Below are 55,486 nucleotides of genomic sequence, written 5' to 3'. Positions count from 1 at the left end.
CGACGCCGCGGACACTGCGGCGGGCACGGCCTCGGGCTCGGGTGCGGGCTCCGCGGCGGATTCCGCCGAGGCCCCGGCGGCCGGGCGGGCCACCCAGGACCGCGCCGCCGCGGCGCCCGCGGCCGACGCCTCCGCCGCCGCCGAGGTGCTCGCGCTGGTCAACAAGGAGCGGGCCAAGGTCGGCTGCGCCGCGGTACGGGCCGACGCGAGCCTGGACGCGCTGGCGCAGTCCTACAGCGACGACATGGCGGCGCGCGGCTTCTTCGACCACACCGACCCCGACGGGCAGACCCCGTGGGACCGCGCCGACAAGGCGGGCGTCAAGGATCTCGGCGGCGAGAACATCGCGCGCGGACAGTCCACGCCCGAGGCGGTGATGGAGTCCTGGATGAACAGCGAGGGACACCGCGCCAACATCCTGAACTGCGACTTCACCCGGCTGGGCGTCGGCGTCAACAAGAGCTCCGGCGGCCCGTGGTGGACGCAGAACTTCGGTTTCTGACCCCCCGTAACACCACCGGACAGAACTTACCGCCGGGAAGCGCCATCCAGCAGATGGCGCTTTTGGATTGTAAGGTAACGCTATGAACGGTTATGTGAACGGACAGTGCGCCGACAGCGACTTCGCCGGTCTCGCCTTCGACGTCTACTCGCGGAACTGCCCCTCGCGCTCCACGCTGGAACATGTGACGGGCCGCTGGGGCACGCTGACGCTCGGCGCCCTGCGCGAGGGCCGCTTCCGCTTCAACGAACTGCGGCGGCGCGTGGACGGTGTCAGCGAGAAGATGCTCTCCCAGACCCTGCACGCGCTGGAGCGGGACGGCCTGGTGAGCCGCGAGGCGCAGCCGGTCAACCCCCCGCGCGTGGACTACGAGCTGACCCCTCTGGGCCGACAGGTCGCCGAGCGGCTGCACGGTCTGATCCTACTGGTGGAGGGACACATGTCCGAGGTTCTCTCGGCACGCGAGGAGTACGACACGGACCGCACCCCCCTGGACACGGACCGCACCCCTCTGTAGGACGTACCGCTCTCCAGGACGTACCGCGCCCGGGACGTACCGCCGCCCTTCCTAGGACACGGTGCGCGGCGGGCGCTGGCAGCGGGGACAGAAGTAGCTGGAGCGGTTCATCCACGGCCGCCGGCGCATCGGGGTCCCGCAGCGGTGGCACGGCTCGTCCTCCCGCCCGTACGCGTCCAGCGACCGGTCGAAGTAACCGGACTCGCCGTTCACATTGACGTACAGGCTGTCGAAGCTGGTGCCGCCCGCGCCGAGGGCCTCGTTCATCACGTCCCGCGCGTGCCCGAGCAGTTCGACGGCGCGCGGCCGGGGCAGGGTGGCGGTGGGGCGTTCGTAGTGGAGCTTGGCGCGCCAGAGAGCCTCGTCGGCGTAGATGTTGCCGACGCCGCTGATCAGGGACTGGTCGAGCAGGGCGCGCTTGACCGTCGTACGGCGCAGCCGCAGAGCCGTGAGGAAGGCCGCGTCGTCGAACTCCGGGTCCAGCGGGTCGCGGGCGATATGGGCGATGGCGTCCGGCAGCCCGTCCGGGGTGTTCTCGTGGACCGAGAGCCCGCCGAAGGTGCGCTGGTCGACGAAGCGCAGCTCGGTGCCGAGGGCGTCGTCGAAGCGGACCCGGATCCGCAGGTGCTTCTCGTCGGGCGCGGACTCCGGCTGTACGAGGAGCTGACCGCTCATCCCGAGGTGGCCGAGGACCGACAGACCGGCGTCGGAAGCGTCGGAGGCGTCCGTCATCGGAACGGCGAGCGGCAGCCACAGGTACTTGCCGCGCCGGCGGGCGGCCTGGATGGTCCGCCCCGTGAGGCGGGCCGCGAAGTCCTCGCCGCCGCCGGGGTGCCGCCGTACCGCGCGCGGATGCAGCACCTCGGCCTCCGCGACGGTCCGTCCCGCGATCCAGCGTTCGAGTCCACGCCGGACGACTTCGACCTCGGGCAGCTCGGGCACGGAAAACTCCTCGGGGGTACGCCGGTGGTACGGGAGACGCCCCTCGCGCCGGGGAACGGTGCGAGGGGCGTACCGGGAAGGAACAGCGCGAGACCTCAGGCGTTGGCCGGGTCCGCAGGAGCGGAGACCGGATCGGCCGAAGCCGAGCCCGAGGCCTGATCGGCCGAAGCCGAAGCCGCGTCCGGATCCTTGGCCGAAGCCACGTCCGGATCCGGAGCCGGGTCCTGCGCCGGGTCCGAAGGGGCGTCGGTGTCCCCTCCGTCCACGGCTTCGGCGCCCGCCTCCGCCGCGGAGACCGCCACCGCGGCGGACTCTCCCGCCGCCTGACGTTCGTCCGCCGCGGTCCGGATGGCCCGCCAGGCGGACTCCGCCGCCTGCTGCTCCGCTTCCTTCTTGCTGCGGCCGGTGCCGGTGCCGTACGAGACACCACCGACGCGAGCAGCAGCGGTGAAGGTCTTCTCGTGGTCGGGTCCTGTCTCCGTGACGAGGTACTCGGGCACGCCGAGCGACTCCGCCGCGGTCAGCTCCTGGAGACTGGTCTTCCAGTCCAGGCCCGCCCCGAGATTCGAGGACCTCGCGATCAGCGGGTCGAAGAGCCGGTGTACCAGCTCGGACGCCGCGTCGAGGCCCTGGTCGAGATAGACGGCGCCGATCACCGCTTCAAGGGTGTCGGCGAGGATGGAAGCCTTGTCCCGGCCGCCCGTGCCCTCTTCGCCCCGGCCGAGCCGGATGAAGGAGCCGAGTTCGAGGCCGCGGCCCACTTCCGCCAGCGCACGAGAATTGACCACCGCGGCCCGCAATTTGGCCAGCTGGCCTTCGGGCAGGTCGGGGTGGATGCGATAGAGCGTGTCCGTGACCACCAGGCCGAGCACCGAATCCCCGAGGAATTCGAGCCGCTCATTGGTGGGCAGACCGCCGTTCTCGTACGCGAACGAACGATGGGTCAGCGCACGCACCAGAAGGGCGGTCTCGAGCTGATACCCGAGCCGCCCTTCCAGAAGCGTGTGGGACGAGGCTGTGCTGACATTGTCTGTCTGCTTCTTGGCATGGGACAGTTCAGACATTGAGCCTCTCACCAGCCGCTCAGACCTCGAGGACCTGGCGCTTGTTATAGGTGCCGCAGCTCGGGCACGCGATGTGCTGGAGCTTCGGCTCCTGGCAACGCTCACACGAAACCAGGTTGGGGACCGCAGCCTTCCACTGCGACCGGCGGTGGCGCGTGTTGCTGCGCGACATCTTCCGCTTCGGAACAGCCACGGCTACTTCTCCTGCTTCTCGTCGACGCCCGCTTCGGCGCCGCCCATGTTGTCCTTCTCGCCGTCCTTGACGGTGTCGGCGAGTCCCTGCAATGCCGCCCAACGGATGTCGACGGCGTCGTGGTGGTGGTCCGGGTTCTCGTCCAGCCTGATCCCACATGTGGAACACAGACCGGCGCAGGTCTCCCGGCACACCGGCTGCATCGGCAGTGCGAGCACCACCGCATCACGCAGCACGGGTTCGAGGTCGAAAAGGCTGTCCTCGATGAAGAGACGGTCCTCGTCCTCGGCGTCGTCGGCCGGCTCCACACGGATCGTGCGGCCCCGGTCATCGGCGTCGTGGTACGAGAACATCTCCTGGAAGTCCGCCGCCACATCCTGGCTGAGCGGCTCCAGACACCTTACGCACTCCCCCTCGGCCACCGCACGGGCGGTACCCGTGACGAGCACCCCCTCCATGACCGACTCGACCCGGAGGGCCAGCTCGACGGGGTTGCCCTCGGGGACTCCGAGGACACCGTCGATGCCGAGGTCCGCGGGCGCGGGCACCGAGCGGGTCAGCTTCCGAAGCGCACCAGGACGCCGCCCCAGCTCGTGCGTGTCGAACACGAGGGGGTTGTGGTGGTCGAGGCGCGCGTTCAGGGCTGTTTCCCGCTTTCGGATCGTGAGGAGGGGCCACCACCGTCGCGTGAGCGCGAAGCGGGCAGCCTGAGCCGCGGACATACACGCGGCCGAAGAACCAGAGTACTGGACGGGTCGCCATAGACCCAATCCGAGGGGCCCCGGACCGAGGACCGCCCCGCTCAGAGGCCCTGTTCGTACCGGCGCAGCTGCTCGATGTCGATCATGCTGGTGTCGAAGAAGCTGGTCTCGTCGAGGGCTCCCTGCGCCTCACCGCCCTGGGGCGGCGCGGGCGGCAGGGCGGGCAGCGCGGGCCGGCCGCCGGTCTGCTGCCAGCCGTAGTCCTGGTCGTAGCCCTGCGTCTGCTCGGGGAGCCTGCCGTACTCCTGCTGCGGATAGGTGTACGGGTCCTGCTGCGGGTAGCCGTACGCGTCCTGCTGCGGGTAGCCCGCGTAACCGGGCTCGGCGGCGGGGTAGGCGGGGTCCTGGTAACCGGGGTCCTGGTAACCGGTGCCGCCACCGGCGTAGCCGCCGCCCGTGGCTCCGTAGCCGCCGCTGTCGGCCGTGTGGACCGGGTCGGCGGCGTACGGCTGCCCGGTGGCCCGCTGCGCCGCCACCGGGGCCCGGACGGGCTCCCTGGGGGTGCCCGCGAGGTCGGCGAGGTAGTCCGCGTCGCTGGTACGGCCCTGGGGACCCGCCGCGTCCTGGGCGGCCATGTGCGCGCCCAGCTCGTCGGACTCGGTGCGGCCGTGCAGCTTCTGGCGGCCCCGGCCGACCGCTTCGAGGGTCTTGGCGAGGACGGCCTCGAAGGCGCCGATCTTGGCGTCGACGTACTCGTCGGCCCGCCGGATCAGGGTCTCGGGGTCGGTGCTGTGCTCGGGCGCGTCGTCGTCCGCGCCCCCGCCGGAGGAGCGGCCGAGGAGCTTCTCCCGGCCCCGGTCGACGGAGCCGATGGTCTTGGTGAGGACGACCTCGAAGTTGGCGAGCTTGGAGTCGACGTAGTCGTCGGCCTCGGCGCGGATCTCCTCGGCCTCCCGGCGTGCCTCGGCGAGGATACGGTCGGCCTCGTCCTGGGACTGCCGGGCGACCGCGGTGTCGGAGATCAGGGTGGAGCGCTGGGCGCGGGCACCCTCCAGGATCCGCTCGGCCTCCTGGCGGGCCCGCTCGGCGATCTGCTCGTGACCGCCGATCAGCTCCTGCGCCTCGGCCAGCGAGTCGGGGAGCGCCGCCCGTACCTCTTCGAGCATCGCGAGCAGTTCGGCGCGGTTCACCACGCACGACGCCGACATGGGCATGGAACGGGCGCTTCCCACCCTGTCGACGATCTCGTCGAGCTTCTTCTGCACGTCCACCGGGTGCTCGCCACTCTCTCAGCTGGTTGGGAGACGGACGCAACGACTGTACGGCCAGTTCGCGCCCGTCCGACACCGGGTGAGGGGTGGTCAGCCGGTCAGGGGCGGCCGATCCGCTCTATGACGGCGGCGTGGACGGCCGGCGGGAGCAGATGGGAGACATCTCCGCCCCAGGTCGCGACCTCTTTGACCAGGGAGGAGGAGAGGAAGCTGTAGGTGGGGTTGGTGGGGACGAACAGGGTCTCGACACCCGAGAGCCCGTTGTTCATCTGGGCCATCTGGAGTTCGTAGTCGAAGTCGCTGACGGCGCGCAGTCCCTTCACGATGGCGGGGATGTCGCGCTGCTTGCAGAAGTCGACGAGAAGGCCGTGGAAGGACTCGACCTCGACATTGCCGAACTCGGAGGTGACCTCACGGATCAGTTCGATCCGTTCCTCGATGGTGAACAGTCCCTTTTTGGACTGATTGATCATCACCGCCACATGTACGACGTCGTACAGCTTGGAGGCGCGGGCGATGATGTCGAGGTGTCCATTGGTGATGGGGTCGAATGACCCCGGACAGACGGCGCGGCGCAACTGAATTCCCTCGCTCTCCGGTCCGGTCATGGTGCGTCTTCGCACACAGTGGCGGCGCGACCGTACCAAAGCGTTCCCTCGCCGTAGCGACGGGACCGCAGCGGCACGAACCCCTCGGGCCAGCCGAATTCCCCGCCCCTGGTGCTGCGTTCCACGGTGGCGACAGCATCGTCGCCGAGCCAGCCCTTTGTCCGGAGTGTGAGCAGTATCTCCCGAAGATCGTCATCGGTGACGGCGTACGGCGGGTCGAGAAACACCAGGTCGTACGGGGTGGCGGGGGCCGGTCCCGTGACGATCTGCTCCGCTTTGCCGGTACGGACCTCCGCACCGGGCAGACCGAGCGTCCGCACGTTGTCACGGACCGTACGGGCCGCGCGGGCGTCGGACTCGACGAGCAGGGCGTGCGCGGCGCCGCGCGAGAGCGCCTCCAGACCGACGGCGCCCGACCCGGCGTACAGATCGGCGATCCGGACGCCGTCCAGGGTGCCGAGGAGCGCCTCCCAGCTGGAGAAGAGGCCCTCCCGCGCGCGGTCGGAGGTGGGGCGGGTGCCGGTGCCCGGCGGTACGGCGAGGCGGCGCCCGCCGGCGGCACCGGCGATCACGCGGGTCATGGCTGTCGGTCCTCGGTTCGTCTCGGAGCGGTGCCGTGAAGGTCCACGGCGTGTCTTCCCACGATAGGTGTACGGGGTGCCATCAGCCCTTGTCCAAGTACTGCTCGCGCTCCGCATCGAGCAGCGCGTCCAGCGCCGTACGCAGCTCCGGGCTGTCCACCAGCTCCGGATCGGCGGCGACCACGGCGACGGCCTCCTCCCGGGCGGCGGCGATGATCTCCTCGTCCTCGATGACCGCGAGCATCCGCAGCGAGGAGCGCACCCCGGACTGGGCCTGGCCGAGGACATCGCCCTCACGGCGCTGTTCGAGGTCGATACGGGACAGCTCGAAGCCGTCGAGGGTGGCGGCGACCGCCCCGAGCCTGGCCCTGGCCGGGCTCGCCTCCGGCATGTCGGTGACCAGCAGACAGAGGCCGGGGGCGGCGCCCCGGCCGACCCGGCCACGCAGCTGGTGCAGTTGGGAGACGCCGAACCGGTCCGCGTCCATGATCACCATCGCGGTGGCGTTGGGAACGTTCACCCCGACCTCGATGACCGTGGTGGCGACCAGGACGTCCACCTCGCCCGCGCCGAACCGGCGCATCACCGCGTCCTTGTCGTCCGGCTGCATCCGTCCGTGCAGGACCTCGATCCGCAGCCCGGCCAGCGGCCCCTTCGCAAGCAGCGCCGCCACCTCCAGGACCGCCAGCGGAGGCCGTTTCTCCGCGTCGGCCCCGGCGGGCGCCTCGGCCTTCTTCCTGGTCCCGGTGTCCTCCTCGTCGTCACCGATCCGGGGGCAGACCACATACGCCTGGTGGCCCTTGCCGACCTCCTCGCGCACCCGCTCCCAGGCGCGGGCGAGGAAGTGCGGCTTGTCCTCGGCCGGGACCACATGGCTGGCGATGGGCGAGCGCCCGGCCGGGAGCTGGTCCAGGACGGAGGTCTCCAGATCGCCGAAGACGGTCATCGCGACCGTACGCGGAATGGGGGTGGCCGTCATGACCAGCAGATGCGGAGGCTGCTTTCCCTTGGAGCGCAGCGCGTCGCGCTGCTCCACCCCGAAGCGGTGCTGCTCGTCCACCACGACCAGCCCCAGGTCGTGGAAGCGGACCTTGTCCTCGATCAGGGCGTGGGTGCCGATCACGATCCCGGCCTCGCCGGTGACCAGGTCGAGCAGTGCCCGACGGCGCGCCGGCACCCCCATCGAGCCGGTGAGCAGCACGACCTTCGTCGCCTTCTCGGCGCCGCCGAGCATTCCCCCCTGGGCGAGGCCGCCCATCATCTCGGTGATGGAGCGGTGGTGCTGCTGGGCGAGCACCTCGGTGGGCGCCAGCATCGCGGCCTGGCCGCCCGCGTCGACGACCGTGAGCATCGCCCGCAGCGCCACCATCGTCTTGCCCGAGCCGACCTCGCCCTGGAGCAGCCGGTGCATGGGGTGTTCGGTGGCGAGGTCGGCGAAGATCTCGGCGGTGACCTTCGTCTGGCCCTCGGTGAGGGTGAAGGGCAAGGTGGCGTCGAAGGCGTCGAGCAGTCCGTCCGCCACGGGGGTACGGGCCACGGCGGGCAGTTGCGCGTCCGCGTACCGCCGCCGGGCCAGGGCGACCTGGAGAACGAACGCCTCGTCCCACTTGAGGCGCGCCCTGGCGTCCTCGATGTCCGCCCTGCTGCCGGGCCGGTGGACCTTGAGCAGCGCCTCGGGCAGCGGGGGGAGGCCGCGTCCCTCGCGCAGTGCGGGCGGCAGCGGATCGACGGCTTCCGCCGCCCGGGGCAGGACCGCGTCGACCGCTTTGGTGATCTTCCAGGACTCCAGGCCCCTGCAGGCCGGGTAGATCGGGATCAGCCTGCCCGCGAAGGAGTCGACGGCGCTCGCGTCGTCCGGGCCGTCCTCGTCGGCGGGCCGGCCCAGCGGGACATAGGTGGGGTGCGCGAGCTGGAGCTTGCGGTTGAAGACGGAGACCTTTCCGGCGAACATCCCCCGGCTGCCCGGCGGCAGGTCCTTCTGCGGCTTGTGCAGCCCCCGGCCGAAGAAGACCAGCTGGAGCCGGCCGCTGCCGTCGGTGAGGGTGATCTCCAGGCGCTGGCCCCGGCCGTGGTTGAACGTCAGCACCCGGGAGTCGGCCACCTGCGCGACCACCGTGACGTCCTCGTCCAGCGGGAGGTCGGCCAGCTTGGTGAGCTGGCCGCGCTCCTCGTACCGGCGCGGGTAGTGGTGGAGCAGGTCGCCGACCGTGTGCAGGCCGAGGTGCTCGGCCATCACCTTCGCGGTGGCGGGGCCGAGCGTCTTCTTGAGTGGTTCATCCAGCGCGGACACGCGGTCTATTGCACACCACGGCACCGACAACCGCCGCGCACCCCGGATCCGCGCAGGTCAACAGCGGTGTCCCGGCTGCCTACTCCACGCCGACCAGCAGCGGGACGGACTGCCCGCCGCCCCGGTAGACCACCGTGTCGACGGCCAGATGGCCTTCCCGTACGTAGCTCTCCAGCCGGTCGGCCAGCGCGGCCGGTACGTCCTCGCCGAGCACCAGCGTCACCAGCTCGCCGCCGGCCGCGAGCATCCGGGTCAGGACGGCCTCGGCCGTGTCGGCGAGATCGGAGCCGATCACCGCCACGTCCCCGTCGATCAGCCCCAGGACGTCCCCGGCCTGGCAGATGCCCGCCATGGTCCAGGACTGCCGCTCGGCCACGGCGATCTCGGCGTAGCGGGTGGCTCCGGCGGCGCTGGTCATCGCGACGACGTCCTCGTCGAAGCGCCGGTCCGGCTGGTGTACGGCGAGGGCGGCGATGCCCTGGACGGCGGCCCTGGTCGGGATGAGGGCGACCCGGACCCCTTCGGCGCGGGCCTGTTCCGCGGCGGCGGCCGCGGTGTGCCGCAGCGCCGCGTCGTTCGGCAGGAGCACCACCTCGCGCGCGTGGGCACGCCGGATGGCCTCGACCAGCTCCCCGCTGGCGGGCGGCTCCCCGGGGCGCGCGACGACGGTCGTCGCGCCCGCCTCGGCGCAGAGCCCCGCGAGCCCCTCGCCGGGAACGACCGCGACGACGGCCCGCTGGACCTGTTCACGGGGCGGCTCGGCGGGGGTCCCGAAGTGGGTGATGCGGATCCGGTACGGGCGTCCCGCCTCGACGCCGGCCTCGACGGCGGCGCCCGCGTCGTCGACGTGGACGTGGACGTTCCACAGACCGTCGCCGCCGACGACCACCAGGGAGTCGCCCAGCCGGTCGAGCCGGTCGCGCAGGCGGGCCACGGCGGTGTCGTCGGCCTCCAGCAGGTAGATCACCTCGAACGCGGGCCCGTGCCCGGCCGCGCAGGGCTCCGGGGCGACGGGCGGCGCGGTCTCCCCGTACGGCGCGCTCCCCGCGTACCGCCGGTGACCGGGCGGGAGCGGGGCCGGGGCCTGGCCCGTGAGGGCGCGGACCAGCGCGCCGAGGACCACCACCAGCCCCCGGCCGCCCGCGTCCACGACGCCCGCGCGGCCGAGCGCGGCCAGCTGGCCGGGGGTGGCGTCGAGCGCCGTACGCGCCCCCGCGTACGCGGCGCGCACCACGGCGGCGTTCCCCGGGGAGGGCGCGGCCGACGCCGCCCGCGCCGCCGCCGCGGCCACGCTGAGGATGGTGCCCTCCACGGGGTGGGCGACGGCCTCCCGGGCCAGCTCGGCGGCCCTGCGCAGCGCCTCGGCGAGGTGATCCCCGTCACCGGACGCCAGCACCTGGGCCATCCCGCGCAGCAGCTGCGCCAGGATCGTGCCGGAGTTCCCCCGGGCCCCGATCAGCGCGCCGTGTGCCATGGCCCGTACGGCATCGGCGGGCGCGGGGACACCGCCGCCGGTCTCGTGCGCGTCGAAGACGGCCTCGACGGCCCGTGCGGCGGACTCCACGGTCAGATAGAGATTGGTGCCGGTGTCGCCGTCCGCGACCGGATAGACATTGATCGCGTCGATCTCCTCGCGCTCTCTGCCGAGGGCGTCCAGCGCCAGTGAGCACCAGCTCCGCACGGCTGCGGCGTCGAGGGTCTGTGGCACCTGGGGGTCCTCCTTGAGCGGCCCGGACGCGTCATTTCCGAAGTCCCGCCCGCCCGAGGGGCGGACCGCGCTGCTTCGGAACAACTCGTCCGGATGCGGGCTGCACCGCAGGGTAGCCGCCGGTAACCCCCACCGCCCCGGCGGGCGGGGGCGCCCACCGCGCGGAACGGGGCAGGTGGGCGTCATGGTAGTTTTCTTGTACCGAGGCAGGCGTTGTATGCTGCTGCGGTTGCCCGATGAAATATCGGGTCGATTTCCTCCGGTAACGCCTTATCGGTCACCGCTCCGGCAGTCACCGATTCTGCGATCACCGGATTTCTCTGTACGAGCATCTGAAGTCTTTGGAGTGACCCGTGGCTGCCAACTGCGACGTCTGCGGCAAGGGGCCGGGCTTCGGCAACAACATTTCGCACTCGCACCGCCGTACGTCCCGTCGCTGGAACCCGAACATCCAGCGCGTGCGTGCCGTGGTCGGTCGGACGCCGAAGCGGCTCAACGTCTGCACATCGTGCATCAAGGCCGGCAAGGTCTCGCGCTGACGCCTGCGTCGTAGCGCAGCCCCTGCGGTTGCCTTGAAAAGCCGGTCCACCTCGGTGGACCGGCTTTTTGCCGTGCCCGTACGCGCGGGGGCGCCTCAGCGCAGCCGCCACGCGTGATCCACCGGACCGATCCCGCCGCCCAGCGGGAAGCCGTGCGCGATGGCGCCCGTCACATACTCCTTGGCGGCCACGACCGCCTCCACCACGCCCTGTCCCCGCGCCAGCCCCGACGCGATGGCCGAGGCCAGGGTGCAGCCCGTCCCGTGCGTATGGCGGTTGTCGTGGCGCGGCGCCCGCAGCCAGTGCTCCTCGGTGCCGTCGTACAGCAGATCCACCGCCGCTCCCGGCAGGTGTCCGCCCTTGATCAGCGCCCAGCCGGGGCCGTATTCCAGTACGGCGTCGGCCGCGCGCCGCATATCGGTCTCGTCCTCGACGACCACCCCGGTGAGCTGGGCCACCTCGTCCAGATTGGGGGTGGCGACGGTCGCGGTGGGCAGCAGGGCGTTCCGTACGCCGTCCAGGGCCGAGGCCGCCAGCAGCGGATCGCCGTGTTTGGAGACGCCGACCGGGTCGACGACCACGGGGACACCGGCGCCGGTGAGCAGCTCCGCGACGGCGGCGACCAGTTCGGCGGAGGAGAGCATGCCGGTCTTCACGGCCTGGACGCCGATGTCGTCGACGACGGCACGGTACTGCGCCCGTACGGAGTCCACGGGCAGCTCCCAGACGCCGCGCACCCCGAGCGAGTTCTGCGCCGTGACGGCGGTCAGCACGCTCATGCCGTGGACACCGAACGCGAGCATGGTCTTCAGGTCGGCCTGGATGCCCGCACCGCCGCCGGAGTCCGATCCGGCGACGGTGAGGACACGGGACGGCACGGATATCGGCATGGGCCCGAATCTACTGGTCGTCCTCGATGTCCCCGAAATGGTCCCAGCCCGCCTTGCTCGTCCAGGGCGCCCCGTCGACGGTCACCTGCGGCAGCGCGGACGGGTTGAGGACCTCGCCGATCACCTTCCAGCGGGCCGGCAGCTTCACGTCCGGCGGGAAGGTGGCGACGATCGCGTGGTCCTCGCCCCCGGTGAGCACCCACTGGAGCGGGTCGATGCCGACGGCCTGGCCGATGTCGTTCATCTGCGAGGGGATGTCGATCAACCCCGACCGCAGATCGATCCGGACCTTGCTGGCCTCCGCGATGTGCCCGAGGTCCGCGACCAGCCCGTCGCTGACGTCGGTCATCGCCGTGGCGCCGAGCCCGGCGGCGGCGGGGCCCGCGTGGTACGGCGGCTCCGGCCTGCGGTGGGCCTCGACGAAGGCGCGCGGCGAGCGGAAGCCGCGCGCGAGCACCGCGTGCCCGGCCGCCGACCAGCCCAGCCAGCCGGTGTAGGCGACGACATCGCCGGGCCGGGCGCCCGATCTGACCACCGGTTCGTGGTTGCGCAGATCGCCGAGCGCGGTGATCGCGATCGTGATGGTGTCACCGCGTACGACATCACCGCCGACCACGGCGGCCCCCGCGACCTGGCACTCGTCCCGGATGCCGTCCATCAGCTCGGTGGGCCAGGTGACCGGGAGTTCCGCCGGGACGACCAGGCCGAGCAGCAGCGCGGTGGGCACCGCGCCCATCGCCGCGATGTCCGCGAGGTTCTGCGCGGCGGCCTTGCGGCCCACGTCGTACGCCGTCGACCAGTCCCGGCGGAAGTGCCGCCCCTCCAGCAGCAGGTCCGTACTGGCCACGACCCTGCGGTCGGGCGCGGCCACGACCGCGGCGTCGTCGCCCGGCCCGAGCCGGACCGCCGGGGTGGTGGTGAGCCGGGACGTCAGCTCTCTGATGAGCCCGAACTCCCCCAACTCGCCCACGGTTCCCTTCACCGAGTCTCCCCTCTCATCACCGGGCCGCGTCTGCGGTCACGGTCCTTCACTGCCGTAGGCACCGTCATGACTCGCGTCAACATCGTCCTGCGTACACCACTCGTCGGGCGCCACCGGGCGCCCGGGTCTCCCCGCTCCCCGCGGCGACGCGATACCGTGGCGTCTCTTCCCACACCCCACATGATCCTCGTGGCCGCCCTGGAGGTTCCGTGGTACAGGCGTACATCCTCATTCAGACCGAGGTGGGCAAGGCGACGACCGTCGCCGAGACCATCGCGAAGATTCCGGGAGTGATCCAGGCCGAGGACGTCACAGGTCCCTACGACGTGATCGTGCGCGCACAGGCGGACACCGTCGACGCGCTGGGTCGCATGGTGGTTGCCAAGGTCCAGCAGGTGGACGGCATCACCCGCACCCTCACCTGCCCGGTCGTGCATCTCTAGACCGCCCCCGTCCACTGAACCGGCCCCGTCTACGCTGGGCCGGTGACACCTTCCCGTACGCCTTCGCGCCGTGACCCGTCGCTGTCCCGCCGCAGGCTATCCGGCCGTCTGCTCCGCTGCCTGCCCGCCGTCGTCGTCCTGTCGGCGGCGGCCGGCTGTTTCTCCGCGGACGCGACGCCGTCCGTCGCCGTACCCTCCCCGCCCGCGGACGAGGCGACGCTCTGCCGCGCGCTGCACAAGGCGCTGCCCAAGACCCTCGCGGACCTGAACCGCGACGATCCCGAACCGCGTTCCGAACTGACCGCCGGGTGGGGGGACGCCGCGATCGTACTGCGCTGCGGCGTCCCCCGGCCCGCGGGGATGAACGACCCCCAGGCCCAGGCCGTGGAGGCGAACGGTGTCAACTGGATGCTGGAGGAACGGGATTCCGGGCCCCGCTTCACCACCACGTACCGCAAGACCTATGTCGAGGTCACGATGGATACGCGGTTCGCCCATGACTCCACCCCGCTCGCCCAACTGGCCGAAGCGGTCGGGAGGACGATCCCGCTCAGGCTGTGACCGGGCCGGGGGCGGCGCGCGTCAGCGCAGTCCGGTCGGGCGGCGCAGCGCGGCCTGGATCAGCCGGTCGATCAGCTCCGCGTAGCCGACGCCGGTCTCCTGCCACATCCGGGGGAACATGGAGATGGGCGTGAAGCCCGGCATCGTGTTGATCTCGTTGATGACGAACTCGCCGTCCTCGGTGAGGAAGAAGTCCGCGCGGACCAGCCCCTCGCAGGACGCGGCCTCGAACGCCTCGACCGCGAGCCGCCGCACCTCCGCCGTCTGCTCCTCGGTGAGGGGCGCGGGCACCAGCCCGGTGGCCGAGTCGATGTACTTGGCCTCGAAGTCGTAGAAGTCGTGGGCCGTGACGGGCGGGATCTCGGCGGGCACACTGGCGCGCGGGCCGTCCTCGAACTCCAGCACCCCGCACTCGATCTCGCGGCCGCGCAGCAGCGACTCCACCAGGATCTTGGGGTCGTGGCGCCGGGCCTCGGCGATCGCCTCGTCGAGCCCTGAGGCGTCGTCGACCTTGGTGATGCCCATCGAGGAGCCGGCGCGGGCGGGCTTCACGAAGAGCGGCCAGCCGTGCTCGGCGGCGAAGTCCACGATCTTCTCGCGCGCGGCGGCGCCCTTGGCGCCTTCCGGGCCCTGCTCCCACTCGCGGGGGCGGATCACCACGTACGGGCCGACCGGCAGCCCGAAGGAGGTGAACACCCGCTTCATGTACTCCTTGTCCTGGCCGACGGCCGAGGCGAGGACGCCCGCGCCGACGTACGGGACACCGGAGAGCTCCAGCAGCCCCTGGAGGGTGCCGTCCTCCCCGTACGGACCGTGCAGCACGGGGAAGACGACATCGACCTCGCCCAGCGCCTTGGGCACGGAGCCGGGTTCGCTGTAGACGACTTCCCGGTTGCCCGGGTCGACGGAGAGGACGATGCCGCCCTCCGTGGACTCGGCGATCTGCTCGACGTTCGGCAGCCGGCGGTCGGCGATGGCCATCCGCTCCGGATCGTCGGCGGTGAGCGCCCAGCGGCCGTCCGTGGTGATGCCGATGGGCAGGACGTCGTACTTCGCACGGTCGATGGATCGCAGTACGGCACCGGCCGTGACCACCGAAATGGCGTGCTCGGAGCTACGTCCGCCGAAGACGACGGCCACGCGTGGCTTGCGGAGCTGCTGCTCAGGGCTCTGGGAGGAGTTCTCGCTGCTCATATCGGATTGAGCGTACCCGCTGGCAACGCCCGAGTCAGCGTGGGCGGCGGCCGAGTCAGCGGCGTTCGGGTTTGGCGCTGCGGGCCATCAGTTCCTTGAGCGCGACGAGCGGCGGTTTCCCGTTGTGGACGATGTCCACGACCGTCCCGGTGATCGGCATGTCCACACCGTGGCGCCGGGACAGATCCAGCACGGACTCGCAGGACTTGACGCCCTCGGCGGTCTGCCGGGTGACGGCGATGGTCTCCTGGAGCGTCATCCCGCGCCCGAGGTTGGTGCCGAAGGTGTGGTTGCGGGAGAGCGGCGAGGAGCAGGTGGCGATCAGGTCGCCCATGCCGGCCAGCCCGGAGAAGGTGTGCGGATCTGCGCCCATGGCCAGCCCCAGCCGGGTCGTCTCGGCGAGCCCACGGGTCATCAGGGATGCCTTGGTGTTGTCGCCGAGGCCCATGCCGTCGGCGATGCCCACGGCGAGACCGATCACGTTCTTGACCGCTCCGCCGAGTTCGCAGCCGACGACGTCGGTGTTGGTGTACGGCCGGAAGTACGGCGTGTGGCAGGCGGTCTGGAGGCGCCGGGCGACCTCCTCGTCCCGGCAGGCGACCACGGCGGCGGCGGGCATGCGGCCCGCGATCTCCTTGGCCAGATTGGGCCCGGTGACCACGGCGACCCGCTCGGCGGGCACCTTGGCGACCTCCTCGATCACCTCGCTCATCCGCTTGGCGGTGCCGAGTTCGACGCCCTTCATCAGCGAGACGAGGACGGTGTCGGGGGCCAGCAGCGGCGCCCAGTGCGCGAGGTTCTCCCGCAGCGTCTGCGACGGCACCGTGAGTACGGTGAACTCGGCGCCCCGCGCGGCCTCCGCGGCGTCGGTGGTGGCCCGTACGCCCGTGGGGAGGGTGAAGCCGGGGAGGTAGTCGGGGTTGGCGTGGTCGGTGTTGATGGAATCCACCACATCCGTACGGCGGCCCCAGACCGTCACCTCGCACCCGGCGTCGGCGAGGACCATGGCGAACGCCGTCCCCCACGAACCCGCTCCGAATACGGCGACCCGCGTCACTTCAGCCCCTCTTCCGCGGCGTCGTGCCGCTGTTCCGCCCTGGCCCTGCGATGGTCGTACACGGTCTCGGGCACCGGCTCTCCCCGCAGCTCGGAGAGGAGTTCCGTGATGGCGGCCATGATGACCTCGGTGGCCTCGCGCAGCAATTCGGGGGTGATCTCCTCGTCGTAGAAGCGTGCCAGATCGACGGGCGGTCCGACGAGGACGTGGTGTGTCTTGCGCGGGAGGAGGTGGGGTTTCCTGGCGTACGGCGGCAGCAGCAGGTTGGCGCCCCACTGCGCCACGGGCAGGACCGGGCACCGCGTCTGGAGGGCGACCCGGGCGACGCCGGTCTTGGCGGTCATGGGCCACTGGTCCGGGTCGCGGGTGAGGGTGCCCTCGGGGTAGAAGGCGACGCATTCACCGCGCTCGACCGCCTCGATGGCCGCCCGGTAGGCGCTCAGCGCGTCGGTGCTCTCGCGGTAGACGGGAATCTGTCCGGTGCCGCGCATCACCGCGCCGATGAATCCCTTGGTGAACAGGCCGTGCTTGGCGAGGAAGCGCGGAACGCGGCCGGTGTTGTACTGGAAGTGGGCATAGGCCAAGGGGTCGATGTGTGAATTGTGGTTCACCGCCGTGATGAATCCGCCGTCGGCCGGGATGTGCTCCGCCCCCCGCCAGTCCCGCTTGAGCAGTACGGTCAGCGGCGGTTTCGCGATGGCCGCCGCCAGGCGGTACCAGAAGCCGATTCTGCGGCGGGACACTCGGACACCTTTCTCTTTCGCCCGGCTCACTGCCCGGCTGCCGGGGGCGGGTCAAGTCTGGCCCCAGGCGCCTGCTCTGTCGAGAACACCGTACGCCCCGCTTCTCCGGCCGGGCTGTGGGCCCGTGCGGTGCCGGGCCACAATAGAGGGCCCCTACACCTGATCCGGTCATCTGGACGGAGAGTTCGCCACGAATACCGACCCGGCAGCCCGCTGGTCCCTCGTCGTTCCGCTCAAACCGCTCCGGACGGCCAAGAGCAGGCTGGCCGCCGCGACGGGTGAGGCGCTGCGTCCCCGGCTGGCCCTCGCGTTCGCACAGGACACCGTGGCAGCGGCGTTGGCCTGTGTCTCCGTACGGGACGTGGTGGTCGTCACCGACGATCCGACCGCGTCGGCGGAGCTGTCGGCGCTGGGCGCGCGCATCGTCGCCGACGCCCCGGCGCGGGGGCTCAACGCGGCGCTGGCTCATGGCGCGCACTCCGTCAGGGCGCGGCGGCCGGAGGCGGCGGTGGCCGCGCTGAACGCGGATCTGCCGGCGCTGCGGCCCGGGGAGCTGGCCCGGGTGCTGGCCGCCGCCGATCGCTTTCCGCGCGCTTTTCTCGCGGATGCCGCAGAAATCGGTACGACATTGCTGGCGGCCGCTCCGAACGCGGAATTGAATCCGGCATTCGGGGGCCCGTCGCGTCACCGGCATTTGTCGTCGGGCGCGGTGGAAATAGTCCTGGCCGGGGTGGATTCCGTACGCCGGGACGTGGACACCGGCGACGATCTGCTGGCGGCGGCGGAACTGGGGCTCGGCCCGTACACGGCGTCGCGTTACGCCGCCCGATACGCTGCGGCCATGCAGGCCACCTCGTACACCTATGAATCCGAGACCCGCAGCGGAAGTGTGCTGCTGGACGACGGCACCCCGGTCGCGTTCGACGCGGCGGCCTTCGACGCGGGCGGGCTGCGGCTGCTGCGGCCGGGCCAGCGGGTGCGGATCGAGACCGAGGGCGCGGGCGCGGAGCTGCGGATCACGCTGGTGACGCTCCAGACGTTCTGACGCCCCCCGACAGCGCCGCGGGCCGGGCTCCCCGAGGGGAGCCCGGCCCGGCGTGTGTGGCTCTGTCTCGCTTTCTTCCGCCTACTTCCTGACGGCGGTGGTCTTCTTGGCCGTGGTGGTACGCGCGGTGACCTTCCTCGCGGGGGCCTTCTTGGCGGTGGTCTTCTTCGCCGGCGCGGTCTTCTTCGCCACCGCGGCCTTCTTCGCCGCGGTGGTGGCGGCCGTGGCCTTCTTGGCGGTGGTCTTCTTCGCCGCGGTGGTCTTCGCCGCGGTCTTCTTCGCCGTCGCCGTGGTCTTCTTGGCGGCGGTGGTCTTCTTGACCGCGGCCTTCTTCGCCGTGGCGGTGGCCGTGGCCTTCTTGGCGGTGGCCTTCTTCGCCGCGGCCTTCACCGTCGTACGGGTGGAAGATCCGCCCGAGAGGCTGCCCTTGGGAGCCTTCTTGACCGCCACGTCGTTCTTCGGGAGCTTCTTCGAGCCGCTGACCAGGTCCTTGAAGCCCTGACCCGCGCGGAAGCGCGGCACCGAGGTCTTCTTGACCCGGACCCGCTCACCCGTCTGCGGGTTACGGGCGTACCGGGCCGGGCGCTCGACCTTCTCGAACGAGCCGAAACCGGTGACCGAGACGCGGTCGCCGGCGACGACCGCGCGGACGATCGCGTCGAGTACCGCGTCGACCGCGTCCGCGGCCTGCTGGCGGCCGCCGACCTTGTCAGCAATCGCTTCTACGAGCTGTGCCTTGTTCACGTCTTCCCCTTCGGAGACATTGCCAGAACGAAAGTGTTCAAGCTTTTTCGCACGTTAGGCAGATATATACCGCAAATCAAACACGAAACGGGCTAATCACCCTAGTGCCGCAACGAAGTCGACCTGGCGGAGTTCCGCGGAGGTCAGTCACCTTCGGGAAAACGACCCTCGTCGAGGTCCTTCATCAGGCGGTCCAGACGCCTTGCCGCGTCCGGGAGATCGTGTTTCGCCGCGGCCGTGATGACCAGCAGCTTCCGGGAGAGCGCTCTACGCACGCCATCCGGGACTTGCAGTGCACGCACCGTTGCGTGCGCTTCTTTGAGTTGTTCGGCGACTAACCCGTAGAGCTTGAGTTGGTTGTCGCGTTCCATGCGCCGATTGTGCCATCTAGGGCGAGTTGTCGCCCGACGGGGGCTCAACAAACAACTGCACCCCCTGCCCGGAGGCGGGGGGTGCGGTAGGGGAAAACTGCTGATCAGAGCCTATTCAGGCGCCGATCAGGCGTTGATTGTGCGCGGTTTGAAGGACGGCCTGGAGGCTTCGTAGGCGGCGATGTCGGCCTCGTTCTGGAGCGTCAGGCTGATGTCGTCGAGCCCGTTCAGCAACCGCCAGCGGGCGTTTTCGTCAAGCTCGAAATCGGCCACAAGTGTTGCTCCGTCGGGGGCGGTGGCCCGAACCTGTCGGTCTTCCAGGTCCACCGTGACCTCGGCCCGGGGGTCGCTCTCCGCGATGTCCCAGAGCGCGTCCACCACGGACTGCTCCAGAACCACGGTCAGCAGCCCGTTCTTGAGGGAGTTGCCTCGGAAGATATCCGCGAACCGGGAGGAGATGACGGCCTTGAACCCAAAGTTCTGCAAGGCCCACACAGCATGTTCACGTGAGGAGCCGGTCCCGAAGTCGGGTCCGGCGACCAGGACCGTGGCCCCGCTGTACTCGGGCCGGTTGAGGACGAACTGCGGGTCCTTGCGCCAGGCCTCGAAGAGTCCGTCCTCGAAGCCGTCTCGGGTGACCTTCTTGAGCCAGTGGGCCGGGATGATCTGGTCGGTGTCGACGTTGCTGCGACGCAGCGGCACGGCACGGCCGGTGTGAGTGGTGAAGGCTTCCATGGTTATCGCGCTCCAGCGGGCGTACGGGCACCGGAATCGGCGTCGGACAGGTCGGCGGGCGAGGCCAGATGGCCCAGCACGGCGGTGGCGGCGGCGACCTGGGGGGAGACCAGGTGCGTCCGGCCGCCCTTGCCCTGCCTGCCCTCGAAGTTACGGTTGGAGGTGGACGCGGAGCGCTCACCGGGCGCGAGTTGGTCGGGGTTCATGCCCAGACACATCGAGCAGCCCGCGTGCCGCCATTCGGCCCCCGCCGCGGTGAAGACCTTGTCCAGGCCCTCCGCGACGGCCTCCAGGGCGACCCGCACCGAGCCGGGGACGACCAGCATCCGTACGCCGTCGGCGACTTTGCGGCCCTCCAGCAGCGAGGCCGCCGAGCGCAGGTCCTCGATACGGCCGTTGGTGCAGGAACCTACGAAGACGGTGTCGACCTTGATGTCGCGCAGCGCCTGCCCGGCGGTCAACCCCATGTACTCCAGGGCCTTTTCGGCGGCGTTGCGCTCCGAAGCGTCCTCGTACGAAGCCGGGTCGGGGACGTTCGCGGAGAGCGGGGCGCCCTGGCCCGGATTGGTGCCCCAGGTGACGAACGGAGCCAGCTCGGTGGCGTCGATGACGACCTCCGCGTCGAAGACCGCGTCGTCGTCGGTGCGCAGGGTGCTCCAGTACGCGACCGCCGCGTCCCAGTCGTCGCCCTCGGGGGCGTGGTCGCGGCCCTTGAGGTAGTCGAAGGTGGTCCGGTCCGGGGCGATCATGCCCGCCCTGGCACCGGCCTCGATCGACATGTTGCAGATGGTCATCCGGGCCTCCATCGAGAGTTTCTCGATGGCGGAGCCGCGGTATTCGAGGATGTAGCCCTGGCCGCCACCCGTGCCGATCCTGGTGATGACGGCGAGGATCAGGTCCTTGGCGGTGACATCGGCGGGCAGTTCGCCGTCGACGGTGATCGCCATGGTCCTGGGGCGGGCCAGCGGGAGCGTCTGGGTGGCCAGGACGTGCTCGACCTGGCTGGTGCCGATGCCGAACGCCAGCGCGCCGAAGGCGCCGTGGGTGGAGGTGTGACTGTCGCCACAGACCACGGTGGTGCCGGGCTGGGTCAGCCCCAGCTGGGGGCCGACGACATGGACGACGCCCTGCTCGACATCGCCCAGCGAGTGCAGCCGGACACCGAAGTCGGCGCAGTTCTTGCGGAGCGTCTCCAACTGCACCCGGGAGACCGGGTCCGCGATGGGCTTGTCGATGTCGAGGGTCGGGGTGTTGTGATCCTCGGTCGCGATGGTGAGGTCGAGCCGCCGGACCGGCCGGCCTCCCTTGCGGAGGCCGTCGAAGGCCTGCGGGCTGGTCACCTCGTGCAGCAGGTGCAGATCGATGAAGAGGAGGTCGGGCTCGCCCTCGGCGCGCCGGACGACATGGTCGTCCCAGACCTTCTCCGCGAGTGTCCTACCCATCGCTTTCCCTCCGGCCGGCCTTCGCAGCCGGCACTCCTAGAGCGGTGTGGCCCCACGCCCGCACTCCCCGCACCGGACGTCGGCCGGGAACCCGTGGTCCGCGGGCCCCTACCTACAGGTTGGCAAGTTCCCCGGAAAAATGAACTTGCGTTTCACAGAGTGAGACGCGAGTATCGTTTCATGGACAACTCTAGCGGCGTCGGCGTTCTCGACAAGGCTGCTCTCGTACTGAGCGCCCTGGAGTCCGGTCCGGCCACCCTCGCCGGGCTGGTCGCGGCGACAGGGCTCGCACGGCCCACGGCCCACAGACTGGCCGTGGCACTGGAACACCACCGGCTGGTGGCGAGGGACATGCAGGGCCGGTTCATTCTCGGCCCGCGGCTGGCCGAGCTGGCCGCCGCGGCCGGTGAGGACCGCCTGCTGGCCACAGCCGGGCCCGTACTCACGCATCTGCGGGATCTGACCGGCGAGAGCGCGCAGCTCTATCGCCGCCAGGGCGACATGCGGATATGTGTGGCGGCGGCGGAGCGGCTCTCGGGACTGCGGGACACCGTCCCGGTGGGCTCCACCCTCACCATGAAGGCGGGCTCCTCGGCCCAGATCCTGATGGCGTGGGAAGAGCCCGAGCGGCTGCACCGCGGCCTCCAGGGGGCCCGTTTCACGGCGACGGCGCTCTCGGGCGTACGGCGCAGGGGCTGGGCCCAGTCGATCGGCGAGCGGGAGCCGGGCGTGGCCTCGGTCTCGGCGCCGGTGCGCGGTCCGTCGAACCGGGTGGTCGCGGCGGTCTCGGTATCCGGACCGATCGAGCGGCTCACCCGCCACCCGGGCCGGATGCACGCGCAGGCAGTGATCGACGCGGCGGGCCGGCTCAGCGAGGCCCTGCGCCGTACGGGCTGACGCCCACACCTCCCCGCCGTCCCTCCCGTACGCGCCACACCGGCCGGGCCGCTCCAACGCCGCAGCGGCCCGCCCCTTCCCCGCCCGCCCGTGTGGTCACGCGAGCCGCTCGGCGGCGCTCTCCCCGCGCCGGCCCACCGGGACGACACCGGTGGCCCTCCCCAGGCCGAACTCCGGCATCGCGACGTACACGCTCTCGTACGAGCCCGCCGGGACGACATACGTCTCGTGCCAGAACCCGACGCCGCCCCCGGCCGCCCGCGCCCTGCGGTTGAAGGCCGCCCAGGCCGGCCGGTGCTCCCTGTCCGGCGCGGACGCGTACGCCAGCAGCTTCTCCTTCGAGTCCCAGTACTGAACGAAACACACCACCCGCGCCCCGGCGATCATGGGCTGGACCCCGATGAGCCCACTGTCCGGGTCCCCCGACAGCTCTTTCAGCATCCTCGGCATCGCCCTGGCCACCGGCCACCAGTCGCGTACCGCGCGGAACTTGTTGACGCGCATCCCGATGACGAAGACGACCACGTCTCCCTCGGCGCGCGCGGTCATCCGCCCCTGAATCGTCCGTATACCCATTCCCACTCACCCTCTCTGGATAGTGCCGCTATCCATGATTGGATAGTGTCACTCTCTAAGGAAGGGCGCAAGCGGATGCGTATGGCGGAGTTGAGTGAGCGCAGCGGGGTCCCCACCGCCACGGTCAAGTACTACCTGCGGGAGGGTCTGCTGCGGCCCGGCCGCCGGATCAGCGCGACCCGGGCGGTGTACGACGAGGAGCACCTGCGCAGGCTGCGGCTGGTCCGGGCGCTGATCCAGGTGGGCCGAATGCCGGTGGCGACGGCGCGCGAGGTGCTGGTGGCGGTGGACGACGAGACGCTCGACCACCACAGCCGCATCGGGGCGGCGGTCTGGGCGCTCCCGGACGACTCCCCCGCCGAGCCCCCGGAGGACAGCGCGCGGGAAGCGGCGGCACGGCTGGCGGACGAGCTGCTGGCCCGGCTCGGGTGGACCTTCGGCCTCGCCTCGCGGGACGACTCCCCCGCGTATCGGATGCTGGTCGGCGCCCTCGCCGGCATGGAGCGCTCGGGCTACCCGTGCACCCTGGCCGACCTGCTGCCGTACGGGCGGGCCGCCGGTGAACTCGGCGCGGTGGACCTGGACATGGTCGAGCGGTACGAGACGGGAAGCGGCCAGGTCGAGGCGGCGGTGGCGCTGACGGTGCTGTACGAACCGGTGTTGCTCGGCCTGCGGCGGCTGGCGGAGGCGGAGGAGTCCAACAGGCGCTTCGGCAAGGCCGGTTGATACGCAAGAAGGCCCTCCCTTTGCGGGGAGGGCCTTCTTGATTCATCTACTCGCTTGTACCCCCGACCGGATTCGAACCGGCGCTACTGCCGTGAGAGGGCAGCGTGCTAGGCCGCTACACAACGGGGGCATGGACCGAAGTCCAGCTGGGCTACCAGGACTCGAACCTAGAACAACGGAACCAGAAACCGTCGTGTTGCCAATTACACCATAGCCCATGGTGGTTGAAGTACCCCCGACCGGATTCGAACCGGCGCTACTGCCGTGAGAGGGCAGCGTGCTAGGCCGCTACACAACGGGGGCCCTAGCGATCCTGCATCAACGCATCCGGGTGCGACCCGAAGACGTCGGAGAGAAGGATCTGTACCCCCGACCGGATTCGAACCGGCGCTACTGCCGTGAGAGGGCAGCGTGCTAGGCCGCTACACAACGGGGGCGTGTTACAGATGAGACATCTGGTGGAACATCTGCGCTGGGCTACCAGGACTCGAACCTAGAATAACGGAACCAGAAACCGTCGTGTTGCCAATTACACCATAGCCCACCAAAAGCAAACATCCTGTGGATATTTGTTTGGCTTGCGCTTCCCTGTCCGACTGTCTGTCTTCTCGGGCGGCGCAGGAAGAACATTACCCGATCGCGGACAGCGCTCCAAAACGAGTATCCCCGCGCAGCAGCCCGGGAAGCTGGCCCAGATCGGTGATCCGCACCAGTTCGGGACGCCCGCCGACCCCGCCCCGGTCCAGCCACACCCCGGCCAGCCCGGCCGCCACGGCCCCGCCGGCGTCGGTGTCCGGCTCGTTCCCCACGTACACGACCTCCCCCGGAGCCAGCCCCAGCGCGTCACAGGCGGCGTGGAAGGCCGCGGCCTCGGGCTTGGCCACTCCCAGCTCCGCCGCGCACAGCACGGCCTCGAAGTGGTCCCGTACCCCCAGCACGCGCAGCTTCCGGTCCTGATTGCGGATGCTCGAATTCGACAGCACGGCCTGCCGGTACTCCCCGCTCAGCCGGTCCAGTACGCCGACGCAGTCCGGAAACAGCTCCCAGGCCGCCTCGTAGTGAGCGACATAACGATCGAACCAGGCATCCGCCTCCCGATCCCCCAGCGCCACCCCCACGAACTCCCGCACCCGGTCCCGCCGCTGCCCCTCGAAATCCGTCTCCCCGGCCGCGAACCGCTCCCCGTGCAGATCGGTAACCTCCCGCCACCGCGCAAGCGCCGCCTCGTCCGAACCGAACACCCCACCCTGCCCCTCCTCCGCGAGATGCCTCCGCATACCGGCACGGTCGGCGCGGGTGTAGTCGAAGAGGGTGTCGTCGATGTCCCAGAGGACGGCACGGATCGGCATGGGGCCGACGGTACCGGGCGTCCACCGATCAGGGCCTGCCAATGTCAACCGCCCAGACCTCTGTGCCGTCATAGGCGTCAGGCGCGGCTGTCAGCACCTGCCCTTCCACCACGCCCGAGACAGCGGCAAACACGGCATGCGCCGAGCGCCAGTCCACGCCGGCCGCTGTAGCGCTTTCCACGGCCGCCGCCGCAGCGAAGTCGAGCGGCAGGAACTCCAAGCCCGGCAGCGCTCCGACATGGGCCGTAACACCCGGCAGTTCAAGACTCGCAGCGACCAGACAGAGCGACGGGACATGGGCACGCCGCACCGGATCGGCGACCTCGACGACGGCGATACCGGACAACAACCGGCGTCCGCGGCACAAGGCGAGCACCGCCGTGTGATCAAGAATCATCATCGACGCCCTCCAACCTGCCCGGAGGCGATGGCGGCCCGCCACAGTTGCGCCTCGCGCACGTCCCCGTCACTGAAATCAGGCCGCAGATGGGCCCGCACATAGGCAATCCCACGAGCGGTTCGCCCAGCCCTCTCGGCATCGGTGGGCGTCGTCGCAGCCAGCCGCTCCACATAGGCCCGGGTGCTGACCCCTCGCTCCTCCGCGAGCTGCCGGAGTCGATCTCGCGCCCTCTTCGGTGATCTTTATCGTCGTATCGGCCACATCCCGAAGAATGCATTTGCATATCGTCTCCGACCGGCACGTGGTCATCAACGTCGTCAATATCGTCGCCACGTAGCGACGGAGGGCGCAGGAGGCCGTGACGGCCCTCCTGCGCCCTCCGTACGTACCGGTACGTACCGGTAACGGTCCCCGCGTTACGCCGTCAGCCTCGCCAGGGCCGCGTCGATGCGGGTGAGGGTGCGGTCGCGGCCGAGGAGTTCCAGGGACTCGAAGAGCGGGAGGCCGACCGTGCGGCCGGTGGTGGCCACGCGGACCGGGGCCTGGGCCTTGCCGAGTTTGAGGCCGTGCTCCTCGCCCGCGGCGAGTACCGCGTTCTTGAGGGACTCGGCGTTCCACTCCGCGTCCGCGAGCTTCGCGCGGGCGGTGGTCAGGAGGGCGTCCGCGCCGGGCTTCATCGCCTTCGTCCAGGACGCCTCGTCCTCGACCGGCTCGTCGAGGAAGAGGAAGTCGACGTTGGCGGTGATGTCCGAGAGGACCGTCACCCGGGTCTGGGCCAGCGGCGCCAGCGCCTCGAAGGCGGCGGCGTCGAAGGACTCCGGGGCCCAGGGGGCGTGCGGGGCCCGGAGCCAGGGGGCGCAGGCCGCGGCGAAGGTCTTCGGGTCCAGCAGCCGGATGTGGTCGGCGTTGATCGCCTCGGCCTTCTTGAGGTCGAAGCGGGCCGGGTTGGCGTTGACGTCCGCGATGTCGAACGCGGCGACCATCTCGTCCAGCGAGAAGATGTCGCGGTCGGCGGAGAGCGACCAGCCCAGCAGCGAGAGGTAGTTGAGCAGCCCCTCGGGCAGGAAGCCGCGCTCGCGGTAGAGGTTGAGGGACGCCTGCGGGTCGCGCTTGGAGAGCTTCTTGTTGCCCTCGCCCATGACGTACGGGAGGTGCCCGAACGCCGGGACCGTCTTGGCGATGCCCAGCTCGATCAGCGCCTTGTAGAGCGCGACCTGGCGCGGGGTGGAGGAGAGCAGGTCCTCGCCGCGCAGGACGTGGGTGATCTCCATCAGCGCGTCGTCGACCGGGTTGACGAGCGTGTACAGCGGGGCGCCGTTGGCGCGGACGATGCCGTAGTCCGGGACGTTCTCCGGGGTGAAGGTCAGCTCGCCGCGGACCAGGTCCGTGAAGGTGATCGGCTCGTCGGGCATCCGGAAGCGGACGATGGAGGTGCGGCCCTCCGCCTCGTACGCGGCCGTCTGCTCGGCGGTGAGGTCGCGGCAGTGGCCGTCGTACCCGGACGGGCGGCCGGCGGCGCGCGCGGCGTCGCGGCGGGCGTCCAGTTCCTCCGTCGTGCAGTAGCAGTGGTACGCGTGACCGGCCGCGAGCAGCTTCTCGGCGGTGTCGCGGTAGAGGTCCATCCGCTGCGACTGGCGGTACGGGGCGTGCGGGCCGCCGATCTCGGGGCCCTCGTCCCAGTCGAGCCCGAGCCAGCGCAGCGAGTCGAGCAGCTGGTCGTACGACTCCTCGGAGTCGCGCGCCGCGTCGGTGTCCTCGATACGGAAGACCATGGTGCCGCCGTGGTGGCGGGCGAAGGCCCAGTTGAAGAGGGCGGTACGGACCAGACCCACATGGGGGTTGCCGGTCGGGGAGGGACAGAACCGTACGCGGACGGAGGGGTCCTGGGATGTGCTAGCCACGCTTGATCACCCTGTTGGTGAGAGTGCCGATGCCTTCGATGGTGACGGCGATCTCGTCGCCGACGTGGAGGGGGCCGACCCCCGCGGGGGTGCCCGTGAGGATGACGTCGCCCGGGAGGAGCGTCATGGCCTCGGTGATGTTGACGATCAGATCCTCGATGGAGGTGATCATCTCGCTCGTACGGCCCAGCTGCCGCTGTTCGCCGTTGACCGTGCACTGGATCGTGAGGTCGGAGGGGTCCAGCTCGGTCTCCACCCAGGGGCCCAGCGGGCACGAGGTGTCGAAGCCCTTGGCGCGGGCCCACTGCTTCTCGGTCTTCTGGGTGTCGCGCGCGGTGATGTCATTGGCGCAGGTGTAGCCGAAGATGACGTCCTTGACGCGCTCGCGCGGCACCTCGCGGCACATCCGGCCGATGACGACGGCCAGCTCGGCCTCGTAGCTGACGTCGTTCGAGAACACCGGGTACTCGATCGCGTCGCCCGAGCCGATCACCGAGGTGGTGGGCTTGAGGAAGGCGAACGGTACGGGCGGGACCTCGTTGCCCAGCTCCGCCGCGTGGTCCCGGTAGTTGCGGGCGTAGCCCACGACCTTGTTGGGGAGTACGGGCGGCAGGAGCCGGACCTTGCTCAGCGGGACCTTCGTACCGGAGAGCTCGAAATCTGCGTACGGAATGCCCTTGATGATGTCGAGGACGAGGCCGGCGGGGTCGCCGCTGCCTTCGCCCTCGACCGCGCCGAAGGCGACATTGCCGTCGATGGAGAATCTGGCGATGCGCACGGGATGCTGTCGCCCCTCACTTGCTCGCGGGTCCGGAGAATGACGCTCCAGGCTAACGCGCGTGGAGAAGGGCGCCTCGCGGTGGAACGACGCGTGAACGCGTGGCCCGCCGGACGCGTATTACTGTGCGATCACTTGAAGATCACCAACTACTTGTACCGACTGCTCGTGAAGATCACCGGTTACTTGAAGGTCGTCCCTCCGCGGTACTTGAAGATCACCGCTTCGCGGTCGAGGATCACCAAGTGCGGCGGAAGATCACTACTTCTCGACCGGGGCGACCATCAGGGTCGTACGACGGGGATTGGCGGTGCGGTTCGGCAGAGTGACGGAGTGTTCGGGCCTCTCCACGGGGACCAGGTCCACGGCGTCCTCCAGATGGGCCAGCGTCGTGCGGCGGGGGTTGGCGGTGCTGCGGAGCGTCATCGTCGTCTTCATCTGCGGTATCTGACCCTGTCGGAGTAGGGGCGCCGGGGCGCCACTTGTCGGATATGCCATCCCTGTAAAGCGTCAGGCTAAACATCCAATTCCCCGGCGGAGCCTGGTTCGAGCGGCGATCGCCGTGTGAGTTTGCTCACGAATCAGCGGGCATTTGCCGCATTGCGGACAGTAGTTGGGGATTGCGGAAACGGACAATGCCTCACTGAATGTGGCATTCCGCTGCTGATCATCAGGACTGGGACACCCCCCACCCCTAAGCAGCTCGTGAAGATAAGTCCGTTTCCTCCGCGAACGGTTTCTACCGCTCGTGACTCTCCGCTCACACGGTGTCATCCGTTCGCGCGCCCGCCTGCCGCCCTTGTTGGAGATCCCGCTCTGTGCTGGAATTCCCCCCACCGCCGCGGGTTTCAGACGTCCGGCGCGCGAGGCGCAACGCGGCGCCGACGCGGCGGTGATGGGGAAGGGGAACAAGCGCCGGTCACTCACGACCACCATGGGGAGCGTTCTGCGCCCCACGACGCCGACACCGTCCCGCCGCTGCGCGGAGGGACGCCTGGTCCAGAGGTTGCGACGCTAGTGCAGGGACGTTTCAAGAGGGATAGCAGCGCTGCGGCGGAGCAGGAGCCCCGCGGCGGAACAGACCGCGGCTCCTCGCCCCAGCACACCCAGAGCCAGGGTCAGGTGCCCCCGGGCGAGGGCGGCGGCCGTGGCGGCTACCCCGGGACGGCGTCCGGCGGCGCGGCCACTCCGCAGCCCGCGGTGAGCGTCAAGAACCCCAACGATCCGGGCTCCCGGATGGCCCTGCGCAACTGGCGCATCAGTACGCGTCTGGTGGCGCTCCTCACCCTTCCGGTGGTCGCGGCCACCACGCTGGGCGGCCTGCGCATCAACGAGTCGCTCAACGACATGCAGCAGCTGGAGCACATGCAGCTGCTCACCAAGATGACCAAGGAAGCGACCAACCTCGCCGCCCAGCTCCAGTCGGAGCGCGACGAGTCGGCCGGCCCCCTGCTCCACGGCGCCAGCCCCAAGGATTTCAAGATCGCGGACCGTCGGCTCAAGACCGACCGGGCCAAGAAGGCGTTCCTCGACGCCACGGTGGACATCGGCAACACCGACGGCGACCAGGCACTGGAGAGCATCCGCTCCAATGTCAACCAGATCGCCACCCAGGTCAACAAGATCAACGACATCCGCAAGGACGCCTACGTCAAGGACGCCGGTTCGGACTCCCTGACGGTCGACGCGTACAGCAACCTGATCACCTCGCTGCTGACGCTCTCGCAGGACATGGCGCAGGCGACCAACAACCCCGAGATGATCAAGCGGACCCGCGCGCTGGCCGCGTTCTCGTCCGCCAAGGAGTACGCCTCCATCCAGCGGGCGATCATCGCCGCCGCGCTGCCCGCCACCCCGACCGAACCGGGCTCGCTCAAGGAGAACGACCGGCTGTACGGTCTGGCCGCGGCCAACAAGGAACGCGGCGCACTCACCTCCTTCAGCGCGCTGTACGAGTCCATGGGCGGCGACGCCGAAGAGCTGATGGCCCCGCTCAACGGCCAGGGGAACCCGGACATCCAGGCGTCCGAGAAGTACGCGGACCGGGTGCTCGCCCGCCCCGGCGGGCTCGCCTCGCAGCCCCGGATGTCGTACCTGGACTGGACCGACCAGGCGACCACCCGGATCAACGCGATGAAGACCATCGAGGCCACGCTGCTGGGCGAGATGGACGGCAAGGCCCGCGAGCTGCGCGACCAGTCCCAGCGCGACGCCCTCTACAACGCCGCGCTGATCCTGCTGGTGCTCGGTGTCTCGCTGGTCGGCGCCTTCGTGGTGGCCCGCTCCATGATCCGCTCGCTGCGCCGGCTCCAGGACACGGCGACCCGCGTCGCCCAGGACCGGCTGCCCGAGCTGGTCAAGCAGCTCTCCGACTCGGACCCGCAGGATGTCGACACCTCCGTCGAGTCGGTCGGTGTGCACTCCAAGGACGAGATCGGAAAGGTCGCCGCGGCCTTCGACGACGTACACCGCGAGGCCGTCCGGCTCGCCGCCGAGCAGGCCCTCCTGCGGGGCAACGTCAACGCGATGTTCACCAACCTCTCGCGCCGCAGCCAGGGCCTCATCCAGCGCCAGCTCTCGCTGATCTCCGAACTGGAGTCGCGCGAGGCCGACCCGGACCAGCTGTCCTCCCTCTTCAAGCTCGACCACCTCGCGACCCGTATGCGCCGTAACGGCGAGAACCTCCTCGTCCTCGCGGGCGAGGAGCCGGGCCGCCGCTGGACCCGGCCCGTCCCGCTGGTCGACGTGCTCCGGGCCGCCGCCTCCGAGGTGGAGCAGTACGAGCGCATCGAGCTGGCCTCGGTCCCCGCGACCGAGGTCGCCGGGCGCGTCGTCAACGACCTCGTGCACCTCCTCGCCGAGCTGCTGGAGAACGCCACCTCGTTCTCCTCGCCGCAGACGAAGGTCCGGGTCACCGGTCACGCGCTGCCCGACGGCCGGGTGCTCGTCGAGATCCACGACACCGGTATCGGTCTCTCTCCCGAGGACCTCGCGGCCATCAACGAGCGGCTCGCCTCGCCGCCCACCGTGGATGTCTCCGTCTCCCGCCGCATGGGTCTGTTCGTGGTCGGCCGACTGTCCCTGCGCCACGGCATCCGGATCCAGCTGCGCCCCTCCGACTCGGGCGGTACGACCGCGCTGGTCATGCTGCCGGTCGACGTCGCCCAGGGCGGCAAGAAGGCCCCGGCCCCCAGGCCCGGCCAGCCCGGCCCCGGTCAGCCGCCCGGCGGCCCCGGCGGCCAGCTGACCGGCGGCCCCGGTGCCGCCCCCGGCCGCACCGGTCCGGGCGCGGGTCCCGGCGGCGCGCCCGCCCCCGGGCTGCTCGGCGCCGGTGCGCCGCGCGGCCAGGTCGGCGCCGGTGCGGGGCCGCGTGCCGCGCTCCCGGCCCGGGACGGCGGCGCCTCGGGCGGATCGCAGGGCGGCCCGTCGAAGAACGGCCCCCAGGGACAGCCCAACGTCTTCGCCCAGAACGCCTTCGGCACCCCGGACCGCGGCCAGTCCGGGCAGGGCCAGGACAGCGGCGCCCCCGGAAACGGCCAGCACCGCGCCGCCCCGTCGAACCCCCAGGGCGGCCGGAACGGCTTCAGCGGCCGCGCCCAGAACGCCTTCCAGCAGGGCGGCGCCCCCGACCGCGGCCGGCAGCTCCCGCCCCCCGGCGGTCCGCGCGCCGAGCTGCCCGGCGGCACCCCGCAGCCGCCCCGCCCGCAGAACACCAGCTGGGGCACCGACCAGCCGTCGGTGCCGCCCCTCCCGTCGCGCCGCTCGCTGGACGCCCCGCGCGGCCACGAGGACCCCGAGACCGCCGGCCGGTTCGCCCGGGCCCGGAACGAGCCGCAGGATCCCGGCGCCACCTCGGAGTTCACGCTCCCCGACTTCGGCGCCCCGACCTCCAACGGGTCCCAGGACGCCGCGGCCACGGCCCAGTTCCCCCGGCCCGACTTCAACGCGCCCGCGCCGTACAGCACGGACTACAACGGCCGGCAGAGCCCGGGGCAGAGCGAGCGCTCCGACGTCCGCCCGACCGCCGACTTCAACGCCCCGCGTCCCCCGGCCCCCGCCCCGGTCCCCGGCTCCGAGGGCGGCTACCGCCCGCCGAGCCTGCCGCCGCAGCCGATCCCGGAGGCGCTGCCCCCGGCCGGTCCCGGCGACGGCCGCACCCCGCTGTACGACAACCTGGAGACCAACTGGTTCCACGGTGCGCAGCAGGGCGGGGAGAGCGACGGTACGGATACGCAGTCGGCGGAGCCGGCCCGTACACCCGCCCCGGAACCGCACGACCCGCTGACGGGCCGGCTGCCCCGCCGCGACGCGGCCACCGGCTCCCTCGGCGGCACGAACGGCGCGAGCGCCGAGAACGACGCCGGGACCACCGGCGCCAACGACTCCACCAGCAGTACGAACGGCACCGGCACCGGCACCGGCACCAATGGTTTCGGGACAGTCGACTCCGGCATCACCGGCACCGGCGCGGACGGGTTCGGGACGATCGACTCCGGCACGGGCGGGTTCGGCTCCCTCGGATCCGGCACCGGCTCGGGTTCCAGCGGCTCGAACACCCATGGCGTGAGCGCCACTTCCTCCTGGCGCGCGACGCCCAACGACGATCCGGGGCGCCAGGCCGAGCGGGTCAAGAAGCCCCAGGCCGGCGGCCTCACCACCTCCGGTCTGCCCCGCCGGGTACCGCGTGCCAACCTGGTGCCGGGAACCGCGCAGGAACAGAACACCCAGGCCGGTCCGCAGGTCTCACGTGCACCCGCTGACGTACGCGGTCGGCTGACCAATCTCCGTCGGGGTATCCAGCAAGGCCGTCAGGCGGGCAATACCGGCCCGGCGGGCAATGGATTCGACCTCGGCACCTCTCACCAGCAGGAGCGTTAGTTGAGTCCGATGAGTCAGGCTGCGCAGAATCTGAACTGGTTGATCACCAACTTCGTGGACAACACCCCCGGGGTGTCCCACACGGTCGTGGTCTCCGCGGACGGACTTCTGCTGGCCATGTCCGAGGGCTTCCCCCGCGACCGCGCCGATCAGCTCGCGGCCGTGGCGTCCGGGCTGACCTCGCTGACCGCGGGGGCGTCCCGGATCTTCGAAGGCGGGCCGGTCAACCAGACCGTGGTGGAGATGGAGCGCGGTTTCCTCTTCCTGATGTCCGTCTCCGACGGTTCCTCCCTGGCCGTACTCGCCCACCCGGAGTGCGACATCGGTCTGGTGGGTTACGAGATGGCCCTCCTGGTCGACCGCGCCGGTACGGTCCTCACCCCTGATCTGCGCGCCGAACTCCAGGGAAGCCTGTTGCACTGAGGCTCCTCGGAACCGTCCCCAGCTCCCACACCCGTCAGGCCATCCAAGCCGTCCCCCACCGGCAGAGTCAGACGGCACGCAGACATCCTGCTGTCACGCCCGGAGGATTCATGACCCCGCCACCCGCCTCGCACGATCCGTACGGCGCCTCGATGGACGCGTCCTACGGGTCCGAGGGCGATCAACCGCTGGTACGTCCGTACGCCATGACCGGCGGCCGGACCCGGCCGCGGTACCAGCTCGCCATCGAGGCGCTGGTCAGCACGACAGCGGACCCGGCGCATCTCGCCACCCTGCTCCCCGAGCACCAGCGGATCTGCCACCTGTGCCGTGAGGTCAAGTCCGTCGCGGAGGTGTCCGCGCTGCTCACGATGCCGCTGGGGGTCGCGCGCATCCTGGTGGCGGACCTGGCGGAAGCCGGCATGGTGGCCATCCACCAGCCCGGCAATGGAGAGGCCGGCGGCACGCCGGATGTGACACTGCTCGAAAGGGTGCTCAGTGGACTTCGCAAGCTCTAGCGGCGGTGCGGCCCGATCGACCACCAGCGCGAAGATCGTGGTGGCGGGCGGCTTCGGCGTGGGCAAGACCACGTTCGTCGGCGCCGTCTCGGAGATCAACCCGCTGCGTACCGAAGCCGTCATGACCAGCGCCTCCGCCGGCATCGACGACCTCACCCACACCGGAGACAAGACCACCACCACCGTGGCCATGGACTTCGGACGCATCACCCTCGACCAAGACCTCATCCTCTACCTCTTCGGCACCCCCGGCCAGGACCGCTTCTGGTTCATGTGGGACGACCTCGTACGCGGCGCCATCGGCGCCGTCGTCCTCGTCGACACCCGCCGCCTCGCCGACTGCTTCCCCGCCGTCGACTACTTCGAAAACTCAGGACTCCCCTTCGTCATCGCCCTCAACGGCTTCGACGGACACCAGCCCTACACCCCCGACGAAGTACGCGAAGCACTCCAGATCGGCCCCGACACCCCCATCATCACCACCGACGCCCGCCACCGCGCCGACGCCAAAAGCGGACTCATCACCCTCGTCGAACACGCCCTCATGGCCCGCCTCAAGTAGACGGACGCCTACGGCAGTTGTCGTACAGAACCTCGAAGGGGGGCTATGTCGTCCGACACGCCCCGCCTTCGTGTTCATAACATTTCGACAGAGAATTCCCGCGCTATGGACACCCGACGCACTCGCGCGGTATCACTGCGCTCACATCAGCCTCGCCTTTTGGCGGGGCTCGCTCTTTATGCCCGTTTTACACGAGGCCCGTACCGCTCGAAATGGCTGAATGCCGCTGTTTGGATGGGGACCGTTCCTCGTGCTGGAATTCAGCGACCCCCGAGTCAGTACGACCCCGTAACAAATCGCGGCACAACGTAGGTGCCGACGCCGAGAGGTTGTTGGTCGAGTGAGGCGAAGCAAGACAAGCTCCGCGAAGCAACAGGCGCGGGGGAACTTCACCCCGCCGCCGCGTGCAGCGGCGCCGCCTGCGGTCACCACCGCGCCTCCCCCCGCTTCGGGCAGTTCGAGCCGTTACTCCCCCCGCAACTGGCGGGTGCCCACCCGGCTGAACGCCATCCTCCTGATACCGGTCCTGGTCGGCCTCGTCATGGGCGGCTTCCAGGTGAAGGCGTCCATCGACACCTGGCAGCAGGCCCAGGACGCCGAGAAGACCGCGCTCGTCGTACGGGCGGCGGCGGAGTACAGCGAAGCACTGCTCAACGAGCGTGACCTCACCGCTCAGGCGCTCCTGACCAACAAGCGGGACGCGCCGGTCGTGACCCAGACCCGGGCGGCCACGGACGCGGCGAAGAAGAAGTTCGACGCGGTGGTCGCGCAGATGCCCGCCGAACAGGGGCTCGAACGCCGCCTCAGCCTGGTCCGCAGCGTGGAGCCCGGACTCGCGGACATCCGCAAGAGCGCGTACACCGCGGGTGTCGAGACACCGGACAAGAGCGGCGACAACGGCGGCCCGGTGGCCACCGAAGAGGCGTACGTACCACTGGAGCACACCCTGCTGGAGTTCTCCAACGAACTCGGGCTCGGCACCGGCAACATCACCAGCTACGGCCGCGCGGTCTACGCCATCGCGCTCGCCAAGGGCGCCGAGTCCCTCCAGCGCTCCATCGGCATGCACCTGCTCGTCAGGCCGAGCCAGAAGGCCGAGGTCAAGACCGGGCAGACGATCGCGTTCTCCTCGTACGCCTATCTGGAGGACATCGCCATCGGCGAGTACGCCTCCGGGGGTACGGACGCGGACACCGCCAGGCTCCAGAAGATCATGCAGGAGAAGGCCGCCGAGGGCCAGAAGCTCCTCGCCGCCGCCCAGCAGCGGGCCATGGCCGCGGGCCAGGACTTCACCCCGCCGCCGAGCAAGGACGGCTCGGTCATCAACGGCATGGTCGCGGCCATCGCCACCGGCGACACCCCCGAGCGGCTCGCGGACCGGGGGGTCACCCCGGAGGCCTGGATGGCCGCCTCCACCGCCAAGTTCGACGGGTACTCGGAGATCGAGAACGACCTCGTCGACCGGGCCGTGGCCGAGGCCGCCCAGATCGCCGACAACGCCAGGAACACCGCGATCGTCAACGCCGCGATCGTCGTGATCGCGCTGATGGCCGCGTTCGTCCTGGCCGGCATCATGGCCCGCCAGCTCAGCCGCTCGATGCTGTCGCTGCGTACGGCCGCCTTCGGCATAGCGGAACAGCGGCTGCCGATGCTGGTCGACCAGCTCTCCCGCGCCGAGCCCGGCCGGGTCGACACCCGGGTCCAGCCCATCCCCATCGACTCGCGCGACGAGATCGGCGAGGTCGCCCGCGCCTTCGACCAGGTCCACCGCGAGGCCGTCCGGCTCGCCGCCGAGCAGGCCATGCTCCGCGGAAACGTCAATGCGATCTTCACCAACCTCTCCCGGCGCAACCAGTCGCTGATCGAGGGCCAGCTCACACTGATCTCCGACCTGGAGAACAACGAGGGCGACCCGGACCAGCTGGAGAACCTCTTCCGGCTGGACCACCTCGCGACCCGTATGCGCCGTAACGGCGAGAACCTCCTCGTCCTCGCCGGCGAGGAGCCGGGCCGCCGCTGGAACCAGCCGGTGCCCCTGGTCGACGTGCTCCGCGCGGCCTCCTCCGAGGTCGAGTCGTACGAGCGCATCGAGCTGACCGGCGTCCCCGAGACCGAGATCCACGGCCAGTCCGTCACCGACCTGGTGCACCTGCTCGCCGAGCTGCTGGAGAACGCCACCACTTTCTCCTCGCCGCAGACCAAGGTCCGGGTCACCGCGACCCGGCTGCCCGACGGCCGGGTGATGATCGAGATCCACGACAAGGGCATCGGCCTCACCGCCGAGGACTTCGCGGACATCAACCACAAGCTGGCGAACCCGCCGACCGTGGACGCCGCCGTCTCCCAGCGCATGGGCCTCTTCGTGGTCGGCCGACTCGCCGAACGGCACGGTGTCCGCGTACAGCTGCGCCCCTCGGGCGAGCAGGCGGGCACGACCTCGCTGGTCATGCTCCCGGCCGCCATCACCCACGGCGGTGGCGGCACTCCGGACGCCCCGGCCGAGGAGCTGGCCGTCTCCCCGATCATCCCGGAGCAGCAGCCGCAGCCCGAGGAGCAGGCCTTCCCGACCGCTCCGATGCTGACCGCCGCCGAACTGGGCTTCGACGACTCCCGTTACGACGAGCGCGCGGCCGACAGCTTCAACCCGATCGAGCGAACGGCCCGCCCCGACGAACGGCGCGCCCCCCTGGACACCCCGCCGAGCGACGGGCAGCCGCTCTTCCAGGACCAGGTCAACGGCCAGTACCGGGACGAGCCCCAGAACGGGTTCACCCCGCAGGAGGCCGCGTACGACCAGGGGTACGCGCCGCAGCAGCCCGCGGCCGGGGCCGATTTCACGCCGACCGGGTACGAGAACCCGGCCGCGCCCCAGGCGTATCTGAGCGATTCCTATACGGAGTCGCCCTACCCGGCCACGCAGCCTCCGGCGGACACCTACAAGGACGCCTTCACCCCCCCTGCTCACCAGGGCGAGTGGACCGATCACGCTACGTATCAGAACGGCTTCGAGCCCGACCGGCGGGCCGAACCGGAATCTGCGGACACCGCTCCCGAGAACGTTCGGGAACGCGTAGGCTTCGACCGTCCGGGCCCGTCTCCGAGCGCAAGCCACGCGCTGACGGAAGCCGGTCTGCCGCGCCGGGGCAGCAGCCAGCAACCGCAAGCGTGGCAGGAGAGCGGCCAGGACGTCGTACAGACCGAACAGGCCGCCGTACAAGCGCCGTTGAACGGACAGACCAACGGCTACCCGGTCGTTGCTCCCGTCATCGGTCAGGACGGCGGTCAGAGCGATCCGGGCACCGTCCAGGACGAGGGCGCCCGGTCCGTCGGGGCCGACGACGGCAGCGGTACCACGAACAATGACATCAGCAACGGGCAGAGCGAGGCGGCCGGTTCCGAGGACTGGCGTTCGACGAACGACGAACGCTGGCAGCGGGCCGAGAAGCTGCGTGAGCCCAAGGCGGGCGGAGTCACCACCTCCGGTCTTCCCCGTCGCGTGCCCAAGGCCAATCTGGTCGAGGGAGCGGCGGAGCAGACCCCGCAGGGCGGCCCTCAGGTCTCCCGCGCCCCGGAGGACATCCGTGGCAGGTTGAGCAGCCTGCGACGGGGTGTCGAGCGGGGCCGCACCGCCGGAGCGGACACGAACGGACCGGGCTTCGGCTCGGGCAGTACCTACAACCAGGAGCGTTAGTGTGAGCCCGATGAGCCAGGCGGCGCAGAATCTGAACTGGTTGATCACCAACTTTGTGGACAACACCCCCGGGGTGTCCCACACGGTGGTGGTCTCCGCCGACGGACTCCTGCTGGCCATGTCCGAAGGTTTCCCGCGCGACCGCGCCGATCAGCTCGCGGCCGTGGCGTCCGGGCTGACCTCGCTGACCGCGGGGGCGTCCCGGATCTTCGAGGGCGGCGCCGTGAACCAGACGGTCGTCGAGATGGAGCGCGGTTTCCTCTTCCTCATGTCCATCTCGGACGGTTCGTCACTGGCCGTGCTGGCCCACCCCGAGGCCGATATCGGCCTGGTGGGTTACGAGATGGCGCTCCTGGTCGACCGTGCCGGTACGGTCCTCACTCCGGACCTGCGAGCCGAGCTCCAGGGAAGTCTGCTCAACTGACAGACAGTGCGCCGTCCGCCACCGCACTATTAAAGTGCGGTGGCACAGATCCAACAGGTCCGCCAAGATCGGGCCCGGCGACCGGCAGTCGGAGGAGGAAACGTGGCTACACCCCCAGGCGGACATCCCTATGACGGCGGCCCGCGCTTCCCGCGCGAGGACGCCCAGAACCGCTTCAACTTTCCCTCCACGCCGAGCAGTCAGGGTGGCCAGGGAGGTCAGGGAGGAGCTGCGGGTGGCTACGGCGGTGGGCGGATTCCGCCGCACCAGCCCTACCAGCCGCCACAGCCCGCCTACGACCAGCCGAGGCAGCCCCCAGTCCAGCAGGAGCGGCCCCGGCGTGCCCGGCCCGCCGCTCCGTCCCAGGGCGCACACAATCCGTTGGTACGCCCGTACGCCATGACCGGCGGCCGAACCAGGCCGCGATACCAGCTCGCCATCGAGGCGCTGGTCAGTACGACGGCCGATCCGTCCCAGTTGCAAGGGCAGTTGCCCGAGCACCAGCGGATCTGCCGACTGTGTTTTGAGATCAAATCGGTCGCCGAGATTTCGGCGCTCCTGACCATTCCCCTCGGCGTGGCCCGGATCCTCGTAGCCGACCTGGCGGAGGCGGGCCTTGTCGCCATCCACCAGCCCGGTGGCGAAGAGGCCGGCGGCACGCCAGATGTGACACTGCTCGAAAGGGTGCTCAGTGGACTTCGCAAGCTCTAGCGGCGGTGCAGCCCGCTCAACCACCAGCGCGAAGATCGTGGTGGCGGGCGGCTTCGGCGTGGGCAAGACCACGTTCGTCGGCGCCGTCTCGGAGATCAACCCGCTGCGTACCGAAGCCGTCATGACCAGCGCCTCCGCCGGCATCGACGACCTCACCCACACCGGAGACAAGACCACCACCACCGTGGCCATGGACTTCGGACGCATCACCCTCGACCAAGACCTCATCCTCTACCTCTTCGGCACCCCCGGCCAGGACCGCTTCTGGTTCATGTGGGACGACCTCGTACGCGGCGCCATCGGCGCCGTCGTCCTCGTCGACACCCGCCGCCTCGCCGACTGCTTCCCCGCCGTCGACTACTTCGAAAACTCAGGACTCCCCTTCGTCATCGCCCTCAACGGCTTCGACGGACACCAGCCCTACACCCCCGACGAAGTACGCGAAGCACTCCAGATCGGCCCCGACACCCCCATCATCACCACCGACGCCCGCCACCGCGCCGACGCCAAAAGCGGACTCATCACCCTCGTCGAACACGCCCTCATGGCCCGCCTGCGGTAGCCGTGAACGCCATACGAAAGGCCCCCGCGCTCTCGGAGCGCGGGGGCCTTCGTACGTGGTCCGTAGGTGCCATCCGTACGTGCCGTGCGGATGTGCCGGGGAGGGTCAGCCCTGCCAGCTGTGCGGGGCGCGGAAGCCGGGGGTGCGCTCCAGTCGGCGCCAGCCGGCCGTGGAGCGGCCGCGGTGGGCCGTGGCCTGCGGCTGGGACGCGGCACGGGCGAGCAGGATCGCCGTGATGGCGGCCAGCTCCTCGGGGCCGGCCTGGCCCTTCTCGACGCGCAGCAGGGATTCGTTCGTGGGATCGCTCATGAAGGTCGTGTCTCCGTCTTCTCGGCGTCTTCTCGGCGGGCGGTCAGTGGCCCGTGATCACTGCGGCGGGTTGCCGTGCTTGCGGGAGGGCAGGTCGGCGTGCTTGGTACGGAGCATCGCGAGCGCGCTCGCGAGCACCTCGCGCGTCTCGGCCGGGTCGATGACGTCATCGACCAGCCCCCGCTCGGCCGCGTAGTAGGGATGCATCAGCTCGGCCTTGTACTCCTTGACCATGCGGGCGCGCATGGCCTCGGAGTCCTCGGCCTCGGCGATCTGCTTGCGGAAGATGACATTGGCGGCACCTTCGGCGCCCATCACCGCGATCTCGTTGGTCGGCCAGGCGTAGGTGAGGTCCGCCCCGATGGACTGGGAGTCCATGACGATGTACGCGCCTCCGTACGCCTTCCGCAGGATCAGGGAGATCCGGGGCACCGTCGCGTTGCAGTACGCGTACAGCAGCTTGGCGCCGTGCCGGATGATCCCGCCGTGCTCCTGGTCGACGCCCGGCAGGAAGCCGGGCACATCCAGCAGAGTGACGATCGGGATATTGAAAGCGTCGCACATCTGGACAAAGCGCGCCGCTTTTTCCGATGCCTCGATGTCCAGGACCCCGGCGAGCGACTGCGGCTGGTTGGCCACGACACCGATGACCTGGCCGTCGATCCTGGCCAGGGCGCAGATGATGTTGCGGGCCCAGCGCTCGTGGATCTCCAGGAAGTCGCGGTCGTCGACCAGCTCCTCGATCACCTTGCGCATGTCGTACGGCCGGTTGCCGTCGGCCGGGACCAGGTCCAGCAGTACATCGGAGCGGCGGTCCGCCGGGTCCTCGGAGGGGACCGTGGGCGGGTTCTCCCGGTTGTTCTGCGGGAGCATCGACAGGAGGTAGCGGACCTCCGCGATGCAGGTCTCCTCGTCGTCGTACGCGAAGTGCGCGACGCCCGAGGTCTCCGCGTGCACGTCGGCGCCGCCCAGACCGTTCTGGGTGATCTCCTCGCCGGTGACGGCCTTCACCACATCGGGTCCTGTGATGAACATCTGCGAGGTCTCACGGACCATGAAGACGAAGTCGGTGAGGGCGGGGCTGTAGGCCGCGCCGCCGGCGCACGGGCCGAGCATCACGCTGATCTGGGGGATGACCCCCGAGGCGCGGGTGTTGCGCTGGAAGATCCCGCCGTATCCGGCGAGCGCGGAGACGCCCTCCTGGATACGGGCGCCCGCGCCGTCGTTCAGCGAGACCAGCGGGGCACCGGCCGAGATGGCCATGTCCATGATCTTGTGGATCTTGGTGGCGTGGGCCTCGCCCAGCGCGCCGCCGAAGATCCGGAAGTCGTGCGCGTACACGAAGACCGTGCGGCCCTCGACCGTCCCCCAGCCGGTGATCACACCGTCCGTGTACGGCTTCTTCGTCTCCAGGCCGAACCCGGTCGCCCGGTGCCTGCGCAGCTGCTCGACCTCCTTGAAGGACCCCGCGTCGAGCAACAGCTCGATGCGCTCCCGGGCGGTCAGCTTGCCCTTGGCGCGCTGCGCCTCGGTCGCACGGTCGCTGGGTCCTCGGCGGGCCTCTTCACGCAGAGCGTGCAATTCGGCCACACGGCCCCTGGCGTCGGTGGGCCCGCTCGACGTCTCGTCCACTACGGTCATGTCCCAACCCTACGAACACGGCCAAGGAACCGCGCCGTCGACTCCGCACAGTCTCTCGGCCGTAATCCTGGTGGGGCTGGACAGTAGTGGGGCCGTTGCGGAGCCGGTGAACAGCGAGGAACCCCTACTACTTGTAGGAATCCCCCTACACTTACCGGCATCGGCCACCCGGCGGCCCTCACAGGGCCACCTCGCACCGGTGGGTGGCGCCCGCTGTCCCCGGAGCGACTCTCAGCCGTACCGTACGTCCCGCGTCGAGCACCTCGACCGCCGGGTCCCGCCCCAGGATCCCGCGCACCCGCCGGTCCCAGCGGACCTCCAGCGCCCGCCCCGATCGTACGGGCTCGCTCACGCAGAGCGTCGCCGTCCGCCCCCGGACCACCACGAGCACGCTCGCGGGCGCGCTCGCGCGGAGCGGTCCCGCCGTACCGGAGCGCCAGAAGTTCGCCGCCAGGAGGCCGAGCGGGCGGACCGCCACGGCCTGGACGTCCCCGGTGTTGGCGAGGATCTCCAGCCATCGCCGGTCGGCGGCGCGGGCCACGAGCGCGCGGCGGGAGGCGCCCGGCATCAGGAGATAGCCGTACGAAGCGGCCACCGGGTCGGTGCCGTGGTCCAGCCAGAGGGTGCGGTAGCGGCGGGTACGGCGCTCGGGCGAGCCGGAGGTGTTGATGTCGCCCCAGGCCCCGGTGCGGTCCTGGAGCAGGGTGCGCACCGGGGCGCCGCCGGGGAAGACCCAGCCGCCGTGCCCCTCCAGATGCGCCCAGCGGGGGCGCGGCCCTCCGTCGAGCGTGAAGGCGTACGCCCCGGCCCGGCCCGGCTCCCCCAGATTGCGGTTGTCGACGACCGTCTCGACCGGCACCCCGTCCGTGGCGCCGATCCCGGCGCCCAGACAGATGACGGCGTCGTCTGCGCAGAACCAGGACTTACGGGCTTCGAGCGTGGAGCCGAGCCCCTTGAGGTGCTGGCCGACGGCCGCGAACTCCCCGTCGGTCGCGCCGCCGACCCAGCGCACGGCCGGCCGGGGCTCCCCCCACTCGCCACCCGCCCGGTCCGCGAGCGGCCGGGTGGAGACCGTCGTACCCGGCAGCCGGTACGGGTCGACCGTGGGCCAGAACCAGTCGGTGTACTGGTCGTTCCCCCCGTCGGCGCGCCACCAGTAGAGCATTCCGGCCCCGGTGTGCCAGCCGCGCGGATTCTCGCCGTTCCCGCATTCGTAGTGCGCGATCCGGTCGGAGGCCATCGCGATATTGGCGGCCCAGCCCGGCCTGCGGTGGACCGCCCGGTCCATCGCGGCGAAGAGCGTGTGCCCGGTCCGCTCGGGGGCGGCGGGGGTCTCCGAGGCCACGAGGGCGTACAGCCGGGCGAGATCCGCGACATCGAACTGCCGGGCGGTGAGCACGGGCGCGACCGTGTCGCGCTCGATCCAGCCCTTGACCAGCGCGGTCCAGCGCTCGCGCTCGGCGGCGGACGCGGCACCGGCGAGCAGGGCGACGGCCGCGATCAGCCCCTGTCCGTGGAAGTGGTCGCCGCGCGTCACCCCGGGATCGTCGGTGACGAGCCACCCCCGGCTGACGGCCCGGCCACTGACGCTGTCCATCATCAGACCGTTGAAGACCAGTGGGGCGTAGGCCCGCTCCACGCTGTCGAGGACGAGCTGTCCCGCCGGGTCGGTGACGGCCCACTCCGACCCGGCCAGCAGGGCGAACAGCCTGCCGAGGCCGTCCAGCACGACCTGTCCGTACGTCCCCGAGTAGGCGACGGAGGTGTGCTGGACGAACGAGCCGTCCGCGTAGAGCCCGTCGCCCTCGGTGACGTACGGGAGGACGGGCGACAGCGCGTCCCTGGCGAGGACGATCCGCCCGGGATCCCCACCGAGGACCCCGCGCACGGCGACCGAGCGGCAGAGGTCGACACGGTTGGCCCCGGTGCTGACGCCGGAGTAGTCGGTGAGGAGCGCGTCGGGGACGAAGTGGTCGACGGCGGCGAGGGCGGCGGCCCGCCGGTCCTGGGTGAGGCGGTCGTACAGGACGGCGGTGATGTCCATGAGCAGCCGGGGGCTGCCGATCCGCCACTCCCACCAGTTGCCGTAGGGCGTCGTCGCCGGGTGGTAGACCGCCTCGGCGAGCCGGTCGAGCCCCTGGACCACATCGGCCAGGAGCGCCCCGTCCCCGGTGAGCCCGGTGCCCGGCCGGGCCCACGCCCGGGTCATGGCCCAGAGCCTGGCGTAGCTCCGGGTGATCCCCGAGGGCGGGTCGAGCGGCAGGTCCGGCCAGAGGTACGGCCCCGCCGGGGCCATCGCCCCCTGGTGGCGCGCGGCCAGCTCACCGGCCTCGGCCAGCCGCGCGGCGAAGGGGGCGGCGCCCTGGTCGTACCCCGTACCGAGCTGGAGGTCGACCCAGCGCCGCCGCAGCCCCTCGAACCGGCCGCCGCCGTCCCGGCCCCCCGGCGCGAGCGGCAGCGCACCCGACCCGGCGGCGGCCAGAAAGGCCCGGCGCGACCAGGCGGACGGCACGGACGGTGGCGACACGGTGACCTCCTTCGGCGGGGAGACGGCGGGGTGGCGGCAGCGTGAGCGGAGAGACAGGTGGGACCGCCGCGGCGGGCGGGGCTTTCGCAACGCGCGCCTCAGCAGCCGCCGCAGTTGTAGTACGTCACGTCCCAGTGGTTGCCCTCGTCCGCGTACACGTTGCCGGAGCCCGACTTCCACTGCGGGGCCCCGTCGCCACGCACCCCGATATAGGCGAAGGTGCCCTTGATGTAGTTGGTGACGCAGCTGGTCGTCCGGTAGTCGAGCTTGTAGCCGTTCCAGTGGGAGTACTCGCTCGTGGCGTGCCCGGTCTCGGTGCCCCCGGTGATGGTGAGCGCGCAGTTCGTCGCGGTCTTGAAGGTCTGCGCCCCCTTGGCCGTGTCCAGGTTGAGCTGGTCGAACGACGTACAGCGGGCGTTGTTCCGGTCGGAGCAGCCGCCGGTGGACGCCCAGGCGATGCCGGACGAGGTGAACATCGAGGTCGCGGTGGCATGGCTGATCCTGGTGACCGCGTAGGCGTCGGTGGCCGTGGCGAGCACACCGAAGCCGGGCGCCAGGAGCGCGCCGACGAGCAGTGCGAAGACGGCGAGTACGGAACGGATGATCATGAGGTCCTCCCCTGGTGAAGCGCTGAAGATCTGAGCCGTGCCGGTAGGCGGTAGAGCGGTAGGCGGTAAGGCGCCAGGTAGGCGGTGCGAGGGGAATCGTGCCCGGCGTCTACGCGCGTCATCCAGCGAGAAGGGTCACTCGTTCGAGGGATATCCCGAGGATGACCTTCCGCTCCAGCGGCGCCGAGCAGATCGCCCCGGAGACGTACCGCATCACCGGTGACCTCACGATCAAGGACGTCACCAAGCCGCTCACGATCGACCTGGAGTTCCACGGCTCCGTCACCGACGTGTACGGCATGGAGCGTGTCGGCTTCGAGGGCAGCGCGACGATCCTGCGCTCCGACTGGGGCCTGACCTGGAACGCGGCGCTGGAGACCGGCGGTGTGATGGTCAGCGACAAGGTCAGGCCGACCTTCGACATCTCAGCGGTCGAGAAGGCTCCCGAAGCCGCCCGACCCCAGCCCCACGGGACCGGAGCGACGACCGCGCGGGGGCGCGGTCGGCCCGGCCGGTCCAGAACCACGGCCTCAGCCGCGGCCGCAGCCCGGACGCCTTAAAAACCGCCCCCGCCGTCGAACCCTCCGCCACCGCCGAAGTCCCCTCCCCCGCCGAAGCCTCCGCCACCGAAGTCGCCCGGGTCGAAGTCGCCGCCCGAGTAGTCGCCGCCGTCGAAGCCGGAGTAGTCACCGCCGCCGAAGTCCGAGGCGTACGCGGGGGTCGCCATCATCGAGCCGAGCACCGTGCCCACCAGCAGCGCCGGCAGCAGCCCGCCGCCGAAGTAGCCGCCGGCCCACGGGCCGTACGCCGGTCCCGCGTCGTAGTACGGACGGGGCCCCTGATCGGTCGCCACCGTACGGACCGCCGGGTCCTCGCCGTCCGCCAGCCGGGCCGCGTCGGCCGCGCACACCGGTACGGTCCGCCGCACCCCGCCGGACGGGGACCACTCCGCGTCGCCCGTCGAGGGCCCGTGGCGCGGGTCGAAGAAGCACGGCGAACGGCGCTCCGGAAGCGGGGCGCCCTTTCTGCGCGCCTCCAGCACCGCCAGCGAGAACCGGCCGTCCTCCAGCGCCTCGGTCACCGGGCTCACCTCGGCGGGCCGGGTGGCCGAGGCCATCAGGGACTTCGCCTTCTCGTAGGCGTCGAGGGCGTGCTCGTACTCACCGCGCATCGCGTCGTCCGCGCCGGGCTCGGCGGGGTGGAAGTCGAGGCGGTCCAGTTCCTCGCCGAAGGCGGTGATGTCCTCGTCGACGACGATCCGCAGCTTCTCCAGCGCCTCCCGGTCCCGCTCCTCGCGCCTGCGGCGGTTTCTGCGGACCACCGCGTAGGCGCCCGCGCCGCCCAGGGCGGCGACCGAGCCGAGGGCGATCAACCCGGCCGTCGCACCGCCCGTGCCACTGTCGCCCGAGCCGCTGTCCCAGGACGCCGGGGCGCTGCCGCGCATCTGCGGGAGCGCCTGGTCCACGAAGTTGTTCAGCTCGGTCACGGCGTCGACCGGGCCGCCCGCCTTGACCGCGGCGGAGAGGTTGGCGACGGCCCTGTGCGGCATGACCGTACGGTCGGCGCCCGCGTTGAACCCGTCGCCGAGCCTGATCGCGTACAGCCCGGTCACTCCGGTCCGGGTCCGTACGGTCCGCAGTACGCTCTCCGGCGGGAACTCGGCCGCGTTGGGCAGCACGGCCACGAAGAGGGGCTTGTCCGCGTCCGTGATCTTCTTCGCCAGGGCCTTCGCGTCGGCCGCCGGCAGCTGGGACGCGGCCCGGGGGTCCACATAGACGGGGCCCTTCCTCAGCGCCTCGCCCACGGCCGCCGGACCGGTGGCCGCCTGCGCGTCCGACGCCGCGACGGCGACCCCGGCGGCGGAGGAGAAGGCGAGAAGCAGCCCGGACAGTGTGAAAATCAGCCTCGGCCTCATATCTCGAAGCTACCCGAGGTCGTCATCATCCGGGCGGGCCGGTACGCGGGAAATCCGGCCCGCCCGCGTCACGCACCGACGACTACACGGCCGGTACGACTCCGGCGCGCAGCAGTCCGTACGTGTACGCGTCCTCCAGCGCCTGCCAGGAGGCCGCGATCACGTTCTCCGCGACGCCGACCGTCGACCACTCGCCCGCGCCGTCCCCGGTGGTGATCAGCACCCGGGTGGTGGATTCCGTACCGTGCCTGCCTTCGAGGATGCGGACCTTGTAGTCCACCAGCTCCAGCTTGGCCAGCTGCGGATAGATCCGCTCCAGGCCGACGCGCATGGCCCTGTCCAACGCGTTGACCGGGCCGTTTCCCTCGGCGGTGGCGACGATGCGCTCGCCCTTGGCCCAGAGTTTCACGGTGGCCTCGTTGGCGTGCGTACCGTCGGGGCGGTCCTCGACGATCGCGCGCCAGGACTCCGTACGGAAGTAGCTGCGGGGCCTGCCCTCGACCTCCTCGCGGAGCATCAGCTCGAAGGACGCGTCGGCCGCCTCGTACGTGTACCCCTTCAGCTCGCGCTCCTTAACACGGGCGACGACCCGGCCGACCAGCTCGCGGTCGTCGCCGAGGTCGATGCCCAGCTCCTTGCCCTTCAGCTCGACGGAGGCGCGGCCGGCCATGTCGGAGACGAGCATCCGCATGGTGTTGCCGACCTGCTCGGGGTCGATGTGCTGGTAGAGGTCGGGGTCGACCTTGATCGCGGAGGCGTGCAGGCCGCCCTTGTGCGCGAAGGCCGAGACGCCGACGTACGGCTGGTGGGTGGAGGGCGCGAGGTTGACGATCTCGGCGATGGCGTGCGAGATCCGGGTCATCTCGGCGAGCGCGCCCTCGGGCAGGACCCGCTTGTCGTACTTCAGCTCCAGGGCGGCGACGACCGGGAAGAGGTTGGCGTTGCCGACCCGCTCGCCGTAGCCGTTGGCCGTGCACTGGACATGGGTGGCGCCCGCGTCGACGGCGGCGAGGGTGTTGGCGACGGCGCAGCCGGTGTCGTCCTGGGCGTGGATGCCGAGCCGGGCGCCGGTGTCGGCGAGGACGGTGGCGACGACGGCCTGGATCTGCGCGGGCAGCATGCCGCCGTTGGTGTCGCAGAGGATGACGACATCGGCGCCCGCGTCGGTGGCGGCCCGGACGACGGACTTGGCGTACTCGGGGTTGGCGCGGTAGCCGTCGAAGAAGTGCTCGCAGTCGACGAAGACGCGGCGGCCCTGTTCGCGCAGGTACGAGACGGTGTCACGGACCATCGCGACGTTCTCGTCGAGGGTGGTGCGCAGCGCCAGCTCGACATGGCGGTCATGGGACTTGGCGACCAGCGTGACCACCGGGGCGCCGGACTCGACCAGCGCCCTGACCTGCGGGTCCTCCGAGGCTTTGGCCCCGGGCCTGCGGGTGGAGCCGAAGGCCACCAGTTGGGCGTTCTTGAAGTCGATCTCCTGCTGGGCGCGGGCGAAGAACTCCGTGTCCCTCGGGTTGGCGCCGGGCCAGCCCCCCTCGATGAAGCCCACGCCGAAGTCGTCCAGGTACCGGGCGATGGCCAGCTTGTCGGTGACCGTCAGATTGATGCCTTCGCGCTGGGCACCGTCGCGCAGCGTCGTGTCGAAGACATGAAAGCTGTCCTTGTCCGCCGAGGGCCCTGTGGACTCTGTGGTCATGGTGGTTCTGCTCCTGTCGAGTGGAAGGTCTGGCTCCACTTGCCCCATCATCGCGTGCGGCTCGTTCTCCGGCGGGGTGGGGCCGGAAAACGAAAAAACCCCTCGCGGGTGCGAGAGGTCTGCGCGCGGGTCCGAGGCACGGTGGCCGCGCCGTACGGGTGGTACGGGGCGGTCACTGCGGACCGGCGCGCCTGCTGCCGATAATCATGGCGAACGAGAGCACGAGCCGAGTTTTGCACGTATCGCCCACCCCGCAGAAACCGTCTCACCATGCGGTCGGGAGGGAGCGGACACGCGGCCGGGAGCGATGGGGCACGGGGTACGGGGTACGGGGCACGGGGTACGGGGCACGGGGTCCGCGTCGCGATCCGGACGCGGGCCCCGTACCACCCCGGGTCCGTGTCGCGTCCGGGACACGGACCCCCGTACCACCACGGCGTCAGACCAGGTCGTGCATCCAGCCGTGCGGGTCGGCCGCGGCGCCCGTCTGGATGCCCAGCAGCGCCTCGCGCAGCTTCAGCGTGACCTCGCCGGGCTCGCCGCCCGACTGGGTCCACTCGCCGCCCTCCGACTTGACCACGCCGACCGGGGTGATCACCGCGGCCGTACCGCAGGCGAAGACCTCGGTGAGGGTGCCGTCCTCGGCGTCGCGGCGCCACTGCTCCTTGGAGATCCGGCCCTCCTCGGAGGTGTAGCCGAGGTCGCGCGCGAGCTTCAGCAGCGTGTCACGGGTGACGCCCGGCAGCAGGGAGCCGGTGAGTTCCGGGGTGACGATGCGGTCGCCGTACACGAAGTACAGGTTCATCCCGCCCAGTTCCTCCACCCAGCGGTGCTCGACCGCGTCCAGATAGGCCACCTGCGCGCAGCCCTTCTCCGCCGCCTCGGCCTGGGCGAGCAGGGAGGCCGCGTAGTTGCCGCCGGTCTTGGCGTCCCCGATGCCGCCGGGGACGGCGCGGACGTAGTTCTCCGAGAGCCAGACGGAGACCGGCTCGACGCCACCGGGGAAGTAGGCGCCGGCGGGCGAGGCGATGACCAGGAACAGGTACTCGTTGGCCGGCCGGACGCCGAGCCCGACCTCGGTCGCGATCATGAACGGGCGCAGGTAGAGGGACTCCTCGCCGCCGTGCGCCGGGACCCACGCCTGGTCCTGCCGGACCAGCGCGTCGCACGCGGCGATGAAGGTCTCCACGGGCAGCTCCGGCATGGCCATCCGGTGGGCGGAGCGCTGGAAGCGGGCCGCGTTGGCCTCGGGGCGGAAGGTGGCGACCGTACCGTCGGGGCGGCGGTACGCCTTGAGGCCCTCGAAGATCTCCTGCGCGTAGTGCAGCGTCATGTTGGCCGGGTCGAGCGAGAGCGGTCCGTACGGAACGAGTTCCGCGTCGTGCCAGCCGCGTCCCTCGGTCCACCGGATCGTCACCATGTGGTCGGTGAAGTGGCGGCCGAAGCCCGGGTTGGCCAGGATCGCCTCGCGCTCCGCATCGGACAGCGGGCTGGAGGAGGGCTTGAGCTCGATCGTGGGCGTGGTCATGAATACTCGTCCTTCACCGGTTGTATGTGACGGACCGCGTTCACGCCGCTACTAGGACGTCCGAGCATTCCCGCGTGCGCTGCCCAGGCCGATTATCTCTCCGGCGGGCGCGATGGCGGAAACTGGGGGTGAATGCGGTCCGGGGCTGATGGTGTCACCCGGTGGCCGCGGAGCACAGCACAGCCGCCGGGTTCGTGGCGACCCGGCGGCTGTGGGAAGTCGACGGGTCAGCCCGCTACGCGTACGGCGAGCGCGTCGCCGATCTCGTCGGTCGTCCGCGCGGTGGCCGCGTCGCGTCCGGTGAGGTCCGCCGCGACGGCCTCCTCGATCCGGACGGCCTCGGCGTCGAAGCCGAGGTGCCGCAGCAGCAGGGCGACGGAGAGAATGGTGGCCGTGGGGTCGGCCTTCCCCTGGCCCGCGATGTCCGGGGCCGATCCGTGGACCGGCTCGAACATGGACGGGAACGTACGGTCCGGATTGATGTTCGCGGACGCGGCCAGGCCGATACCGCCGGTCACGGCGGCGGCGAGGTCGGTGAGGATGTCACCGAAGAGGTTGTCGGTGACGATCACGTCGAAGCGCTCGGGCTGGGTGACGAAGAAGATCGTCGCGGCGTCGACATGCAGATAGTCGGTGGTGACCTCGGGATACTCCTGGCCGACCCGGTCGAAGATGTTCTTCCACAGGTGGCCCGCGTAGACGAGGACGTTGTTCTTGTGGACCAGCGTCAGCTTCTTGCGCGGACGGGAGTTGGCCCGCTCGTACGCGTCGCGGACGAGGCGCTCCACGCCGTACGCCGTATTGATGCTCACCTCGGTGGCCACCTCGGCGGGCGTGCCCGTGCGCAGCGAGCCTCCGTTGCCGGTGTACGGGCCCTCGGTGCCCTCGCGCACGACGATGAAGTCGATCTCGGGGCGGCCGGCCAGCGGGGTGGCCGTGTTGGGGAGAAGCTTCGACGGACGCAGGTTGACGTAGTGGTCGAAGGCGAAGCGCAGCTTGAGCAGCAGCCCGCGCTCCAGCACCCCGGACGGCACGGACGGGTCACCGATCGCGCCGAGCAGGATCGCGTCGTGCCCCTTGAGGGCCTCCAGCTCCGCGTCCGGGAGGGTCTCCCCGGTGCGGTGCCAGCGGCCGGCGCCGAGGTCGTACTCCTTGGTCTCCAGCTTCACGTCCTGCGGAAGCACGGCGCTCAGCACCTTGAGGCCCTGGGCCACGACTTCCCGGCCGATGCCGTCACCGGGGATCACTGCGAGATTGAGGCTGCGAGACATGCGGGAAACCCTACCGCTCGTCCCATCCCATGACACCAGGCGTCCACTCCGTGGACAGCCCGAGCGGCTCGGGGCGGGCCGGGGGCGGCTCGGGCGGCCTGGCTGGTCAGTGGCCGGTCGAGCCGCCGTTGTCCCTGCGGTCGAGGGCGCGCTGGAGCGCGGCGGCGGCGTTCTTGCGGTCGGCTTCGCCGGTACGAGGGGTGTGACGGACGCGGCGAACGGTCGTCTCGGCCATGATGATCGACTCCTTGAGGCAGCGAGGGCGCGCGGCGAAGGGCCGTGCGAGGCATCTGCGAGGCGCCGGAAGAGGCGGGGGCGGGCGCGAACAGGGGTTGCCTGCGTGGGGCGCTTGCCCGGGACCGCCATTCGCTGATGGAGCGAGACGTTCGGCTCATTCCAAGCTAAGGGAGGGCGGGCCATCTGTCTCCACGACTACTCGGACTTCCTACTATCTGAGACGGACACCCCTGTCGCATCGCCCGCTAGATTCCGCCGCCTGCTAGATCCCGCTGCCCGCTAGATCCCGCTGCCCGCTAGATTTTTCCGCCAGCTAGCTTTCTCAGCCAGCTAGGTTGCGTTCCTATCTATCTGATGGTGGGATACGGCCATGGCCACAGACCGCAGATCCAGCTGGCTCAAGGGCGTCCTCGACCTCCTCGTCCTCTCCTGTCTCGTCGACGGCGAGAGCTACGGCTACGAGATCTCGAAGGCGCTCGCGGAAGCGGGCCTCGGCGAGATCAAGGGGGGCACGCTGTACCCCGTGCTCAACCGGCTGGAGGAGGCCGGGCTCGCCGTCGGGGAGTTCCGCGCCACCGAGCGCGGCCCCGGGCGGCGCTACTACCGGCTGACCGACTCCGGGGTCCGCCATCTCGCCGCGCAGGGCGACGCCTGGCTGGAGTTCCACACGACCGTGACGACCATGCTGCACCGAGGGGGAGCGTCATGACCGACCACCGCTACTTCGAGGAACTCGCCGCCGCGCTGCGCGCCGCCGGGGTCCCGGCCGGGCGGGTCACCGCGACCGTCGCGGAACTGACCGGCTATCTCGCCGAGACCGGCACCCCGGCGACGGAGGAGTTCGGCCCGGTCGCGGAGTTCGCCGCGCGGCTGGCGGGCCCCGGGGCGCCCGACGGACCCGCCGACGACGCGGAGGTCTGGCGGTGGACCGCCGACATCTACGCCGACCGGCGACTGCTGAACGAGTACGGCGCGCAGGGCTGGGAGGTCGAGCGCGTCGACCGCATGGGCCTGTTCGTCAGCCGGCGCGTCCCGGGCGCGGCGATGCGCTGGGAGTACCGGCGCGAGGCGACCAGGAACGGCGGGGAGCGTACGCGGGTCACCGCGGAACTGGCCGCCGACGGCTGGGAGCCCTGCGGGCAGTGGCTGGCCTCGACGTACTTCAAGCGCCCCGCCGCCGCGACCGTGGGCCCCGCCGCCGCGCTGGCCTCGGCGCCCGGCCGCCCGCGGCGGCGGCTCTTCCTCAGCCGCCGGGTCCGGGTCGGCCTGGGCGTCTGGCTGCTGGTGGTGGCGGGGCTCGTGGCCGTGCCGGCGACGGGCGGCATCGACACCACGCGGTCGCCGTTCCTGGCCGGGCTCCTCGTGGGCGCGGTGGCGGCCGGGGCGGGCGGGGTGTGGGGGGTGCGGCACCAGATCATCAAGGGCGTCGAGGGCTGAGCCGAGAGCCAGGACCCGTACGTACGCCTACAGCACGTCCCCGTCCCGCCAGTCGAAGACCAGCGCGCCGTCCGGGGCGACCGGCAGGGGGCGGCCCGCCGCCGGGCGGAGGTAGGTGCAGCCCTCCTCCTCCGGCAGACGTACGACACCGGCCGGGCCCAGGGTCTCGACACGGGCGGCCCAGGGCTGCCGGCCACGGGCCCGGTAGAGCCGGGCGCCGTCGTCGGAGGCGGCCAACGCCCCGGCCGCGTACGCGCCGTCGATGACCTGTTCGAGGGCGGCCATGACCCGGCCGCCCAGCCCCTGGCGGCGGCGGTCGGCCCGTACGGCCACCGCTTCCACGTATCCGATGCGGTACGAACAGCCGCCCACCAGGACCCGGCGCTGGATCACACTGCCGTGGGCGACGAGGGCGCCGTCCGGGTCCCGCACGAAGGCGTGGACACCGCCGAGGCCGTGGTCCCAGTCCTCGTCCCCGAGGTCGCCTTCGAAGGCGTCCTCCAACTGGGCCCGGATCTCGGTGAGTTCGTCCGGGGTCAACTCGTAGGTGTGGGCGGTACGCAGCGGTGGCGTCATGCGCCCACTCTGGCAGGCCCGCCGCCGTACGGAAGGATGTTCCGGTGCCCGTACGGAAGCAACAGGCCGGCGCCCGGCAGGAGTTCGGACACACCGGCCGGTGGCCGCGGGACCCGCGGGCACCGGATCGGAGTGTCGGAGCGGGCGGGGGTCAGCCCATGTGCGGGTAGCGGTAGTCGGTCGGCGGGACCAGCGTCTCCTTGATGGCGCGGGTCAGTGTCCAGCGCATCAGGTTCTGCGGGGCGCCCGCCTTGTCGTTGGTGCCGGACGCGCGCCCGCCGCCGAAGGGCTGCTGGCCGACGACGGCGCCGGTCGACTTGTCGTTGATGTAGAAGTTGCCCGCCGCGTAGCGCAGCTTCGCCAACGCGGCCGCCGCCGCCGCGCGGTCGCCCGCGATGACCGAGCCGGTCAGGGCGTACGCCGAGACCGATTCCATCTGGGCCAGCATCGTCTCGTACTCCGCGTCCTCATAGACGTGCACGGCGAGGATCGGGCCGAAGTATTCGGTCCGGAAGACCTCGTTGGCCGGGTCGGTGCAGACGATCACGGTCGGGCGGACGAAGTAGCCGACCGAGTCGTCGTACGTACCGCCCGCGACGATCGTGCAGGTCGGGTCGGCGGCGGCGCGGTCGATCGCGGCCCTGTTCTTGGCGAAGGCGCGCTCGTCGATGACGGCGCCGATGAAGTTCGACAGGTCGGTGACATCGCCCATGGTGATCCCGTCGACCTCGGCGGCGAACTCCTGCGCGAAGCCGTCGTTCCAGATCGACGCGGGGATGTACGCCCGTGAGGACGCCGAGCACTTCTGGCCCTGATACTCGAAGGAACCCCTGGTCAGCGCGGTCTTGAGGATCGCGCGGTCGGCGCTCGGATGGGCGACGACGAAGTCCTTGCCGCCGGTCTCGCCGACGATCCTCGGGTAGGAGCGGTACGTCTCGATGTTCTCGCCGACCGTCTTCCACAGGTGCTGGAAGGTCCTGGTCGAGCCGGTGAAGTGGATACCCGCCAGCTCGCGGTGGGTGAGGGCGACCTCGGAGACGGCGAGCCCGTCGCCCGTCACCAGGTTGATGACGCCCTTGGGCAGCCCGGCCTCCTCCAGCAGTTCCATCAGCAGGACGGCGGCGAGAGTCTGCGTCGGGGAGGGCTTCCACACCACGACATTGCCCATGAGCGCGGGCGCGGTGGGCAGATTGCCCGCGATGGCCGTGAAGTTGAAGGGGGTGATCGCGTAGACGAAGCCTTCGAGCGGGCGGTGGTCCAACCGGTTCCACACGCCGGGCGAGTGGGCCGGCGGCTGCTCGGCGAGCAGATCACGCGCGTACTTCACGTTGAAGCGCCAGAAGTCGACCAGCTCGCAGGGGCAGTCGATCTCGGCCTGCTGCGCGGTCTTCGACTGGCCGAGCATGGTGGCCGCCGCCAGCGTCTCGCGCCACGGGCCCGCGAGCAGCTCCGCCGCGCGCAGGATGATCGCGGCGCGGTCGTCGAAGGCCATCGCGCGCCACCCCGGCGCGGCGGCCAGCGCGGCGTCGACCGCGTCCCGGGCGTCCTGCCGGGTGGCTCCGGCGAACGTACCCAGCACCGCCCGGTGGTTGTGCGGCTGGACGACGTCGACCCGTTCGCCGCCGCCCATCCGCTTCTCACCGCCGATGGTCATCGGCAGGTCGACGGGGTTCCCGGCCAGCTCCTTGAGCCTGGCGTCGAGACGGGTCCGCTCGGCGGAGCCCGGCGCGTAGCCGTGCACCGGCTCGTTGACCGGCGCGGGCACCTGGGTCACAGCGTCCATGGTGGCGAATCTCCTCGATCTGTTTGGATCCGGTTTCGGTAAAAGGGAGTTCAGCCTCGGCTGACCAGCGAGCGCAGGAAGAACGCGAGGTTGGCGGGGCGCTCGGCGAGCCGGCGCATGAAGTAGCCGTACCAGTCCGTGCCGTACGCGAGGTAGACCCGCATCCGGTGCCCCTCGGCGGCCAGCCGGAACTGCTCGTCCGCGCGGATGCCGTACAGCATCTGGAACTCGTACTCGTCCGGCTTCCGCCCGGCGCGGTGCGCGAGATCCTGGGCGATGGCGACGATGCGCGGGTCGTGGGAGCCGACCATCGGGTAGCCGTCGCCCTCCATCAGGATCCGCAGACAGCGGATGTACGCGCGGTCGACCTCGCCCTTGTCGGGGTACGCGACGGAGTCGGGCTCCTTGTACGCGCCCTTGACCAGCCGCACCCGCG

Annotated in this window: 53 protein-coding genes, 5 tRNA genes and 2 pseudogenes (2 of these 60 only partly in view); 19 read left to right on the top strand and 41 right to left on the bottom strand. The window is 70.7% G+C overall.

The genetic code is table 11. The features are described from left to right. On the top strand, positions 1 to 502 hold the 3' portion of the coding sequence (locus ACIP8W_RS01380) for a CAP domain-containing protein (protein ID WP_402201567.1). It extends 467 nt beyond the left edge of the window; the window shows 502 of its 969 coding nt (coding positions 468-969); its start codon lies off the left edge, out of view; the stop codon is at positions 500 to 502. An 82-nt stretch (positions 503 to 584) separates the two neighbouring features. Then, positions 585 to 1,019, top strand: a complete 435-nt coding sequence (locus ACIP8W_RS01375; RefSeq protein WP_402201565.1) for a winged helix-turn-helix transcriptional regulator — start codon at positions 585 to 587, stop codon at positions 1,017 to 1,019. A gap of 51 nt (positions 1,020 to 1,070) precedes the next feature. On the opposite strand, the gene mutM is transcribed toward ACIP8W_RS01375, so the two are convergent. The 9 genes from mutM to ACIP8W_RS01330 all read right to left on the bottom strand — a co-directional run bounded on the left by mutM (position 1,071) and on the right by ACIP8W_RS01330 (position 10,377). Beyond that, entirely contained in the window at positions 1,071 to 1,961 is an 891-nt protein-coding gene (mutM, locus tag ACIP8W_RS01370; RefSeq protein ID WP_402201563.1) for a bifunctional DNA-formamidopyrimidine glycosylase/DNA-(apurinic or apyrimidinic site) lyase, read from the bottom strand. A gap of 95 nt (positions 1,962 to 2,056) precedes the next feature. Further along, positions 2,057 to 3,025, bottom strand: coding sequence for a ribonuclease III (gene rnc, locus ACIP8W_RS01365; protein WP_401953822.1), 969 nt, complete (start codon positions 3,023 to 3,025; stop codon positions 2,057 to 2,059). Between the two features lie 19 nt (positions 3,026 to 3,044). Continuing rightward, positions 3,045 to 3,218, bottom strand: a complete 174-nt coding sequence (gene rpmF, locus ACIP8W_RS01360) for a 50S ribosomal protein L32 (protein WP_053675094.1) — start codon at positions 3,216 to 3,218, stop codon at positions 3,045 to 3,047. Positions 3,219 to 3,220: 2 nt separating this feature from the next. After that, positions 3,221 to 3,826, bottom strand: a complete 606-nt coding sequence (locus tag ACIP8W_RS01355) for a YceD family protein (protein ID WP_401953824.1) — start codon at positions 3,824 to 3,826, stop codon at positions 3,221 to 3,223. A 194-nt stretch (positions 3,827 to 4,020) separates the two neighbouring features. Further along, complete coding sequence (locus tag ACIP8W_RS01350; protein WP_401953826.1) at positions 4,021 to 5,190, bottom strand: cell division initiation protein; 1,170 nt, start codon at positions 5,188 to 5,190, stop codon at positions 4,021 to 4,023. A 98-nt stretch (positions 5,191 to 5,288) separates the two neighbouring features. Further along, complete coding sequence (gene coaD / locus ACIP8W_RS01345) at positions 5,289 to 5,768, bottom strand: pantetheine-phosphate adenylyltransferase (RefSeq protein WP_401954092.1); 480 nt, start codon at positions 5,766 to 5,768, stop codon at positions 5,289 to 5,291. A 26-nt stretch (positions 5,769 to 5,794) separates the two neighbouring features. Then, positions 5,795 to 6,379, bottom strand: a complete 585-nt coding sequence (gene rsmD, locus ACIP8W_RS01340; protein ID WP_401953828.1) for a 16S rRNA (guanine(966)-N(2))-methyltransferase RsmD — start codon at positions 6,377 to 6,379, stop codon at positions 5,795 to 5,797. 82 nt (positions 6,380 to 6,461) lie between these two features. Further along, the gene (gene recG / locus ACIP8W_RS01335; RefSeq protein WP_402201560.1) at positions 6,462 to 8,669 is read right to left on the bottom strand and encodes an ATP-dependent DNA helicase RecG; all 2,208 of its coding nucleotides are present in this window, start codon (positions 8,667 to 8,669) and stop codon (positions 6,462 to 6,464) included. Between the two features lie 79 nt (positions 8,670 to 8,748). Continuing rightward, positions 8,749 to 10,377 (bottom strand): DAK2 domain-containing protein, encoded by a 1,629-nt coding sequence (locus tag ACIP8W_RS01330; RefSeq protein ID WP_402149979.1) that lies wholly within the window; start codon positions 10,375 to 10,377, stop codon positions 8,749 to 8,751. Between the two features lie 353 nt (positions 10,378 to 10,730). Between ACIP8W_RS01330 and rpmB the strand changes: the two genes are divergently transcribed. Next, positions 10,731 to 10,916 (top strand): 50S ribosomal protein L28, encoded by a 186-nt coding sequence (rpmB, locus tag ACIP8W_RS01325; RefSeq protein ID WP_003957616.1) that lies wholly within the window; start codon positions 10,731 to 10,733, stop codon positions 10,914 to 10,916. Positions 10,917 to 11,011: 95 nt separating this feature from the next. Here the strand turns inward: rpmB and thiD are convergent, their stop codons facing one another. Both thiD and ACIP8W_RS01315 read right to left on the bottom strand, forming a co-directional pair. Then, positions 11,012 to 11,806: a bifunctional hydroxymethylpyrimidine kinase/phosphomethylpyrimidine kinase gene (gene thiD, locus ACIP8W_RS01320; protein ID WP_401953836.1), complete on the bottom strand. Its 795-nt coding sequence runs from the start codon at positions 11,804 to 11,806 to the stop codon at positions 11,012 to 11,014. Between the two features lie 10 nt (positions 11,807 to 11,816). Beyond that, complete coding sequence (locus tag ACIP8W_RS01315; RefSeq protein WP_401953839.1) at positions 11,817 to 12,788, bottom strand: thiamine-phosphate kinase; 972 nt, start codon at positions 12,786 to 12,788, stop codon at positions 11,817 to 11,819. A 209-nt stretch (positions 12,789 to 12,997) separates the two neighbouring features. Here ACIP8W_RS01315 and ACIP8W_RS01310 point away from each other — a divergent pair, with 209 nt between their 5' ends. Together ACIP8W_RS01310 and ACIP8W_RS01305 are read left to right on the top strand one after the other, a co-directional pair. Continuing rightward, positions 12,998 to 13,231, top strand: coding sequence for an Lrp/AsnC family transcriptional regulator (locus ACIP8W_RS01310; protein WP_401953841.1), 234 nt, complete (start codon positions 12,998 to 13,000; stop codon positions 13,229 to 13,231). An 81-nt stretch (positions 13,232 to 13,312) separates the two neighbouring features. Then, positions 13,313 to 13,792, top strand: coding sequence for a DUF3515 domain-containing protein (locus ACIP8W_RS01305; RefSeq protein WP_401954095.1), 480 nt, complete (start codon positions 13,313 to 13,315; stop codon positions 13,790 to 13,792). Between the two features lie 21 nt (positions 13,793 to 13,813). Here ACIP8W_RS01305 and ACIP8W_RS01300 read toward each other — a convergent pair whose 3' ends face one another. Genes ACIP8W_RS01300 through ACIP8W_RS01290 form a run of 3 tightly spaced genes read right to left on the bottom strand, consistent with a single transcriptional unit; the run spans position 13,814 to position 16,786 of the window. Next, complete coding sequence (locus ACIP8W_RS01300) at positions 13,814 to 14,986, bottom strand: D-alanine--D-alanine ligase family protein (RefSeq protein WP_401953844.1); 1,173 nt, start codon at positions 14,984 to 14,986, stop codon at positions 13,814 to 13,816. A gap of 55 nt (positions 14,987 to 15,041) precedes the next feature. Beyond that, a complete protein-coding gene (locus ACIP8W_RS01295; RefSeq protein ID WP_401953846.1) occupies positions 15,042 to 16,043 on the bottom strand; it encodes an NAD(P)H-dependent glycerol-3-phosphate dehydrogenase in 1,002 nt (333 codons plus the stop codon). Continuing rightward, complete coding sequence (locus ACIP8W_RS01290) at positions 16,040 to 16,786, bottom strand: lysophospholipid acyltransferase family protein (protein WP_402201557.1); 747 nt, start codon at positions 16,784 to 16,786, stop codon at positions 16,040 to 16,042. The genes ACIP8W_RS01295 and ACIP8W_RS01290 overlap by 4 nt, the downstream gene beginning before the upstream one ends. A gap of 172 nt (positions 16,787 to 16,958) precedes the next feature. On the opposite strand from ACIP8W_RS01290, the pseudogene cofC reads away from it, so the two are divergent. After that, a pseudogene (gene cofC / locus ACIP8W_RS01285) lies at positions 16,959 to 17,609 on the top strand (2-phospho-L-lactate guanylyltransferase); the annotation flags it as partial. Positions 17,610 to 17,912: 303 nt separating this feature from the next. On the opposite strand, the gene ACIP8W_RS01280 reads toward cofC, so the two are convergent. The 4 genes from ACIP8W_RS01280 to leuC form a co-directional block, all read right to left on the bottom strand. Further along, on the bottom strand, positions 17,913 to 18,575 hold the full coding sequence (locus tag ACIP8W_RS01280; protein ID WP_401953852.1) for an HU family DNA-binding protein: 663 nt from the start codon (positions 18,573 to 18,575) through the stop codon (positions 17,913 to 17,915). A gap of 143 nt (positions 18,576 to 18,718) precedes the next feature. After that, a complete protein-coding gene (locus ACIP8W_RS01275) occupies positions 18,719 to 18,946 on the bottom strand; it encodes a hypothetical protein (protein ID WP_401953855.1) in 228 nt (75 codons plus the stop codon). A 126-nt stretch (positions 18,947 to 19,072) separates the two neighbouring features. After that, entirely contained in the window at positions 19,073 to 19,681 is a 609-nt protein-coding gene (gene leuD, locus ACIP8W_RS01270; RefSeq protein ID WP_401953858.1) for a 3-isopropylmalate dehydratase small subunit, read from the bottom strand. Between the two features lie 2 nt (positions 19,682 to 19,683). Then, positions 19,684 to 21,123, bottom strand: a complete 1,440-nt coding sequence (gene leuC / locus ACIP8W_RS01265) for a 3-isopropylmalate dehydratase large subunit (protein ID WP_401953860.1) — start codon at positions 21,121 to 21,123, stop codon at positions 19,684 to 19,686. A gap of 180 nt (positions 21,124 to 21,303) precedes the next feature. Between leuC and ndgR the strand changes: the two genes are divergently transcribed. Continuing rightward, positions 21,304 to 22,020, top strand: coding sequence for an IclR family transcriptional regulator NdgR (ndgR, locus tag ACIP8W_RS01260; protein WP_280886638.1), 717 nt, complete (start codon positions 21,304 to 21,306; stop codon positions 22,018 to 22,020). Between the two features lie 96 nt (positions 22,021 to 22,116). On the opposite strand, the gene ACIP8W_RS01255 is transcribed toward ndgR, so the two are convergent. Continuing rightward, entirely contained in the window at positions 22,117 to 22,596 is a 480-nt protein-coding gene (locus ACIP8W_RS01255; protein ID WP_402149975.1) for a DUF4188 domain-containing protein, read from the bottom strand. Positions 22,597 to 22,671: 75 nt separating this feature from the next. Between ACIP8W_RS01255 and ACIP8W_RS01250 the strand changes: the two genes are divergently transcribed. Then, positions 22,672 to 23,322, top strand: a complete 651-nt coding sequence (locus tag ACIP8W_RS01250) for a MerR family transcriptional regulator (protein WP_402149980.1) — start codon at positions 22,672 to 22,674, stop codon at positions 23,320 to 23,322. Between the two features lie 57 nt (positions 23,323 to 23,379). On the opposite strand, the gene ACIP8W_RS01245 is transcribed toward ACIP8W_RS01250, so the two are convergent. From ACIP8W_RS01245 to ACIP8W_RS01200, 10 genes are all read right to left on the bottom strand, one after another. Next, positions 23,380 to 23,452 (bottom strand) — tRNA-Glu (locus ACIP8W_RS01245). A gap of 16 nt (positions 23,453 to 23,468) precedes the next feature. Then, positions 23,469 to 23,540: transfer RNA gene (locus tag ACIP8W_RS01240), tRNA-Gln, on the bottom strand. 12 nt (positions 23,541 to 23,552) lie between these two features. Next, positions 23,553 to 23,625, bottom strand: a tRNA-Glu gene (locus ACIP8W_RS01235). A 61-nt stretch (positions 23,626 to 23,686) separates the two neighbouring features. Continuing rightward, a tRNA-Glu gene (locus ACIP8W_RS01230) sits at positions 23,687 to 23,759 on the bottom strand. Positions 23,760 to 23,794: 35 nt separating this feature from the next. Continuing rightward, positions 23,795 to 23,866, bottom strand: a tRNA-Gln gene (locus tag ACIP8W_RS01225). A gap of 85 nt (positions 23,867 to 23,951) precedes the next feature. After that, positions 23,952 to 24,671: an HAD family hydrolase gene (locus ACIP8W_RS01220; RefSeq protein WP_401953865.1), complete on the bottom strand. Its 720-nt coding sequence runs from the start codon at positions 24,669 to 24,671 to the stop codon at positions 23,952 to 23,954. Between the two features lie 28 nt (positions 24,672 to 24,699). Continuing rightward, positions 24,700 to 25,071, bottom strand: coding sequence for a hypothetical protein (locus tag ACIP8W_RS01215; protein ID WP_402201555.1), 372 nt, complete (start codon positions 25,069 to 25,071; stop codon positions 24,700 to 24,702). A gap of 416 nt (positions 25,072 to 25,487) precedes the next feature. Then, complete coding sequence (gene gltX, locus ACIP8W_RS01210; RefSeq protein WP_401953871.1) at positions 25,488 to 26,972, bottom strand: glutamate--tRNA ligase; 1,485 nt, start codon at positions 26,970 to 26,972, stop codon at positions 25,488 to 25,490. Beyond that, positions 26,965 to 27,750: a fumarylacetoacetate hydrolase family protein gene (locus ACIP8W_RS01205; RefSeq protein WP_401953874.1), complete on the bottom strand. Its 786-nt coding sequence runs from the start codon at positions 27,748 to 27,750 to the stop codon at positions 26,965 to 26,967. The genes gltX and ACIP8W_RS01205 overlap by 8 nt, the downstream gene beginning before the upstream one ends. 261 nt (positions 27,751 to 28,011) lie before the next feature. Next, on the bottom strand, positions 28,012 to 28,188 hold the full coding sequence (locus ACIP8W_RS01200) for a hypothetical protein (protein WP_402201553.1): 177 nt from the start codon (positions 28,186 to 28,188) through the stop codon (positions 28,012 to 28,014). Between the two features lie 579 nt (positions 28,189 to 28,767). Here ACIP8W_RS01200 and ACIP8W_RS01195 point away from each other — a divergent pair. From ACIP8W_RS01195 to ACIP8W_RS01160, 8 genes are all read left to right on the top strand, one after another. Further along, positions 28,768 to 32,628 carry a nitrate- and nitrite sensing domain-containing protein gene (locus ACIP8W_RS01195; RefSeq protein WP_402201551.1) on the top strand — a complete coding sequence of 1,287 codons (3,861 nt, stop codon included), beginning with the start codon at positions 28,768 to 28,770 and terminating at the stop codon, positions 32,626 to 32,628. 9 nt (positions 32,629 to 32,637) lie between these two features. Next, positions 32,638 to 33,051 carry a roadblock/LC7 domain-containing protein gene (locus tag ACIP8W_RS01190; RefSeq protein ID WP_030351794.1) on the top strand — a complete coding sequence of 138 codons (414 nt, stop codon included), beginning with the start codon at positions 32,638 to 32,640 and terminating at the stop codon, positions 33,049 to 33,051. A gap of 110 nt (positions 33,052 to 33,161) precedes the next feature. Further along, positions 33,162 to 33,569 carry a DUF742 domain-containing protein gene (locus ACIP8W_RS01185; protein ID WP_114621845.1) on the top strand — a complete coding sequence of 136 codons (408 nt, stop codon included), beginning with the start codon at positions 33,162 to 33,164 and terminating at the stop codon, positions 33,567 to 33,569. Next, entirely contained in the window at positions 33,550 to 34,131 is a 582-nt protein-coding gene (locus ACIP8W_RS01180) for an ATP/GTP-binding protein (RefSeq protein WP_189282429.1), read from the top strand. The genes ACIP8W_RS01185 and ACIP8W_RS01180 overlap by 20 nt, the downstream gene beginning before the upstream one ends. Positions 34,132 to 34,471: 340 nt before the next feature. After that, a complete protein-coding gene (locus ACIP8W_RS01175) occupies positions 34,472 to 37,822 on the top strand; it encodes a nitrate- and nitrite sensing domain-containing protein (RefSeq protein ID WP_402201549.1) in 3,351 nt (1,116 codons plus the stop codon). Positions 37,823 to 37,832: 10 nt separating this feature from the next. Next, the gene (locus tag ACIP8W_RS01170) at positions 37,833 to 38,246 is read left to right on the top strand and encodes a roadblock/LC7 domain-containing protein (protein ID WP_010984131.1); all 414 of its coding nucleotides are present in this window, start codon (positions 37,833 to 37,835) and stop codon (positions 38,244 to 38,246) included. A gap of 102 nt (positions 38,247 to 38,348) precedes the next feature. Next, positions 38,349 to 38,957 (top strand): DUF742 domain-containing protein, encoded by a 609-nt coding sequence (locus tag ACIP8W_RS01165; RefSeq protein WP_401953886.1) that lies wholly within the window; start codon positions 38,349 to 38,351, stop codon positions 38,955 to 38,957. Further along, positions 38,938 to 39,519 carry an ATP/GTP-binding protein gene (locus tag ACIP8W_RS01160; protein WP_031229389.1) on the top strand — a complete coding sequence of 194 codons (582 nt, stop codon included), beginning with the start codon at positions 38,938 to 38,940 and terminating at the stop codon, positions 39,517 to 39,519. Before ACIP8W_RS01165 ends, ACIP8W_RS01160 begins: the two co-directional genes overlap by 20 nt. Positions 39,520 to 39,624: 105 nt before the next feature. Here ACIP8W_RS01160 and ACIP8W_RS01155 read toward each other — a convergent pair whose 3' ends face one another. The 4 genes from ACIP8W_RS01155 to ACIP8W_RS01140 form a co-directional block, all read right to left on the bottom strand. Continuing rightward, positions 39,625 to 39,828, bottom strand: a complete 204-nt coding sequence (locus tag ACIP8W_RS01155; RefSeq protein ID WP_401953889.1) for an acyl-CoA carboxylase subunit epsilon — start codon at positions 39,826 to 39,828, stop codon at positions 39,625 to 39,627. Positions 39,829 to 39,885: 57 nt separating this feature from the next. Beyond that, positions 39,886 to 41,469, bottom strand: a complete 1,584-nt coding sequence (locus tag ACIP8W_RS01150; RefSeq protein ID WP_401953892.1) for an acyl-CoA carboxylase subunit beta — start codon at positions 41,467 to 41,469, stop codon at positions 39,886 to 39,888. Positions 41,470 to 41,647: 178 nt separating this feature from the next. Continuing rightward, positions 41,648 to 43,996: a polysaccharide lyase 8 family protein gene (locus ACIP8W_RS01145; protein ID WP_401953895.1), complete on the bottom strand. Its 2,349-nt coding sequence runs from the start codon at positions 43,994 to 43,996 to the stop codon at positions 41,648 to 41,650. A gap of 98 nt (positions 43,997 to 44,094) precedes the next feature. Beyond that, positions 44,095 to 44,604 (bottom strand): hypothetical protein, encoded by a 510-nt coding sequence (locus tag ACIP8W_RS01140; protein ID WP_401953897.1) that lies wholly within the window; start codon positions 44,602 to 44,604, stop codon positions 44,095 to 44,097. Positions 44,605 to 44,759: 155 nt separating this feature from the next. Here ACIP8W_RS01140 and ACIP8W_RS01135 point away from each other — a divergent pair. Continuing rightward, positions 44,760 to 45,056, top strand: a pseudogene (locus ACIP8W_RS01135) (YceI family protein); the annotation flags it as partial. A gap of 104 nt (positions 45,057 to 45,160) precedes the next feature. Here the strand turns inward: ACIP8W_RS01135 and ACIP8W_RS01130 are convergent. The 5 genes from ACIP8W_RS01130 to ACIP8W_RS01110 all read right to left on the bottom strand — a co-directional run bounded on the left by ACIP8W_RS01130 (position 45,161) and on the right by ACIP8W_RS01110 (position 51,252). Beyond that, entirely contained in the window at positions 45,161 to 46,519 is a 1,359-nt protein-coding gene (locus ACIP8W_RS01130; RefSeq protein ID WP_401953900.1) for a hypothetical protein, read from the bottom strand. Between the two features lie 82 nt (positions 46,520 to 46,601). Beyond that, positions 46,602 to 48,218: a citramalate synthase gene (cimA, locus tag ACIP8W_RS01125; protein ID WP_401953902.1), complete on the bottom strand. Its 1,617-nt coding sequence runs from the start codon at positions 48,216 to 48,218 to the stop codon at positions 46,602 to 46,604. Between the two features lie 439 nt (positions 48,219 to 48,657). Further along, complete coding sequence (locus tag ACIP8W_RS01120; protein ID WP_401953904.1) at positions 48,658 to 49,746, bottom strand: branched-chain amino acid aminotransferase; 1,089 nt, start codon at positions 49,744 to 49,746, stop codon at positions 48,658 to 48,660. A 227-nt stretch (positions 49,747 to 49,973) separates the two neighbouring features. Then, on the bottom strand, positions 49,974 to 51,017 hold the full coding sequence (locus ACIP8W_RS01115) for a 3-isopropylmalate dehydrogenase (RefSeq protein WP_401953906.1): 1,044 nt from the start codon (positions 51,015 to 51,017) through the stop codon (positions 49,974 to 49,976). A 106-nt stretch (positions 51,018 to 51,123) separates the two neighbouring features. Beyond that, the gene (locus tag ACIP8W_RS01110; RefSeq protein ID WP_401953908.1) at positions 51,124 to 51,252 is read right to left on the bottom strand and encodes a hypothetical protein; all 129 of its coding nucleotides are present in this window, start codon (positions 51,250 to 51,252) and stop codon (positions 51,124 to 51,126) included. A 372-nt stretch (positions 51,253 to 51,624) separates the two neighbouring features. On the opposite strand from ACIP8W_RS01110, the gene ACIP8W_RS01105 reads away from it, so the two are divergent. Next, on the top strand, positions 51,625 to 51,963 hold the full coding sequence (locus ACIP8W_RS01105; RefSeq protein WP_401953912.1) for a PadR family transcriptional regulator: 339 nt from the start codon (positions 51,625 to 51,627) through the stop codon (positions 51,961 to 51,963). Then, positions 51,960 to 52,691, top strand: a complete 732-nt coding sequence (locus ACIP8W_RS01100) for a hypothetical protein (RefSeq protein ID WP_401953914.1) — start codon at positions 51,960 to 51,962, stop codon at positions 52,689 to 52,691. The genes ACIP8W_RS01105 and ACIP8W_RS01100 overlap by 4 nt, the downstream gene beginning before the upstream one ends. Positions 52,692 to 52,718: 27 nt before the next feature. Here the strand turns inward: ACIP8W_RS01100 and ACIP8W_RS01095 are convergent, their stop codons facing one another. The 3 genes from ACIP8W_RS01095 to ACIP8W_RS01085 form a co-directional block, all read right to left on the bottom strand. Then, positions 52,719 to 53,267, bottom strand: a complete 549-nt coding sequence (locus ACIP8W_RS01095; RefSeq protein WP_402201544.1) for a GNAT family N-acetyltransferase — start codon at positions 53,265 to 53,267, stop codon at positions 52,719 to 52,721. 151 nt (positions 53,268 to 53,418) lie between these two features. Beyond that, positions 53,419 to 55,050, bottom strand: coding sequence for an L-glutamate gamma-semialdehyde dehydrogenase (gene pruA, locus ACIP8W_RS01090; protein WP_401953919.1), 1,632 nt, complete (start codon positions 55,048 to 55,050; stop codon positions 53,419 to 53,421). Positions 55,051 to 55,100: 50 nt separating this feature from the next. After that, on the bottom strand, positions 55,101 to 55,486 hold the 3' portion of the coding sequence (locus tag ACIP8W_RS01085) for a proline dehydrogenase family protein (protein WP_401953921.1). Its footprint extends 541 nt past the window's final position; 386 of the gene's 927 nt are visible here — the last part of the coding sequence; its start codon lies beyond the right edge, outside the window; the stop codon is at positions 55,101 to 55,103.

It is taken from the genome of Streptomyces sp. NPDC088554, from assembly GCF_044752945.1.
GTDB lineage: Bacteria > Actinomycetota > Actinomycetes > Streptomycetales > Streptomycetaceae > Streptomyces.
Note: the sequence above shows the minus strand (reverse complement) of the source record. Positions and strands in the feature narration are given on the sequence as shown.

What these genes read in the sequence shown, in the direction of transcription:
- ACIP8W_RS01375 (WP_402201565.1), top strand. Translation starts at nt 585, where the DNA reads ATGAACGGTTATGTGAACGGACAGTGCGCCGACAGCGACTTCGCCGGT.
- rnc (WP_401953822.1), bottom strand. Translation starts at nt 3,025, where the DNA reads ATGTCTGAACTGTCCCATGCCAAGAAGCAGACAGACAATGTCAGCACA.
- rsmD (WP_401953828.1), bottom strand. Translation starts at nt 6,379, where the DNA reads ATGACCCGCGTGATCGCCGGTGCCGCCGGCGGGCGCCGCCTCGCCGTA.
- thiD (WP_401953836.1), bottom strand. Translation starts at nt 11,806, where the DNA reads ATGCCGATATCCGTGCCGTCCCGTGTCCTCACCGTCGCCGGATCGGAC.
- ACIP8W_RS01300 (WP_401953844.1), bottom strand. Translation starts at nt 14,986, where the DNA reads ATGAGCAGCGAGAACTCCTCCCAGAGCCCTGAGCAGCAGCTCCGCAAG.
- ACIP8W_RS01275 (WP_401953855.1), bottom strand. Translation starts at nt 18,946, where the DNA reads ATGGAACGCGACAACCAACTCAAGCTCTACGGGTTAGTCGCCGAACAA.
- leuD (WP_401953858.1), bottom strand. Translation starts at nt 19,681, where the DNA reads ATGGAAGCCTTCACCACTCACACCGGCCGTGCCGTGCCGCTGCGTCGC.
- leuC (WP_401953860.1), bottom strand. Translation starts at nt 21,123, where the DNA reads ATGGGTAGGACACTCGCGGAGAAGGTCTGGGACGACCATGTCGTCCGG.
- ndgR (WP_280886638.1), top strand. Translation starts at nt 21,304, where the DNA reads ATGGACAACTCTAGCGGCGTCGGCGTTCTCGACAAGGCTGCTCTCGTA.
- ACIP8W_RS01255 (WP_402149975.1), bottom strand. Translation starts at nt 22,596, where the DNA reads ATGGGTATACGGACGATTCAGGGGCGGATGACCGCGCGCGCCGAGGGA.
- ACIP8W_RS01250 (WP_402149980.1), top strand. Translation starts at nt 22,672, where the DNA reads ATGCGTATGGCGGAGTTGAGTGAGCGCAGCGGGGTCCCCACCGCCACG.
- ACIP8W_RS01220 (WP_401953865.1), bottom strand. Translation starts at nt 24,671, where the DNA reads ATGCCGATCCGTGCCGTCCTCTGGGACATCGACGACACCCTCTTCGAC.
- ACIP8W_RS01215 (WP_402201555.1), bottom strand. Translation starts at nt 25,071, where the DNA reads ATGATGATTCTTGATCACACGGCGGTGCTCGCCTTGTGCCGCGGACGC.
- ACIP8W_RS01200 (WP_402201553.1), bottom strand. Translation starts at nt 28,188, where the DNA reads ATGAAGACGACGATGACGCTCCGCAGCACCGCCAACCCCCGCCGCACG.
- ACIP8W_RS01190 (WP_030351794.1), top strand. Translation starts at nt 32,638, where the DNA reads ATGAGTCAGGCTGCGCAGAATCTGAACTGGTTGATCACCAACTTCGTG.
- ACIP8W_RS01185 (WP_114621845.1), top strand. Translation starts at nt 33,162, where the DNA reads ATGACCCCGCCACCCGCCTCGCACGATCCGTACGGCGCCTCGATGGAC.
- ACIP8W_RS01170 (WP_010984131.1), top strand. Translation starts at nt 37,833, where the DNA reads ATGAGCCAGGCGGCGCAGAATCTGAACTGGTTGATCACCAACTTTGTG.
- ACIP8W_RS01155 (WP_401953889.1), bottom strand. Translation starts at nt 39,828, where the DNA reads ATGAGCGATCCCACGAACGAATCCCTGCTGCGCGTCGAGAAGGGCCAG.
- ACIP8W_RS01150 (WP_401953892.1), bottom strand. Translation starts at nt 41,469, where the DNA reads ATGACCGTAGTGGACGAGACGTCGAGCGGGCCCACCGACGCCAGGGGC.
- ACIP8W_RS01140 (WP_401953897.1), bottom strand. Translation starts at nt 44,604, where the DNA reads ATGATCATCCGTTCCGTACTCGCCGTCTTCGCACTGCTCGTCGGCGCG.
- ACIP8W_RS01130 (WP_401953900.1), bottom strand. Translation starts at nt 46,519, where the DNA reads ATGAGGCCGAGGCTGATTTTCACACTGTCCGGGCTGCTTCTCGCCTTC.
- cimA (WP_401953902.1), bottom strand. Translation starts at nt 48,218, where the DNA reads ATGACCACAGAGTCCACAGGGCCCTCGGCGGACAAGGACAGCTTTCAT.
- ACIP8W_RS01120 (WP_401953904.1), bottom strand. Translation starts at nt 49,746, where the DNA reads ATGACCACGCCCACGATCGAGCTCAAGCCCTCCTCCAGCCCGCTGTCC.
- ACIP8W_RS01115 (WP_401953906.1), bottom strand. Translation starts at nt 51,017, where the DNA reads ATGTCTCGCAGCCTCAATCTCGCAGTGATCCCCGGTGACGGCATCGGC.
- ACIP8W_RS01110 (WP_401953908.1), bottom strand. Translation starts at nt 51,252, where the DNA reads ATGGCCGAGACGACCGTTCGCCGCGTCCGTCACACCCCTCGTACCGGC.
- ACIP8W_RS01105 (WP_401953912.1), top strand. Translation starts at nt 51,625, where the DNA reads ATGGCCACAGACCGCAGATCCAGCTGGCTCAAGGGCGTCCTCGACCTC.
- ACIP8W_RS01100 (WP_401953914.1), top strand. Translation starts at nt 51,960, where the DNA reads ATGACCGACCACCGCTACTTCGAGGAACTCGCCGCCGCGCTGCGCGCC.
- ACIP8W_RS01095 (WP_402201544.1), bottom strand. Translation starts at nt 53,267, where the DNA reads ATGACGCCACCGCTGCGTACCGCCCACACCTACGAGTTGACCCCGGAC.
- pruA (WP_401953919.1), bottom strand. Translation starts at nt 55,050, where the DNA reads ATGGACGCTGTGACCCAGGTGCCCGCGCCGGTCAACGAGCCGGTGCAC.